The organism is Ralstonia mannitolilytica (genome assembly GCF_000954135.1).
Classification (GTDB): Bacteria; Pseudomonadota; Gammaproteobacteria; order Burkholderiales; family Burkholderiaceae; genus Ralstonia; species Ralstonia mannitolilytica.
The window spans coordinates 2,318,832-2,376,502 of the sequence record NZ_CP010799.1 but is presented as its reverse complement, the minus strand read 5'-3'; the positions used below and the strand labels follow the sequence as shown (position 1 = coordinate 2,376,502).

53 protein-coding genes (2 of these 53 cut by a window edge) are annotated in these 57,671 nt (G+C 65.7%); 14 read left to right on the top strand and 39 right to left on the bottom strand.

Features of this window, described 5'->3' with window-relative positions; all coding sequences use genetic code 11:
• The 3 genes from guaA to guaB all read right to left on the bottom strand — a co-directional run.
• Positions 1–1,034 carry the 5' portion of a glutamine-hydrolyzing GMP synthase gene (gene guaA, locus TK49_RS11300; protein ID WP_045786779.1) on the bottom strand. 586 nt of this gene lie to the left of the window's left edge, so 1,034 of the gene's 1,620 nt are visible here — the first part of the coding sequence; it begins with the start codon at positions 1,032–1,034; its stop codon lies off the left edge, out of view.
• The gene (locus TK49_RS11295; protein WP_045786778.1) at positions 1,009–1,587 is read right to left on the bottom strand and encodes a hypothetical protein; all 579 of its coding nucleotides are present in this window, start codon (positions 1,585–1,587) and stop codon (positions 1,009–1,011) included. The genes guaA and TK49_RS11295 overlap by 26 nt, the downstream gene beginning before the upstream one ends.
• 122 nt (positions 1,588–1,709) lie before the next feature.
• Positions 1,710–3,173: an IMP dehydrogenase gene (gene guaB, locus TK49_RS11290; RefSeq protein WP_045786777.1), complete on the bottom strand. Its 1,464-nt coding sequence runs from the start codon at positions 3,171–3,173 to the stop codon at positions 1,710–1,712.
• Between the two features lie 181 nt (positions 3,174–3,354).
• Here guaB and TK49_RS11285 point away from each other — a divergent pair, with 181 nt between their 5' ends.
• Entirely contained in the window at positions 3,355–4,296 is a 942-nt protein-coding gene (locus TK49_RS11285; protein ID WP_045786776.1) for a DMT family transporter, read from the top strand.
• A gap of 154 nt (positions 4,297–4,450) precedes the next feature.
• Positions 4,451–4,987: a DUF4124 domain-containing protein gene (locus TK49_RS11280; RefSeq protein WP_045786775.1), complete on the top strand. Its 537-nt coding sequence runs from the start codon at positions 4,451–4,453 to the stop codon at positions 4,985–4,987.
• Between the two features lie 7 nt (positions 4,988–4,994).
• Here the strand turns inward: TK49_RS11280 and TK49_RS11275 are convergent, their stop codons facing one another.
• Positions 4,995–5,348, bottom strand: a complete 354-nt coding sequence (locus TK49_RS11275) for an RnfH family protein (protein WP_045786774.1) — start codon at positions 5,346–5,348, stop codon at positions 4,995–4,997.
• Positions 5,335–5,772, bottom strand: a complete 438-nt coding sequence (locus TK49_RS11270) for a type II toxin-antitoxin system RatA family toxin (protein ID WP_045786773.1) — start codon at positions 5,770–5,772, stop codon at positions 5,335–5,337. The genes TK49_RS11275 and TK49_RS11270 overlap by 14 nt, the downstream gene beginning before the upstream one ends.
• A 133-nt stretch (positions 5,773–5,905) precedes the next feature.
• Here TK49_RS11270 and smpB point away from each other — a divergent pair, with 133 nt between their 5' ends.
• Entirely contained in the window at positions 5,906–6,352 is a 447-nt protein-coding gene (smpB, locus tag TK49_RS11265; RefSeq protein ID WP_045786772.1) for an SsrA-binding protein SmpB, read from the top strand.
• Positions 6,353–6,381: 29 nt separating this feature from the next.
• Here smpB and TK49_RS11260 read toward each other — a convergent pair whose 3' ends face one another.
• The 3 genes from TK49_RS11260 to ppsA all read right to left on the bottom strand — a co-directional run bounded on the left by TK49_RS11260 (position 6,382) and on the right by ppsA (position 10,310).
• Positions 6,382–7,308 (bottom strand): SPFH domain-containing protein, encoded by a 927-nt coding sequence (locus tag TK49_RS11260; protein WP_045786771.1) that lies wholly within the window; start codon positions 7,306–7,308, stop codon positions 6,382–6,384.
• Positions 7,309–7,337: 29 nt separating this feature from the next.
• The gene (locus TK49_RS11255; protein WP_045786770.1) at positions 7,338–7,763 is read right to left on the bottom strand and encodes an NfeD family protein; all 426 of its coding nucleotides are present in this window, start codon (positions 7,761–7,763) and stop codon (positions 7,338–7,340) included.
• Positions 7,764–7,922: 159 nt separating this feature from the next.
• Entirely contained in the window at positions 7,923–10,310 is a 2,388-nt protein-coding gene (gene ppsA / locus TK49_RS11250) for a phosphoenolpyruvate synthase (protein WP_045786769.1), read from the bottom strand.
• A gap of 228 nt (positions 10,311–10,538) precedes the next feature.
• Between ppsA and ppsR the strand changes: the two genes are divergently transcribed.
• The gene (gene ppsR, locus TK49_RS11245; protein ID WP_045786768.1) at positions 10,539–11,402 is read left to right on the top strand and encodes a posphoenolpyruvate synthetase regulatory kinase/phosphorylase PpsR; all 864 of its coding nucleotides are present in this window, start codon (positions 10,539–10,541) and stop codon (positions 11,400–11,402) included.
• 63 nt (positions 11,403–11,465) lie between these two features.
• Here ppsR and TK49_RS11240 read toward each other — a convergent pair whose 3' ends face one another.
• The 19 genes from TK49_RS11240 to rpsB form a co-directional block, all read right to left on the bottom strand.
• Positions 11,466–12,362, bottom strand: coding sequence for a metal-dependent hydrolase (locus TK49_RS11240; protein WP_045786767.1), 897 nt, complete (start codon positions 12,360–12,362; stop codon positions 11,466–11,468).
• Positions 12,363–12,394: 32 nt separating this feature from the next.
• On the bottom strand, positions 12,395–14,194 hold the full coding sequence (locus TK49_RS11235; RefSeq protein ID WP_045786766.1) for an SDR family oxidoreductase: 1,800 nt from the start codon (positions 14,192–14,194) through the stop codon (positions 12,395–12,397).
• 18 nt (positions 14,195–14,212) lie between these two features.
• The gene (locus tag TK49_RS11230; RefSeq protein WP_045786765.1) at positions 14,213–15,088 is read right to left on the bottom strand and encodes a M24 family metallopeptidase; all 876 of its coding nucleotides are present in this window, start codon (positions 15,086–15,088) and stop codon (positions 14,213–14,215) included.
• A 137-nt stretch (positions 15,089–15,225) separates the two neighbouring features.
• The gene (locus tag TK49_RS11225) at positions 15,226–16,008 is read right to left on the bottom strand and encodes a TrmH family RNA methyltransferase (RefSeq protein ID WP_045786764.1); all 783 of its coding nucleotides are present in this window, start codon (positions 16,006–16,008) and stop codon (positions 15,226–15,228) included.
• Between the two features lie 19 nt (positions 16,009–16,027).
• Entirely contained in the window at positions 16,028–16,726 is a 699-nt protein-coding gene (gene rnhB / locus TK49_RS11220; protein ID WP_045786763.1) for a ribonuclease HII, read from the bottom strand.
• Between the two features lie 4 nt (positions 16,727–16,730).
• Positions 16,731–17,864, bottom strand: a complete 1,134-nt coding sequence (gene lpxB, locus TK49_RS11215; protein ID WP_373271739.1) for a lipid-A-disaccharide synthase — start codon at positions 17,862–17,864, stop codon at positions 16,731–16,733.
• A 32-nt stretch (positions 17,865–17,896) separates the two neighbouring features.
• A complete protein-coding gene (gene lpxA, locus TK49_RS11210; protein WP_045786761.1) occupies positions 17,897–18,709 on the bottom strand; it encodes an acyl-ACP--UDP-N-acetylglucosamine O-acyltransferase in 813 nt (270 codons plus the stop codon).
• Positions 18,706–19,200: a 3-hydroxyacyl-ACP dehydratase FabZ gene (fabZ, locus tag TK49_RS11205; RefSeq protein ID WP_045786760.1), complete on the bottom strand. Its 495-nt coding sequence runs from the start codon at positions 19,198–19,200 to the stop codon at positions 18,706–18,708. The genes lpxA and fabZ overlap by 4 nt, the downstream gene beginning before the upstream one ends.
• Positions 19,197–20,270 carry a UDP-3-O-(3-hydroxymyristoyl)glucosamine N-acyltransferase gene (lpxD, locus tag TK49_RS11200; protein ID WP_045786759.1) on the bottom strand — a complete coding sequence of 358 codons (1,074 nt, stop codon included), beginning with the start codon at positions 20,268–20,270 and terminating at the stop codon, positions 19,197–19,199. Before lpxD ends, fabZ begins: the two co-directional genes overlap by 4 nt.
• Before the next feature lie 10 nt (positions 20,271–20,280).
• A complete protein-coding gene (locus tag TK49_RS11195) occupies positions 20,281–20,835 on the bottom strand; it encodes an OmpH/Skp family outer membrane protein (RefSeq protein ID WP_045786758.1) in 555 nt (184 codons plus the stop codon).
• Positions 20,835–23,132, bottom strand: coding sequence for an outer membrane protein assembly factor BamA (gene bamA, locus TK49_RS11190; RefSeq protein WP_045786757.1), 2,298 nt, complete (start codon positions 23,130–23,132; stop codon positions 20,835–20,837). Before bamA ends, TK49_RS11195 begins: the two co-directional genes overlap by 1 nt.
• Before the next feature lie 103 nt (positions 23,133–23,235).
• The gene (gene rseP, locus TK49_RS11185) at positions 23,236–24,624 is read right to left on the bottom strand and encodes an RIP metalloprotease RseP (protein ID WP_045786756.1); all 1,389 of its coding nucleotides are present in this window, start codon (positions 24,622–24,624) and stop codon (positions 23,236–23,238) included.
• Positions 24,625–24,711: 87 nt separating this feature from the next.
• Positions 24,712–25,902: a 1-deoxy-D-xylulose-5-phosphate reductoisomerase gene (ispC, locus tag TK49_RS11180; protein WP_045786755.1), complete on the bottom strand. Its 1,191-nt coding sequence runs from the start codon at positions 25,900–25,902 to the stop codon at positions 24,712–24,714.
• Between the two features lie 11 nt (positions 25,903–25,913).
• A complete protein-coding gene (locus tag TK49_RS11175; RefSeq protein WP_045786754.1) occupies positions 25,914–26,732 on the bottom strand; it encodes a phosphatidate cytidylyltransferase in 819 nt (272 codons plus the stop codon).
• A 3-nt stretch (positions 26,733–26,735) separates the two neighbouring features.
• The gene (gene uppS, locus TK49_RS11170) at positions 26,736–27,512 is read right to left on the bottom strand and encodes a polyprenyl diphosphate synthase (RefSeq protein WP_045786753.1); all 777 of its coding nucleotides are present in this window, start codon (positions 27,510–27,512) and stop codon (positions 26,736–26,738) included.
• Between the two features lie 52 nt (positions 27,513–27,564).
• A complete protein-coding gene (frr, locus tag TK49_RS11165) occupies positions 27,565–28,125 on the bottom strand; it encodes a ribosome recycling factor (protein WP_045786752.1) in 561 nt (186 codons plus the stop codon).
• Between the two features lie 171 nt (positions 28,126–28,296).
• Positions 28,297–29,007 carry a UMP kinase gene (gene pyrH / locus TK49_RS11160; RefSeq protein WP_045786751.1) on the bottom strand — a complete coding sequence of 237 codons (711 nt, stop codon included), beginning with the start codon at positions 29,005–29,007 and terminating at the stop codon, positions 28,297–28,299.
• A 281-nt stretch (positions 29,008–29,288) separates the two neighbouring features.
• A complete protein-coding gene (tsf, locus tag TK49_RS11155; protein WP_045786750.1) occupies positions 29,289–30,179 on the bottom strand; it encodes a translation elongation factor Ts in 891 nt (296 codons plus the stop codon).
• A 256-nt stretch (positions 30,180–30,435) separates the two neighbouring features.
• On the bottom strand, positions 30,436–31,179 hold the full coding sequence (rpsB, locus tag TK49_RS11150; RefSeq protein ID WP_045786749.1) for a 30S ribosomal protein S2: 744 nt from the start codon (positions 31,177–31,179) through the stop codon (positions 30,436–30,438).
• Between the two features lie 303 nt (positions 31,180–31,482).
• Here rpsB and map point away from each other — a divergent pair, with 303 nt between their 5' ends.
• The 3 genes from map to TK49_RS11135 all read left to right on the top strand — a co-directional run bounded on the left by map (position 31,483) and on the right by TK49_RS11135 (position 36,663).
• Entirely contained in the window at positions 31,483–32,307 is an 825-nt protein-coding gene (map, locus tag TK49_RS11145; protein WP_045786748.1) for a type I methionyl aminopeptidase, read from the top strand.
• Positions 32,308–32,403: 96 nt separating this feature from the next.
• Positions 32,404–34,986 (top strand): [protein-PII] uridylyltransferase, encoded by a 2,583-nt coding sequence (locus TK49_RS11140; RefSeq protein ID WP_045786747.1) that lies wholly within the window; start codon positions 32,404–32,406, stop codon positions 34,984–34,986.
• Between the two features lie 18 nt (positions 34,987–35,004).
• On the top strand, positions 35,005–36,663 hold the full coding sequence (locus TK49_RS11135; RefSeq protein ID WP_045786746.1) for a pseudouridine synthase: 1,659 nt from the start codon (positions 35,005–35,007) through the stop codon (positions 36,661–36,663).
• Positions 36,664–36,724: 61 nt separating this feature from the next.
• Here TK49_RS11135 and TK49_RS11130 read toward each other — a convergent pair whose 3' ends face one another.
• The 7 genes from TK49_RS11130 to TK49_RS11100 form a co-directional block, all read right to left on the bottom strand.
• A complete protein-coding gene (locus TK49_RS11130) occupies positions 36,725–37,846 on the bottom strand; it encodes an alpha/beta fold hydrolase (protein ID WP_045786745.1) in 1,122 nt (373 codons plus the stop codon).
• Positions 37,847–37,914: 68 nt separating this feature from the next.
• Positions 37,915–38,448, bottom strand: coding sequence for a peptide deformylase (def, locus tag TK49_RS11125; protein WP_045786744.1), 534 nt, complete (start codon positions 38,446–38,448; stop codon positions 37,915–37,917).
• Positions 38,445–40,883 (bottom strand): NAD-dependent DNA ligase LigA, encoded by a 2,439-nt coding sequence (gene ligA / locus TK49_RS11120; protein WP_045786743.1) that lies wholly within the window; start codon positions 40,881–40,883, stop codon positions 38,445–38,447. Before ligA ends, def begins: the two co-directional genes overlap by 4 nt.
• 12 nt (positions 40,884–40,895) lie before the next feature.
• Positions 40,896–42,119: a cell division protein ZipA C-terminal FtsZ-binding domain-containing protein gene (locus tag TK49_RS11115; RefSeq protein WP_045786742.1), complete on the bottom strand. Its 1,224-nt coding sequence runs from the start codon at positions 42,117–42,119 to the stop codon at positions 40,896–40,898.
• Positions 42,120–45,635 (bottom strand): chromosome segregation protein SMC, encoded by a 3,516-nt coding sequence (gene smc / locus TK49_RS11110; RefSeq protein ID WP_045786741.1) that lies wholly within the window; start codon positions 45,633–45,635, stop codon positions 42,120–42,122.
• 249 nt (positions 45,636–45,884) lie between these two features.
• A complete protein-coding gene (locus TK49_RS11105; protein WP_045786740.1) occupies positions 45,885–46,931 on the bottom strand; it encodes an alpha/beta fold hydrolase in 1,047 nt (348 codons plus the stop codon).
• Between the two features lie 37 nt (positions 46,932–46,968).
• Complete coding sequence (locus TK49_RS11100) at positions 46,969–47,889, bottom strand: DMT family transporter (RefSeq protein ID WP_045786739.1); 921 nt, start codon at positions 47,887–47,889, stop codon at positions 46,969–46,971.
• Positions 47,890–48,018: 129 nt separating this feature from the next.
• Here TK49_RS11100 and dapC point away from each other — a divergent pair, with 129 nt between their 5' ends.
• The 7 genes from dapC to prmB are packed head-to-tail and all read left to right on the top strand — an operon-like array spanning position 48,019 to position 53,562.
• A complete protein-coding gene (dapC, locus tag TK49_RS11095; protein ID WP_045786738.1) occupies positions 48,019–49,218 on the top strand; it encodes a succinyldiaminopimelate transaminase in 1,200 nt (399 codons plus the stop codon).
• Between the two features lie 45 nt (positions 49,219–49,263).
• Positions 49,264–50,091, top strand: coding sequence for a 2,3,4,5-tetrahydropyridine-2,6-dicarboxylate N-succinyltransferase (gene dapD, locus TK49_RS11090; protein ID WP_004626643.1), 828 nt, complete (start codon positions 49,264–49,266; stop codon positions 50,089–50,091).
• A gap of 60 nt (positions 50,092–50,151) precedes the next feature.
• Positions 50,152–50,565: a membrane protein gene (locus TK49_RS11085; protein WP_045786737.1), complete on the top strand. Its 414-nt coding sequence runs from the start codon at positions 50,152–50,154 to the stop codon at positions 50,563–50,565.
• Between the two features lie 14 nt (positions 50,566–50,579).
• Entirely contained in the window at positions 50,580–50,924 is a 345-nt protein-coding gene (locus TK49_RS11080; protein WP_045786736.1) for an arsenate reductase, read from the top strand.
• A 37-nt stretch (positions 50,925–50,961) separates the two neighbouring features.
• Positions 50,962–52,113 carry a succinyl-diaminopimelate desuccinylase gene (gene dapE / locus TK49_RS11075; protein WP_045787855.1) on the top strand — a complete coding sequence of 384 codons (1,152 nt, stop codon included), beginning with the start codon at positions 50,962–50,964 and terminating at the stop codon, positions 52,111–52,113.
• 10 nt (positions 52,114–52,123) lie between these two features.
• The gene (locus TK49_RS11070; RefSeq protein ID WP_045786735.1) at positions 52,124–52,642 is read left to right on the top strand and encodes a class IV adenylate cyclase; all 519 of its coding nucleotides are present in this window, start codon (positions 52,124–52,126) and stop codon (positions 52,640–52,642) included.
• A 17-nt stretch (positions 52,643–52,659) separates the two neighbouring features.
• Positions 52,660–53,562, top strand: coding sequence for a 50S ribosomal protein L3 N(5)-glutamine methyltransferase (gene prmB, locus TK49_RS11065; protein WP_045786734.1), 903 nt, complete (start codon positions 52,660–52,662; stop codon positions 53,560–53,562).
• 96 nt (positions 53,563–53,658) lie between these two features.
• Here prmB and TK49_RS11060 read toward each other — a convergent pair whose 3' ends face one another.
• The 5 genes from TK49_RS11060 to gsiC form a co-directional block, all read right to left on the bottom strand.
• On the bottom strand, positions 53,659–54,024 hold the full coding sequence (locus tag TK49_RS11060) for a chitin-binding domain-containing protein (RefSeq protein ID WP_045786733.1): 366 nt from the start codon (positions 54,022–54,024) through the stop codon (positions 53,659–53,661).
• Positions 54,025–54,345: 321 nt separating this feature from the next.
• Positions 54,346–55,161, bottom strand: coding sequence for a M55 family metallopeptidase (locus TK49_RS11055; protein ID WP_045786732.1), 816 nt, complete (start codon positions 55,159–55,161; stop codon positions 54,346–54,348).
• A gap of 9 nt (positions 55,162–55,170) precedes the next feature.
• Entirely contained in the window at positions 55,171–56,196 is a 1,026-nt protein-coding gene (locus TK49_RS11050; protein WP_045786731.1) for a DmpA family aminopeptidase, read from the bottom strand.
• A 1-nt stretch (position 56,197) separates the two neighbouring features.
• Positions 56,198–57,097, bottom strand: coding sequence for a glutathione ABC transporter permease GsiD (gsiD, locus tag TK49_RS11045; RefSeq protein WP_045786730.1), 900 nt, complete (start codon positions 57,095–57,097; stop codon positions 56,198–56,200).
• Between the two features lie 10 nt (positions 57,098–57,107).
• On the bottom strand, positions 57,108–57,671 hold the 3' portion of the coding sequence (gene gsiC / locus TK49_RS11040) for a glutathione ABC transporter permease GsiC (protein WP_045786729.1). It continues 360 nt past the right edge of the window; the window shows 564 of its 924 coding nt (coding positions 361–924); its start codon lies off the right edge, out of view; its stop codon occupies positions 57,108–57,110.

The following is a 57,671-nucleotide window of genomic DNA, read 5'->3' as shown; positions in this document are numbered from 1 at the left end:
TTGGTCTTGGCGCCGCCCGATTCGATCACGTCGGGGTAGATCGTGCCTTGGGCGAGCCACTTGGCATTCGTCAGCTTCTTGGCCTCGGCCTGGAACACCTCGACGAACTCGCGGCCGATGATCTTGCGCTTGGCTTCCGGATCGGTCACGCCGGCCAGATGGCCGAGGAACTGCTCCGACGCGTCGACGTGCACGACCTTCGCGTGCAGGCGGCCGGCGAACATGTCCATGACCATCTTGCCTTCGTCCAGGCGCAGCAGGCCGTGGTCGACGAACACGCAGGTCAGCTGATCGCCGATGGCGCGGTGAATCAGGGCTGCCGCCACCGACGAATCCACACCGCCCGACAGGCCCAGGATGACCTCTTCATCGCCGACCTGTTCGCGGATCGCCTTGACGGCTTCCTCGATGTGGTCGCGCATGATCCAGTCGGGCTTGGCGCCGGCGATCTCCAGCACGAACCGCTCTAGCATCGCGCGGCCCTGCACGGTGTGCGTGACTTCCGGGTGGAACTGCACGGCGTAGTAGCCGCGCGCCTCGTCAGCCATGCCGGCGACCGGGCAACTCGGCGTGGACGCCATCAGCTTGAAGCCCGGCGGCAGTTCGGTGACCTTGTCGCCGTGGCTCATCCACACCTTGAGCATGCCGTGGCCTTCGGGCGTGGAGAAATCCTGGATGTCCTTGAGCAGGCGGGTGTGGCCGTGCGCGCGCACCTCGGCATAGCCGAATTCGCGGTGGTCGCTCCACTCCACCTTGCCGCCCAGTTGCACGGCCATGGTCTGCATGCCGTAGCAGATGCCGAGCACCGGCACGCCCAGGTCCCACACCGCTTGCGGCGCGCGCAGCTGGTGGTCTTCATAGGTGCTGGCATGGCTGCCGGACAGGATGATGGCCTTGGGCGCGAACTCGCGCACAAAGGCGTCGGACACGTCGTTCGGATGGATTTCGCAGTAGACGTGGGCTTCGCGCACACGCCGCGCGATCAGTTGCGTGACCTGCGAGCCGAAATCAAGGATGAGGACTTTGTCGTGCATGTTGTGGAGGGAGGGAATCGGCGATCGTGTCGACTTCAGTGCCGGGGCCGTAGCCGGGCGGCGGCATGTAAGCGGGTTCTTTGCGCTGGACTTTCTCTGCGCGCTCTCGTTCGCGGGCGGCAAAGGCCTCTTCCTTGGCCTTCTGCGCGCGCACGCGCTCGTTGGTGCGCACGCGGCGCGACGCAGGAATCTGCACGGCGGAGAATGCGGCCAGCACGGCAGCAAACGTGGGCAGCCAGATGCGTCCTGCACCTTCCACCGGCAGGTGGAAGAACAGCAGCCACGCGATCACGAGCACGGCCACGGCCAGGTTCACATGGCCGATCACCTGCGCCACGGCACTGGTGAGCTGCCCGTTGACGGTGGCGTACCACAGCAGCCAGGCCAGGCCGACCAGCACAACGCCGAGGAGCTGGCCATACATGGCCGGATCCGGCTGCGGCAGTTGCAGCGCGCCGAAGATCGATGTCATCGGCGAGGCCAGCAGGACGAGACCGACGCACAGTGCGACAGCCGCATCCAGAAACAGAACGATTCGCAGAAGCGCTTTCATCATCCTCTCCAGTTGCGGGCGGCCGCCCGTGCCTCGGCCACCGGTTGATTCCATGGATCAGCCGGAGCGCCCGCGCGCCCCGGCGGCAGTACTGCTTGCCTTCTATCTTGTGGACGACCGGATCAGTCGCGGTGATAGTTCGGCGCTTCCTTCGTGATCTGCACGTCGTGCACGTGCGATTCGCGCATGCCGGCGGCGGTGATCTCGACAAACTGGCTCTTCTCGTGCCATTCGGCAATCGACGCGCAGCCGCAGTAGCCCATCGACGAGCGGATGCCGCCCGTGAGCTGGTGCACGATCGGCAGCACCGAACCCTTGAACGGCACACGGCCCTCGATGCCTTCCGGCACGAGCTTGTCGACGTTGGCGGTGTTGTCTTCCTGGAAGTAGCGGTCGGCCGCGCCATCCTTCATGGCGCCCACCGAGCCCATGCCGCGGTAGCTCTTGTACGAGCGGCCCTGGTACAGGAACACCTCGCCCGGGGCTTCTTCCGTGCCGGCGAACATGCCGCCCATCATCACGGTGTGCGCACCGGCCGCGAGCGCCTTGGCGACGTCGCCCGAGTAGCGGATCCCGCCGTCGGCAACGAGCGGCACGCCGGTGTTCTTCAGCGCCTCGGCCACGTTGGAGACCGCCGTAATCTGCGGCACGCCGACGCCGGCAACGATCCGGGTCGTGCAGATCGAGCCCGGGCCAATACCCACCTTGACGCCATCCGCGCCGTGGTCGACCAGCGCCTTGGCGGCTTCAGCCGTGGCGATGTTGCCGCCGATCACCTGCACTTGCGGGTAGTTGTCCTTGATCCAGCGCACGCGGTTGAGCACGCCCTGGCTGTGGCCGTGCGCCGTGTCGACGACAATCACGTCCACGCCGGCCTTGACCAGCAGTTCGACGCGCAGATCATTGTCCGGCCCGACGCCCACCGCGGCGCCCACACGCAGCGAGCCCCGCTCGTCCTTCGAGGCAAGCGGGTATTCGGTGGCCTTCTGGATATCCTTGACGGTGATGAGGCCGCGCAGCTCGAAAGCGTCGCCCACCACCAGCACACGCTCCAGGCGGTGCTTGTTCATCAGGCGCTTGGCTTCTTCCAGCGAGGCGCCTTCCTTGACGGTGACGAGCTTCTCGCCCGGCGTCATCTTGGCGCGCACCGGGGCGTCCAGCTCCTCTTCGAAACGCAGGTCGCGGTTGGTGATGATGCCCACCACCTTCTTGCCTTCCAGCACCGGGAAGCCCGAGATGCCGTGCTGGGCCGACAGCGCCATCACGTCGCGGATCTTCATGTCCGGACCGATGGTGATCGGGTCGCGCAGCACGCCCGATTCAAAGCGCTTGACCTTGGCGACTTCGCGCGCCTGTTCTTCCGGCTTCAGGTTCTTGTGGACGATACCGATGCCACCTTGCTGCGCCATGGCGATGGCGAGCCGGGCTTCCGTGACCGTATCCATGGCGGCGGACACGAGCGGAATGGCGAGTTCGATTGAACGGGTGAGCTTGGTGCGAAGAGACGTATCGCGGGGCAGGACGGCCGAGTAGGCCGGGACGAGCAGCACATCATCGAACGTGAGTGCTTTCTGGACAAGACGCATAGCAATTTCCTCTAGGCGCAAAATCGGATTATACGGGAATTCGCCCCACGATTGTAGAGACCCGTGCTATGCTCGATAAATTTTTCTTCGCGCACGCACCGATTGGTGCCCTGCGCCGCCAGTGGCCGCTCTTGTGGGGAGGCCCCGTATGGCGAGGGTGCCGGCTCCGCGCGTCTTCGAAATGGGAATTGGCGTATTGTGCGCCCTTCTGGCAGGGGCCATGTGGGGCATGGTCTTCATTGCGCCCCGGGCGCTGCCGGCGTTCTCGCCGTGGGAACTGACCCTCGGCCGCTACCTCGCCTACGGCGCCATCGCAATCATTGCCACCGCGCCGCAGCTTGCGCGCATTGCCCGCAAACTCACCCGCGCCGATTGCCTCGCGCTGGTGCGCCAGTCCTGCGCAGGCAACCTCGTCTATTACGTCCTCCTAGCCTTTGCCGTCCAACTGGCCGGCGTCGCGCCTGCATCGCTCATCATCGGCGTCCTGCCCATTACCGTGACGGTGCTGGGCCGCGGCGACCACGGCGCCGCGCCCCTCTCCCGGCTGATCTGGCCGCTGGCCGTGGTGGCCGCCGGCATCGTCTGCATCAATGTCGACGTGTTCGGGCAGGCGGCCGCGGCAGCCGATCCTGCCCGCCCGGTATGGCAGCGCATTGCCGGTATCGCGTGCGCGGTCGGCGCGCTGTGCAGTTGGACGTGGTACGCCGTGGACAACGCCCGGTACCTGCAGCGCAATCCGCATTTCTCGGGCAACGAATGGTCGGCGCTGTACGGCATGTCGACCGGCGTGCTGTCGGCCGCATTGACGGTGATCGCGCTGCTGGTGGCCGGCACAGCCTGGGCCAGCGGCGGCGGGCGCGTCTGGACCACGTTCTGGGTAGTCAATGCGGCTGTCGCCCTGGGGGCGTCGCTGATCGGCAACAACCTGTGGAACGTCGCGTCACGGCGCCTGCCGCTCACGCTGTCGGGCCAGATGATCGTGTTCGAGACGCTGTTCGCCCTGGCATACGGCTTCGTGTACGACGGCCGCTGGCCGCGCCCGCTCGAGATTGCCGCCATCGCGCTGCTGATCGTGGGTGTCGGCTGGTCGGTGCGCTTGCACGCCGAAGACAAGTCTGCATAAACTGGGCGCCTTGCCGGGGGGCGAGTCAACAGGCGGGGCCATGCCGTCGGCCTGGATCATCGAGTGGCGATCACGCCACCGGCCTCCGTGCGCGCCGTGGGGCCGTCGTCGGGTCGGCCAGCGCGCCGCCGGCAGTCCATCGAACGAGAACTCCATGAAACGACTGCACGTCTTGCTGCCTGCCGCTGCCACCCTGATCGCCATCGCCTGCCCGGCCGCCTCTGCCCAGTGGGCGTGGCAATGGCGCGACGAGAAGGGACAGATGGTCTACAGCGACGCCGCGCCGCCGCCCTCCGTTCCACCCAGCCGCATCATCCGCAATCCGAACAGCCGCACGGCGACGGCGTATGAGGCACTTCCCGCCGCGGCGTCGAGCGCCAAGGCCGCCGACACCGCCACGGCGAAGGCGGGCCAGCCGGCTTCTGCCGTGGCCGCGCCCAACCCCGACGAAGAACTGCGCAAGCGGCTGGCCGATCGGGCCAAGAAGGAACAGGAGGAAGCCAGGCAGGCCGAAGCCGCACAACGCAAACAGGCAGAATGCCAGCGGCTGCGCAACGAGACGGCCTATATGCAGGAAGGCCGCCGCGTCGGCACCGCGCAGGCCGATGGCTCGATCGCGTACATGGACGACAACCAGCGCGCCGCCGCGGTTCAGCGCAACCAGGCCGCGATCAGCGCGAACTGCAGCTGAGCGCGCGTCATTCCACGACGTCGCCCTTGGGCGCCTCGTTGCGCAGCCATTTCAGTCCTTCGCGCGTGCCCGTGGCACGCACCTTCTGCACGCGGCGGCGACGCGCGGTCTTCGGGTCGGCAATCAGCGGCCCGAGGATTTCCACGCGGTCGCGCGCGTGCAACGGCGCATCGGGCGTCGTGCGCTTGCCGTAGACCGCCAGCCGGCACGCGTCCGATGCGAGTTCCGATTCGTTGAGCAGGCCGGACACGCGCACCGCGTCGGCCACCGTCGCGCGGGCAGGCACCCGCACATGGACGAGCCTCGGCGGCACGACCGTCGCCAGGCAGACCATCACGTCGATGCAATCAGGATTCGCCATAGACCGTCTCGGCGCGCTTGACGAACGAATCGACAAAGGTGTTGGCGATCATGCTGAACACCGGGCCGATCAGCTTTTCCAGGATCACGCTGGAAAATTCGTAATGCAGGTGGAAGTTGATCTTGCAGGCATCGGCGCGCAGCGGCGTAAAAATCCAGAAACCGGTGAAGGCCTTGAAAGGCCCGTCGGCGAACGTCATATCGATGCGTGTCGGCCGTGTTTGCGTGTTGCGCGTGCGGAAGAACTGGTGGATGCCCTTGAAAGCGATGTCGACGCGCGCGTCGAGCGACGTTTCGGTCTGCTCGTAGATTTCCACCCCGCCGCACCACGGCAGGAAGTTCGGATAGTCCTTGACGTTGGTCACCAGGTCGAACATCTGTTCGGCCGAGTAGCCGATCAACACGGTTTTTTCAACGTCTGCCATGCGTCATCCGGAAGCTTTACGCGCCGCTTGCCCCTTGCTGATCGGGACTTGCGGCGGATTTGTTAAACTCGCCATTTTATCGCAGCGCACATGGAAGCCGCTTTCCTGATGCGCCCACCGCACATTCCAACGTATGACCATCGCCGACAACAAGAAAGCCTTTTTCGATTACTTCATCGAAGAGCGCTACGAGGCGGGCATCGTACTCGAGGGCTGGGAGGTGAAGGCCATCCGCGCCAACCGCGCGCAGATCAAGGAAGGCTACGTCGTGATCCGCAATGCGGAGCTGTTCCTGATCGGCGCCCACATCAGCCCCTTGCAATCGGCCTCCACCCACGTCAAGCCTGATCCCGTGCGCACCCGCAAGCTGCTGCTGCATGCCGAGGAGATCAAGAAGCTCATCGGCAAGGTCGAGCAGCGCGGATACACGCTCGTGCCGCTCAACCTGCACTACACGCGCGGCCGCGTGAAGTGCGAAATCGGTCTGGCCAAGGGCAAAAAGCTCTTCGACAAGCGCGAAACCGAAAAGAACCGCGACTGGCAGCGCGAAAAGGCGCGCCTCATGCGCGAAAAGGCCTGAGCCGCCCCGCGCATTCCCTTCACTGCGCTTCAGGCGCTGGGCCGCTGCTGCTTCACGATCGTCAATGCTGACGCAATCATCGTGCTCAGGTCGCCCATGTTGCCCGGCACGATGAGCGTGTTGCCCTGCTTGGCCAGGTTGCCGAACGCGCTCACATACTCCTCCGCCACCTTCAGGTTGACCGCGTCGATACCGCCTTCGGTGCGGATCGCCTGACCGATCTTCTGGATGGCCTGCGCGTTGGCCTCGGCCACGGCAAGAATGGCTGCCGCCTCGCCCTGCGCCTTGTTGATGGCCGCCTGCTTCTCGCCTTCCGACTTCTGGATCGCGGCCTCGCGCGCGCCGGACGCCAGGTTGATCTGCTCCTGGCGCTTCCCTTCCGATGCCGCGATCAGCGCACGCTTTTCGCGCTCCGCCGTGATCTGCGCCTGCATGGCGTGCAGGATCTCCTTCGGCGGCGTCAGATCCTTGATCTCATAGCGCAGCACCTTCACGCCCCAGTTCGAGGCCGCCTCGTCCAGCGCGTTGACCACGCTGTGATTGATGAAATCGCGCTCCTCGAACGTCTTGTCGAGCTCGAGCTTGCCGACCACGGAGCGCAGGGTCGTCTGCGCGAGCTGCGTGATAGCGATCACGAAATTGCTCGAACCGTACGAGGCCCGCATCGGGTCGGTCACCTGGAAGTACAGGATGCCGTCCACCTGCAGTTGCGTGTTGTCCTTGGTGATGCAGATCTGGCTCGGCACGTCGAGCGGGATTTCCTTGAGCACGTGCTTGTAGGCGACCCGGTCGACAAACGGCAGCACGATATTGAGCCCCGGCGACAGCGTTGCGTGGTACTTGCCCAGGCGCTCCAGAATCCAGGCGTGCTGCTGCGGCACGATCTTGATGCCCTGCGCGATGAGCACAATGGCCGCAAACAGGACGATGATCGCGAGAGTCCCCAGCTCGAACATAGAACCTCCGTGGTTGGGCGTGTGGGTTGTTATTTGGGGGCAACGACAAGCACGTTGCCGCGGACTTCAACAATGCGGAATTCACCGGCCGACGCCGCTGCATCGGGTGCCAACTCAACGTCCCAGGCGGCACCGCGGTATTGCACGCGCGCGCGGCGCTCGGGCGACCACGCATCGACCCGCAGCAGCTCGCCGATATCCAGATTGACGTTGCGGTTGCGAGCGGCATCTTCGCGCGGGATGCGGCCGTAGCGGGACCGCCGCAACGCCACGATGCCGAACACCGCGACGATTGCCGCGACCACGGCCTGGGCGGGGAATGCCAGGCCGGACAGCGCCGCCAGGCCGCCAGCCACCAGGCCCATCGCGACCATCAGCAGATAGAACGTCCCCGTCATCAGCTCGCCGATGACGAGCAGCACGGCAAGCACGAACCAGACGGTCTGAGCCGACATACTCCCTCTCCCTGAATCCCAGAAAAAAGCCCCCGCGACGCTGCACGTCTGCGGGGGCATGTCGCTCGGCCCCCGCCAGCATCTCGCGCTGCCGGGCACTTCGCGTTCTTGTTGGCGCGCACCCCGAAGGATACGCACCTTGTCTTACAACACTCTAGCTCAGGCCGAGCCCAGCTTCTGCCAGGTTTCGATCACCGAATCCGGGTTCAGCGAGATCGACGAGATGCCTTCCTTGGCCAGCCACTCGGCAAAATCCGGATGATCGGACGGGCCCTGACCGCAGATGCCGACGTACTTGTTCATCGACAGCGCCGTGGAGATCGCGCGCTGCAGCATGAACTTGACCGCCGGATCGCGCTCATCGAAATCCTTGGCCAGCAGCTCCATGCCGGAGTCCCGGTCCAGGCCCAGCGTGAGCTGCGTCAGGTCGTTCGAACCGATCGAGAAGCCGTCGAAGTACTGCAGGAACTGCTCGGCCAGGATCGCGTTGGACGGCACTTCGCACATCATGATCAGGCGCAGGCCGTTCTCGCCGCGCTTCAGGCCGTACTTGGCCAGCAGCTCGACAACCTTCTCGGCCTGGCCGAGCGTGCGCACAAACGGGACCATCACCTCGACGTTGGTCAGGCCCATCTCGTCGCGCACGCGCTTCATGGCGCGGCATTCCATCTCGAACGCTTCGGCAAAGTCCTCGGCGATGTAGCGCGAGGCGCCACGGAAGCCCAGCATCGGGTTTTCTTCGTCCGGCTCGTAGCGCGAACCGCCGATCAGCTTCTTGTACTCATTGGACTTGAAGTCCGACAGGCGCACGATGACGGGCTTCGGATAGAACGCGGCGGCAATCGTCGCCACGCCCTCGGCCAGCTTGTCGACGTAGAACGCGCGCGGGCTGGCATGGCCGCGGGCCACGCTTTCCACGGCCTTCTTCAGGTCGCTGTCGACCTGCGGGTAGTCAAGGATCGCCTTCGGGTGGACGCCGATGTTGTTGTTGATGATGAATTCCAGACGGGCCAGGCCCACGCCGCCATTCGGGATCTGGCAGAAATCGAACGCCAGTTGCGGGTTGCCGACGTTCATCATGATCTTCGTGCTGATCGTGGGCATTTCGCCCCGCTGCACTTCGGTCACTTCGGTTTCCAGCAGGCCGTCGTAGATCTTGCCTTCGTCGCCTTCGGCGCAGGAAACGGTCACCAGCGTGCCGTCCTTCAGCACGTCGGTGGCATCGCCGCAGCCGACCACGGCCGGCACGCCGAGTTCACGCGCGATGATGGCTGCGTGGCACGTACGGCCGCCACGGTTCGTGACGATGGCGGAGGCGCGCTTCATCACCGGCTCCCAGTTCGGGTCGGTCATGTCGGCGACGAGCACGTCGCCCGGCTGCACGCGTTCCATCTCGGCCGGATCGTTGATCACGCGCACCGGGCCCGTGCCGATCTTCTGGCCAATGGCGCGGCCGGTGGTGAGCACCGGTGCCGAACCCTTCAGGCGGAAGCGCTGCTCGACCTTGCCGGCAGCCTGGCTCTTCACGGTCTCGGGGCGGGCCTGCAGAATGTAGATCTTGCCGTCCTTGCCGTCCTTGCCCCACTCGATGTCCATCGGGCGGCCGTAGTGCTTCTCGATGATGACGGCGTACTTGGCCAGCTCCGTTACGTCGTCGTCGGTGATCGAGTAGCGGTTGCGCAGCTCACCCGGCACGTCGACGGTCTTCACACGACCGGCTTCGCCTGGCGCGGTGAATTCCATCTTGATCAGCTTGGAGCCGATCGAGCGGCGGATGATCGGGTACTTGCCCGCCGCCAGCGTCGGCTTGAAGACGTAGAACTCGTCCGGGTTCACGGCGCCCTGCACCACCGTTTCGCCCAGGCCGTAGCTGGAGGTGATGAAAACGACATCCTGGAAACCCGATTCGGTATCGATCGTGAACATCACGCCCGAAGCGCCGCAATCGGAACGCACCATGCGCTGGATACCGGCCGACAGTGCCACCACGTCGTGGGCGAAGCCCTTGTGGACGCGGTACGAAATCGCGCGATCGTTGTACAGCGAGGCGAAGACGTGCTTGATCTTGTCGAGCACATCGTCGATACCGAGCACGTTGAGATAGCTCTCCTGCTGGCCAGCGAACGACGCGTCGGGCAAGTCCTCGGCGGTGGCGGACGAACGCACCGCGAAGGACGCTTCAGCACCTTCGCGCTTGGAAACGCGTTCGTAGTGCTCGCGGATCTCCTGCTCCAGGCGCGGCTGGAACGGCGCGGTGGCGACCCACTCGCGGATCTCCTTGCCGGCGGCGGCCAGCGCCTTGACGTCATCGACGTCGAGGCTGGCCAGGCGCTGGGAGATGCGCTCGGTCAGGTTGTTGTGTGCAAGGAAATCGCGGAACGCCAGCGCCGTGGTGGCAAAACCGCCCGGAACGCGCACACCGGCGCTGTCCAGCTGGGAGATCATCTCGCCCAGCGAAGCGTTCTTACCGCCAACGACCTCGACATCGGTCATCCGCAATTGCTCGAACGGCAGCACATAGGCGCCGTCTTGCGACAGGTTAGTCATACAAGCCCCTAAACTAAGTGAAAAACCGGTCGGATGCGCGCGGGCTTTGTTCTTGTCGTCTGGCCGCACGAATCGCTTGGCTAAGCCATCCGCAGCGACGCCGCGACGGCCGCTCTGGCATTGTCTGGCGCCCGATGGACCCGAATTGCTTAGCTAAACGATCGCCGCTATTCTACCGTGCCGCAGCACGAATTCCTGCCGGCGTGCTGGAAAAACCCCTCGTTTTCAATGACTGACCTCGCCGCCTCATCTGGCACCCCCGCTGCCGCCCGCGCGCCCGTCCGCACCGTGTTCATCGTGTCGGATGGCACCGGGATCACCGCTGAGACCTTCAGCCATTCGATCCTGGCCCAGTTTGAAATGAAGTTCCGCCAGGTGCGGATTCCGTTTGTCGACACGATCGACAAGGCGCATGTTGCAGTCGCCAAGATCAACGAGGCGTTCCACGCCGAAGGGGTGAAGCCGATCGTCTTCACCACGCTGGTGGATGCAGAGGCCAACGAGATCGTCCATCGGGCCAAGGCCACCATCCTGGACATGTTCCAGACCTTCATCGAGCCGCTCGAGAAGGAACTCGGCCTGAAGTCGACCCACGCCATCGGCCGCTTCCACCAGAACGCCGATACCGAGGCGTACAAGAACCGTATCGAAGCGATCAACTTTTCACTTGCCCACGATGACGGTCAATCACACAAGAACCTGGCGGAGGCCGATGTGATCCTGGTGGGGGTCTCGCGCAGCGGCAAGACGCCGACGAGCCTCTACCTGGCGATGCAATACGGCGTGAAGTCGGCCAACTACCCGCTCATCCCGGACGATTTCGAGCGCGGCAAGCTGCCCTCGGTGCTGTACGACTACAAGAGCAAGATCTTCGGGCTGTCGATCGATCCGCAGCGCCTGTCGGAAATCCGGAACGAACGTCGCCCAGGCAGCAAATATGCGGCCCTGGAAAACTGCCGCTATGAAGTGAACGAGGCGGAATCGCTGATGCGGCGCGAGGGGATCAAGTGGCTGTCGTCGACGCACAAGTCCATCGAGGAAATTGCCACGACGATCCTGCAGGACATCAAGATGGAGCACAACAACTACTGAACGCGACGTTCCCGAGGAAGACGGCCGGCATTGCACCGGCCGTTTTGCTTTTGCGGCGCCCGGTCAGGCTCCGTTGCGCACCCAGTTGCCACCGTGGGCAGCGGCTTGCGCCGCGGGCGAGCTCGCCAGATATGCCAGTGCCTGCTCGGTGGAGCCCTCGTGATGCGGCGTGTAGCTCGGCCGGAAATAGCGCAGCGCCGCCCCCAGCATCTTCCAGAACGACGGCAGGCAGCCTCGCCGCGAGCCGTGCCACCATCCGCGGATGAAGCCGGGAAAGCGCCCCGCGCCCGGATCGCGCTTGTACATGAAGCGGAAGCCCGTGACGAGGAAATACAGCAACAGCAGGATCGTGGTCAGCATGTGGAAGCAGCGCTCGGCGTACGTCCCACCCATGTGGCGGAAGATGTCGAACGCCACGGTGCGGTGCTCGACTTCCTCGGCGCCGTGCCAGCGCAGGAGGTCGAGCATGACCGGATCGGCGTGGGCGGCATCCAGCCCCTTTGCGTTGAGCACCCAGTTACCGAGATAGCCGAAGAAGTGCTCCAGCGCGGCGATGATGCCGAGCCGCTGTCGCAACCAGAAACGGGTGTGGCCGATCTTCAGGCCGAGCGGCCGTTCGCCGAGCACCTTCGAGAACAGCCAGTCCAGCCGTTGCGTGAAGGGTTGCGTGTCAATGCCGTGGTCCTTGTAGTAATGCGCAAGCACACCGCCATGCGAGCGCGAATGGACGGCCTCCTGCCGCAGGAAGCCCTCCGCGTCGGCGCGCAGCTTCGTGTCGGCAATCAACGGCAGGGCCTTGTTGTAGACGCGGCAGAACCACAACTCCCCAGCGGGAAACAGCAGGTTGAGGATGTTGATGATGTGCGTGCTGGACGGGTCGCCGGGAATCCACTGGATGGGCGTGTTCGCCCAGTCGAAGCGGACGTGGCGGGCCTTGATGTAATAGTCGGGCGCGGTCATGGCGGATCTCCTGTCGTTCTCGTTCGCCGCACTCAATCACCGGTGATGCTCACACGCGCGATCAGCCTGCCGAGCCATGGCGCATAGCGGGAGATCAAGCGCGACGCATGCGCCTCGATGCCGATCGTGACGACGGGCTGGTTGCGCAGCACCGCGCGCAGCATCGCTTTGGCGACCATTTCGGGTTTCAGGCCGCGCAGCTGGTAGAGCCGGGTTGCGCGGGCGCGCAATTGCGCCTGCCGCGCCACGGTGGCACCGGCATAGACGGTCGAGGCCATGATCCCGGTCTGCGCAAAACCCGGGCAGATGGCCGAAACGCCGATGCCGTGCCCGGCGAGCTCGCCCCGCATGCATTCGGACAGCATCAGCACTGCGGCTTTCGTCGTCGCATAGGCCGCGAGATCGCGCGACGGAGCAAACGACGCGGCCGAGGCGGTATTCAGGATGTGCCCGCCCTGCCCACGCTCGACCATCTGCCGCGCGAACAGCCGTGCGCCGTGGATCACGCCCCACACGTTCACATGCAGGACGCGTTGCCAATCGCCCTCGGTGGTGTCGACAATGCCGCCGGCCATGCCGATGCCCGCGTTGTTGACGACGATGTCCGCGCCGCCAAGCGCCTTGCCGACCCACTCGACCAGCGCCTCCATCTGCTCCGCGCTGCCGACGTCGGCGGCGCGCGCCCACGCCACGCCGCCGCTGAGCCGGACCAGCGTGGCGGTGCGCTCGGCGTCTTCGGCCCGGATGTCGACGGCGACAATGGCTGCGCCCTGCTCGGCAAACTCGAGCGCCGCACACCGGCCGATGCCGCTGCCCGCCCCCGTGATGACGGCCAGCTTGCCCGCGAGTGGCCTGCGGTCGCCATGTTGGCGGGCGCGCTGCAGCGCTTCGGGCTCCGGCGCGCCTTCGATGTGGTCGATCAGCTCGCGCGCCAGCTCGGCCATGCGCCCCGCGTGCGTAACGGGCAGCCAGTGCCCCGCAACGACCTCCCGCCGCCAATACTGCGGCGCCCAGCGCGACAGGTCTTCCGACAACGCTGGGCTGACGTACTTGTCCAGCGTCGGCACGATGACCTGCACCGGCGCGTGTGCGACACGCTTGCGCGGCGCAAACAGGCTGCGGATGAAGTTGGCGCGATACAGCGACACTCCGTTCACGCCGTCTGCCGTCTGTGTCGCGCGCGGCGTGATGGCGGTCTTCTCCACGCGGCGAAGCACGCGTGGCCAGGCGCGGCCCAGCCACAGGCGCCAGCTCAGCTCCGGCACGATCGGCAGGTGGAACAGCAGCACGTACCACGAGCGCACGAGCTGCCCCAGCATCTTGCCCAGCGACGCCGGCGTCGGCCGCAGCAGCCGCGCGCGCATCCAATGCCCGACGTGGTCGAGGCACGGTCCCGAGCACGACGTGTACGACGCGATGCGCCCGCGCAGGCGTTCCTCCGTCACGAATTCCCACGACTGGATCGAGCCCCAGTCATGCGCGATGAGGTGGACGGCCTTGCCCGGGCTCAGTGTATCGATGACAGCGATGAAGTCCCCGGTGAGCCGCGCGAAGGTGTAGTGGCGCATCCCCCTGGGTGCGCTCGATCGCCCTGCGCCGCGCACGTCGTAGGCGATGACGTAGTAGTCGCGCGCGAGCAGCGGTGCCATGTCGTGCCAGACCTCGCTGTTGTCGGGATAGCCGTGGACGAGCACGACGGTCGGGCGCGCCGGGTCGCCCCACGTTTTGACGGCCAGCGTGACGTCGCCGGAGTGCACGGTGCGCTCGGCGCGCGGGAACGCCGCGGCCGGCTCGAACAGCGCCAGCGGGGCCTCTTCGAGAAGCGTCTGCATCGGAAACCTCCGGCGCCGTCAGGCCGCGCGCTGTTGTGTCATCTGGCGCTGCTGCCAGCGGCGCACGTGCGGCAGGTCGTCGTCGAGCCAATACGCATCGTCCTCCGTAATGACGAGCAGCTCCTCGAACTTGGCGCCAACGCCGTGGAAGCCCAGGTGAGGCTCGACCGCCCACAGGCCGGGCACCGGTGCATGTTCCGAGCGCCGGTCGATCGACCACAGCGGCGACCACCCCTCCTGCTTGCCGCTGCGCACCTGCTCGAGCATCAGGTTGCGCGTGGCGTTCAGCCCGAACCGCGCCACGAAGCGCGGCGTGGACGGCCTCTGCAGCTTTGCCACGCGATGCGCGAGCACCTTGAACGGATACGCCTTGTGGCGCGGTTCCACGCCCTGCTTCATGCAGAGCTGGTCCACCGCACGTGCCACATCCGCCATCGAGCGCCGCTCGCGGACCAGCCGCACGATGCGTTCGCGGTGCGCCATCAGGTCGTCCTGCAGTTGCTCGAGGATGGCGTTCTCCCCGAGGCACATGGCGTAGCCGACATCGGCAATCACGCCATTGCGCACCGGCGCCACGTCGAGGATGACGGGCATGTTCTCTTCCAGCCGCCGCGACGATGGAAAGAACGCCAGATTGAAACCGCCCAAGTGAGCAAGGCCCGAAAAACCCTGGAACGCCGTGCGATCACCAAACCAGGCAAACGGCTTGTGCAGCCAGTCGTGTACGCCGCGATCGCCAAGCCATTCGGTGAGCAGCTTGGCAGCATCCTTTTCCGTCATGCCCGGGCGAAGCATGGCTCCGACGGCCTCGACGCACTGGTAGGCAAGCTGCTGGATTTCGCGGAATTGCGCCAGTTCGTCCATATTGACGTGCGCCAGCGTGGGGGTCGGCATGGCGGTCTCCTTGAGTCTGGTTATCTGGGGCGCTCAACGGTGCCGCCACCAATGTTCCATTACTCAATGGCAAAGTCAATGCAGGTTTTGGCGTTTGAAAACACCGTGTGATGGACAGTCGGCAGAAAAATGGCGCCCTAACGCGCCCGACGTTGGCGCACAGCCTCGAACAGGCAGATGGCTGCCGCGGCAGCCACGTTCAGGGATTCCATCCCGCCCGGCTGAGGAATCACGACGGGAGTGGTCACCGCGGAAAGCCAGACGTCCGACACGCCTGCGCCTTCATTGCCGAACACCCAGCCAACGGGCGTATCGAGCCGTACATCGAACACCGCCTGCCTGGCGTGCGAGGACGTCGCCAGCAACGGCACTTGCAGGCGCGACTTCACGCTCTCGAACGTGCAGTGCTCAACGATATTGAGATGGAAATGCGCGCCCATTGCCGCGCGCAGCGTCTTGGCGGACCACGCAAAGGCACAGCCTGCCGTCATGAAGACGTCGCGCACACCCGAGGCGGCGGCGCAGCGCAGGATCGAGCCCACGTTACCGGCGTCCTGGATGCCATCGAGGATCACGCAGTCGGCATCGATGACATGCGGCAGGCGCCCTTCCGGGGTGTCGATCAGGGCCATCACGTCGACCCCGTTCACGACCGTCGTGAGTTGGCTGAACAACGGGTCGGCCAGCAGAATGATCGTCTGCGGATCGACGCGATCCAGCAGTGGCGCGACCTCGGGATGGGCCAGGTGCCGTTCAGAGACGAGGCACTGCTGCGGTATGAACCCGGCATCGAGATAGGCCGCGACGAGATGCACGCCATCGAGCATGGACTGCCCGGCGCGCCGGCGCTGCTGCGTGGAACCCGACAGCGCCTTGAGGTGCTTGAACACCGCGTTGTCGCGGGAGGTGATGTGCTTCACGGAATGATCGGGCCCAATGTCAGTCGTCCCATGCGCTTTGGGCCGCGGCGGCTTCGGCGGTCATCACCGTGAGGCCTTCCAGCGCGCGGCGCACAGGTGCGAACGAGCGGCGATGATGCGGCGTCACGCCATGCAAGTCGATTGCCGCGAGGTGTTGTGGAGTGCCGTAGCCGGCATGGACGTCGAAACCATAGTGCGGGAATTCGACATGCAGCGCGGCCAGTTGCCGGTCGCGCGTGACCTTGGCCAGGATGGACGCCGCCGAGATGGCCGGCACCAGCGCATCGCCCTTGACGACGGCCTCCACGGCAAACGCCACCTGAGGGCAGCGGTTACCGTCCACCTGCACGAGGTCGGGCAGCGCGCCTTGAGCGGCCACGCCCTGCACGGCGCGCTGCATCGCGAGCATCGTGGCGTGCAGGATGTTGATGCGGTCGATTTCTTCAACGGTGGCTTCGGCGACGTGCCAGGCCACGGCTTTCTCGACGATCTCTTCGTACAGCGCCTCGCGCTTCTTGGCGGTGAGGATCTTGGAATCGGCCAGGCCCTTGATGGGCTTGCGGGGGTTGAGGATCACCGCAGCGGCCGTCACGGGCCCGGCGAGCGGCCCGCGCCCGGCCTCGTCCACGCCGCAGAGGATGCGGCGCACGCGCTTGCCCGCCGGCGCTTGCACGAGCGGCAGACCCAGTTGCGCAGGATCGGGATTGCGTCCAGCCATGGTGTCAGAGCCTGCCGCGGCTGCGCAGCAGATCGACCACGACCTTCGCGCCGATCTCCGCCATGTTCTGCTTGAGCGTCAGGTGCATCTGCGTGAAGTGCTCGCGCAGGAACGTGGCGTTGGCGTGGTCGCTCAGCTGCAGCAGCGTCTCGCGCGCGAGCGCCTGGGGCGTCGCGTCATCCTGCAGCAACTCCGGCACGACGAAGCGGCCCGAGAGAATGTTCGGCAGGCCCACGTAGGGCAGATAGCCCTTGCGCTTCATGATCTGCGCCGTGAGCCAGGGCACCTTGTAAGTGATGACCATGGGCTTCTTGTACAGCGCGGCTTCGAGCGTGGCCGTGCCGCTGGCCAGCAGGATGACATCGGCCGCCTCCATCGCTGCATGTGACTGGCCGTCCACCACCCACAGGTGCAGGCCCGGATGCTGGGCACGCAACGCATCGATGCGCTCCCGCAGCATGGCATTGGCCGCCGGCAGCACGAATGCGAGGTCCGGCTCCACCAGCTGCATGCGGGCCATGGCGGCAAACAGGGTCGGCCCGAGATGCTTCACCTCGGAATTGCGGCTGCCCGGAAGCACGGCAACGACCTTGCGGCCCAGCGGCAGCCCCAGGCGCGTGCGGGCGCCTTCCACGTCCGGCACAAGCGGGATCTCGTCGGCCAGCGGATGCCCGACATAGGTGGCCGGAATCCCGGCCTTGGCATAGATCTCTGGCTCGAACGGGAACAGGCACAGGATGTGGTCGACCGCCTTGGCGATCGTCTTGATGCGGCCCGCGCGCCACGCCCAGATCGACGGGCTCACGAAGTGCACCACCGGCACACCCGCCTGCCGCATCGCGATCTCGACGTTGAAATTGAAGTCCGGCGCGTCGACGCCGATGAAGGCCAGCGGCGGCTTGGCCAGCAGGTCCTGCTTGAGCTCCTTGCGGATCGCCAGGATCTCGCGCAACTGGCCGAGCACCTCCACATAGCCGTTGACCGACAGCTTGTGCATCGGCCAGTTCGACTGAAAGCCCTGCTCGGCCATGCGTGCCCCGCCGATGCCGCGGTAGGCGATGTCGGCGGGCAGCTGCGCATGCAGCCCCTTGAGCAGCAGCGAGGCCAGCAGATCGCCGGACGCTTCGCCGGCCACCATGCCGATGCGGCGCACCGGCGCGGTCGGCTCGGTCAACGCACGATGCCGCGCTTGGTCGCGGCAATGAAGTCGGCAAACGTGCTGAGCGCCTCGCGGGTCGGGGCATCGCTTGCCTGGGCCATCTGCGCGGCAATTTCGGCCTTGGCCTGGTCGAAGCTCAGATCGCTCTTGTAGAGCAGCTTGTACGCCTGGCGCAGGCCGGTGATCTGTTCCGCCGTGAAGCCGCGGCGACGCAGGCCTTCCACGTTGATGCCGTGCGGGGCGGCCTTGTTGCCGCCCTTGTCGCTCGCGGCGATCACGAATGGCGGGACGTCCTGCACGAGCGCAGAGGCGCCACCGAGCATGGCGTGGGCGCCAATCCGCACGAACTGGTGCACGCCGGACATGCCGCCCAGGATCGCCCAGTCGCCCACTTCCACGTGGCCGGCAATCTGCGCGTTGCTGGAGAACACGGTGTGGTTGCCGACGCGGCAATCGTGTGCGATGTGCACGTAGGCCATGATCCAGTTGTCATCGCCGATGGACGTGATGCCCGCATCCTGCGCAGTGCCAGTGTGGATCGTGGTGAACTCGCGGATGGTGTTGCGATCGCCCACGATGAGCTGCGTCGGCTCATCGCGATATTTCATGTCCTGCGGGCGGCCGCCCACGGACGCGAAGTGCCCGATGCTGTTGTCGCGGCCGAGCGTCGTGTACCCCTCCACCACCGTGTGGTGGCCGATGCGCGTGCCCGCGCCGATACGCACGTTCGGCCCCACGACCGTGAAGGCCCCGACTTCCACGCTCGAGTCGAGCTCAGCCTTGGGGTCGATCTGCGCGGTCGGATGGATCTTGGTGGCGCTCATGCCTCACCCTTCGGTTCGTCCTTGATGATGGCGCACATGATCTCTGCCTCCGCCGCAAGCTCACCGTCCACCATGGCGAACACCTTGAACTTCCAGAAGCCGCGCTTGCCGCGCAGCACTTCGGCGTTCAGGGAAAGCTGGTCGCCCGGCACAACCTGACGCTTGAAGCGGGCGGCGTCGATGGCCGTGAACAGGTACAGATCGTTCTCCTGGCGCTTATGATCCGGATCGCCAAACGTCAGCAGCGCAGCGGTCTGCGCGAGCGCTTCCAGGATCAGCACGCCTGGCATGACCGGATGCCCCGGAAAGTGGCCATTGAAGAACGGCTCGTTGAACGTCACGTTCTTGATGGCCTTGATGCGCTTGCCGGCCTCGAGCTCCACCACGCGATCCACCAGCAGCATCGGATAACGATGCGGCAGCAGGTCCAGAATTTTCTTGATGTTGAAATCGCTGACGAGGCTCGTCGTCGCGTTAGATGCTTCGGTCATGATTCTTGTCGCAGGTCCTTGACCTGCTGTTCCAGTTGTTGCAACCGTTCGCGCATGCGCGTCAGGCCTCGAACGATGGCCGCGTTGCGCTCCCAGTCGCCATGCGGCATGAACGGGAAGACGCTGGTGAAGTGGCCACCGGGTTTGGTGATGGACTTGGTGATGGACGTGCCGCCCGACACCGTCACGCGATCGGCAATCGTCAGGTGGCCGGCAAAATTGGCCGCGCCGCCGATGATGCAGTAGCGCCCGATCTTGGTGCTGCCCGAGATGGCGGCACAACCGGCGATGACGGTATAGGCGCCCACATGCACGTTGTGCGCGATCTGCACCTGGTTATCGATCTTGCAGCCCTGTTCGACCACCGTGTCGGCCATGGCGCCGCGGTCGATGGCGGTGTTCGCGCCGATCTCGACGTCGTCTCCAATGACGGCCCGGCCCATCTGCGGAATCTTCACCCACTCGCCGCCCTGCGGCCCAAAGTCCGGTGCAAAGCCAAAGCCGTCTGCGCCGATCACGGCGCCGCTATGCACGATGCATCGCGCGCCGATCACGCAGCCGTGGTAGATCGAAACGTTGGCGTAAATGAGCGAGTCATCGCCGATGCACGCACCCGCACCCACAAAGCTGTTGCCGACGATTCGCACGCGTTCGCCCAGCACCGCGCCGGCTTCGATGATGACGTTCGGCCCGATCGAGCACGACGCAGGCACCACAGCACCCTCGCCCACGCTCGCGCTCGGGTGAATGCCGGGCGCAACGGGCCGCGCCGACAGCGCAACAAAGCGCTGCGCCACGCGCGCAAATGCAGCATACGGGTTGGCGGCCACCAGCCAGTTCCGGCCGGCAACGTGCCCCTGGCTTTCGAGCGTCTCCAGATCACGGGCCGACACAATGATCGCGCCCGCGCCCGAACTCACGGCCTGGTTGAGGTACAGCGGATTGGAAAGAAAAGCGAGCTGATCGGCGCCCGCCTGATCGAGCGGCGCGATCGACTTGACGATCAGGCCAGCGTCACCCTGGACGGTCGCGCCGAGCGACGCGGCAAGCTCACCAAGCGAAAACGACATGGGAACAACCTCATTTCGCCGATTGCGAAGTGTTCAGGGCCTTCAGCACATCGTCGGTGATGTCGATGCGGGGATTGACGTACACGGCTTCCTGCACGATCAGGTCGTACTTGCGCTGTTCAGCGATCGACCGGATGACGCGGTTGGCGCGCTCGAGCACCTGGGCCAGCTCTTCGTTGCGACGCTGGTTCAGGTCTTCACGGAACTCGCGCTGCTTGCGCTGGAAGTCACGGTCGAGGTCCGACAGCTCACGCTGACGGCGCGTCCGGTCGGAATCGGCCAGCACGGCGGAATCCTTGTCGAGCTTGTCCGACATGGCCTTGAGTTTGGAGGCCATGTCCTGCAGTTCGCGGTCGCGCTTGGCGAACTCGGCTTCCAGCTTGGACTGGGCCGCCTTGGCCGGCTGCGAATCGCGCAGGATGCGCTCCGAATTGACGGCAGCGATGCGGGCTTCCTGCGCCGCGGCAGGCGACGCAACACCGGCAGCAGCCAGCGCGACAAATGCAGCGGACACGCCCATGCGGGACAACGTGATGCGCGTGGATTTCATGATGAATGCGGTCATTAGAATGCAGTCCCGATCTGGAACTGGAAGCGTTGCGTTTGATCTTCGGTCTTGCGCTTGAGCGGGAAGCCCATGCTGATCTTCAGCGGACCGATCGGCGAGAGCCACGACAACCCGAAGCCCGTCGAATACCGCATCTCGCTGAACTTGTACGGTTGGCCTTCTGCAAACACGTTACCGTAGTCGAAGAACGTGAACAGGCGAACGGTACGGTCAACGCCCGAACCCGGCAGCGGGAAGATGAACTCGATGTTGCCGACGAACTTGCTCGCGCCACCGATGGCCACGCCGTTGGCGTCGCGCGGGCCGAGCGTGCTGGTTTCATAGCCGCGCACCGAGCCGATACCGCCGGCGTAGTAGTTCTTGAAGACCGGGAAGTCGCTCTTGCCGTAGCCGTGGCCGTAACCGATTTCGTTGTTGAACGCCATCGTGAACGACTTCGACAGCGGATAGAAGTACTGGTGCTGGTAGTACGCACGGTAGTACTGCAGATCGCCGCCCGGAATGCCGAATTCCAGGTTGGCCTGCTGATAGCGGCCGCGCGTCGGCACCAGGGCACTGTCGCGCTGGTCCTTCGACCAGCCGATCGTGATCGGGAAGTTGTTCGTGATGCGGCCGTTCTTGGCAACGTAGTTCTGATAGGCCAGCGGCGTGTTGGCCGTCACGTCGATGGTCGTGCGCTCGTAGCCGATACCGAAGAAGACCGTATCGGTTTCCGAGAACGGCACACCAAACTTGACGTTGCCGCCCTGCTGGACGACGCGGTAGTCCTGGTCACCCGTGTAGTACAGCGGGCGGTACGTGCGGTAGTACAGCTCGGTCGAGCGGCTGATGCCATCCACTGTGAAGTACGGATCGTATTGCGTGACGGCAATCGTGCGGTTCGACTTGGACGTGTTCACATCCAGGCCGAGGCTGGTACCGGAGCCGAACACGTTGTCCTGGCGGATACCTGCCGACAGCACCAGCTTGTCGGTCGACGAGAAGCCCACACCCAGGTTGATCTGGCCGGTCGGCTTCTCGGTCACGTTGACGTTCACATCGACCTGGTCGGCCGTGCCCGGCACGTCCTCGGTGGTGATGTTCGCGTCGGTGAAGTACCCCGTGCGGTTGATGCGGTTCTGCGAGAGTTGCAGCTTTTCGCCGTCAAACCACGAGGCTTCCATCTGGCGCATTTCGCGGCGCACGACTTCGTCGCGCGTCTTGCTGTTGCCGACCACGTTGACGCGGCGCACGTACACGCGACGGCCCGGATCGACCACCAGCGTCAGCGCAACCGTGCGGTCCTTCTGGTTGATCTGCGGCTGCGGGTTGATGGTCGCAAACGCGTAGCCGTACGTGCCGAGCAGGTCGGTGATCGCCTTGGTCGTCGACGACAGCTTGGCCGACGAGAACACGTCGCCCTGCTTGAGCTTGATGAGCTTCTCCATTTCGGGCTGCTTGCCCAGCAGCTCGCCGGTCAGCTTGATGTCGGACACCTTGTACTGCTCACCCTCGTGGATGTTCAGCGTCAGGTAGATGTCCTTCTTGTCCGGCGTGATGGAAACCTGGGTCGACTCAATGGCGAATTCGAGATAGCCGCGATCGAGGTAGAACGAACGCAGCGCCTCCAGGTCAGCCGTGAGCTTCTGCTTCGAGTACAGATCGTTCTTGGTGTACCACGACAGCCAGTTCGGTGTGGAAAGCTGCATCTCGTCGCGCAGGTCCCCTTCGGAGAAGGCCTTGTTGCCGACGATGTTGATCTGGCGGATCTTGGCCGTCGGGCCTTCGTCCACGGTGAACGTGATCGACACACGGTTCGCATCGACCGGCGTGACGGTGGTCGACACTTCGGCGGCGTAGTAGCCGCGCGAAACGTACTGACGCTTGATTTCCTGCTCGGCGCGATCGATCAGGGACTTATCGTAGTAGCGGGCCTCGGCCACGCCCACGCCGCGCAGCGTGCGGCGCAGCGCTTCCTTGTCGAACTCCTTGAAGCCGATGAATTCGAGCTGCGAGATGGCCGGGCGCTCTTCCACGCGGACCACGAGCACGTTGCCCTCAGCGCGGATCTGCACATCCTTGAAGAAGCCGGTGTTGTAGAGCGCGCGGATCGATTCTGCGCCCTTGTCGTCGGTGAAGGTCTCACCCACCTTCACGGGCAGATAGCCGAACACGGTACCCGGCTCGACGCGCTGTACCCCCTCCACGCGAATGTCCTTGACGACGAACGGCTCCACTGCATGAGCCTGACCGGCAGTAACGGTCAGCACGGAAGCCGCCAGCACGCTGAGCGGGAAGCGATGTTGTCTGATCAATCTAATCCCCTAATTGGATCCGGTTGGGAATCCACTTCTGAGTGTTTTCGAAACGCTGGGTTGCCCGCTCACGCCTGTGGCAACGATGAGGCTTGCAACACGTCTAGCCTCGAGTCAGGAATAACCGACTCAGATCGTTGTACAAGGCGAGCGAAGTGAGAAGCAGGATGCAGGCGACGCCGATCTTCTGAAGGACTGCTTGCCAGGATTCCGGCACGGGTCGGCCTGTCAAAAATTCCACGCAATAATACAGCAAATGCCCCCCATCCAATACCGGAACGGGCAATAAGTTCAGGACGCCGAGGCTGACGCTGATCAACGCCAGAAAGCTCACAAACGTCTGCCAGCCAAGGCTTGCCGCCTTGCCTGCAAAGTCGGCCACCGTAATCGGGCCACTCAGGTTCTGCAGCGACGCCTGCCCCACGATCATCTTGCCCAGCACCTGCAGCGACAGCACGGAAGTCTGCCAAACCTCACGCACGGCATGCGCGAATGCGGCGCCCGGCTCGTCGCGGATCAGGGCCGTTTCGACCTTCTGATTCAGTTGCGCGCCAAGCTTGCCGAGCCTCGGACCATTCGGGTTCTTCGGGTCTGCGCTGGCATCCGGACGCACCGGCAGCGTCATCGGCTCACCATTGCGCAGGATATCGATCGACGCATTCTGCTCGGGCATGGCGCGAATCTGGCGGATCAGGTCGGTCGCCTGGTCTGCGGGCACGCCGGCAAAGCGAACGATCTGGTCGCCGGCCTGCAACCCGGCACGGGCCGCCGCACTGGCCGGCAGCACATCGACAACCGTCACGGGGCCGCCTTGCAGGCGCAGACCGGTCTGGTCGATTACGTCGGCCTGCGGCGTGCGCGCGGCGCTCGGCAGGCCTTGCAGCCGGACGGTGCGCTCGGCGCCGTCGGTTCCGCGCACCACGACCACCGCCTCATGCCCACCAATGCCGGCCGAGTACAACCGCATGCGGACGTCGCTCCAGCTGCGGACCGGCGTGGGCGCCTCGCTTTCCGTGCCGACCGCAATCACGCGGTCCTTGGCCCGCAGATCGGCTTGCGCGGCAATGCTGCCGGGCGGCGGCGCGCCCAGGATGGGCAGCGGCTCCACGGCGCCGACCCACGCCAGCGCCGCATACAGGACGATCGCCAACAGGAAATTGGCGAGCGGCCCCGCGGCAACGATGGCGAATCGCTTATAGACGGGCTGATGATCGAACGTCCGCGGCAAGTCTTCGGGCAGGATGGGCGGATCCTTCTCCGGATCGCGCGAGCCTTCGCCGAGCATCTTGACGTAGCCGCCCAGGGGAATGGCGCAGATCGTCCATTCCGTACGGTCGGGCCCCCGGCCGACACGGCGGAAGAGCACCTTGCCGAAGCCGACCGAAAAACGCAGCACCTTGACGCCGCACAGGCGCGCGACGCTGTAATGGCCCAGTTCATGAATGACGATCAGTACCGCGATCGCGAAGACAAAGGCTAAAACAGTCTGCAAGAACCTTCTCCGGATGCACTGAAGGACATGCGCAGGATCGCCCCGCGCAAAGCCGCTATGTTACCCGCTCGCTCTGACCGCCCGCTTTCAGGCGGCCGGCAGTTGCACGCGGGCAGTTCCGATGTAGTGCTGCGCGTGGGCCCGCGCCTGGGCGTCGGCGGCAAAAACGGTGTCCAGCGAGTCGGCTGGAACGATGGACGCACGGCCCAGGGTATCGGCCACCACGGCAGCGATGTCGGTGAACCGGATGCGGCGCTGCAAAAATGCCTCAACGGCCACCTCGTTGGCTGCGTTCAGCACAGCAGGCGCCGTGCCGCCGGCACGTAGCGCATCAAAGGCAAGCGCCAGACAGGGAAAGCGGCGCAGGTCCGGCGCCTCGAACGTCAGCGTGCCGGTGGCCGCAAGGTCGAGCAGCGGCACGCCCGCGTCAATGCGCTCGGGATAGGCCAGCCCGTACGCGATCGGCGTGCGCATGTCGGGGTTGCCCAGTTGCGCGAGTACCGAGCCGTCGTCGTACCCGACCATCGAGTGAATCACGCTCTGCGGGTGAATCAGGACCTCCAGGCGCTCTACCGGCACACCGAAGAGCCAGTACGCCTCGATCACTTCCAGCCCCTTGTTCATCATGGTGGCGGAGTCGACGGAGATCTTGCGACCCATGACCCAGTTCGGGTGCGCACAGGCTTGGTCTGGCGTCACATCGGCGAGCGTATCGACGTCGCGCGTGCGGAATGGACCACCCGAGGCGGTCAGCACGATGCGCGACACCCCGCGCCCAAACTGCGGCGCCTGCGGCGGAAGACACTGGAAGATCGCGTTGTGCTCGCTGTCGATCGGGAGCACGGTGGCGCCATGCTGGCGCACCGCCTCCATGAACAGCGCGCCCGACATCACAAGCGCCTCCTTGTTCGCTAGAAGCACGCGCTTGCCGGCGCGCACGGCCGCCAGCGTCGGACGCAGCCCCGCCGCACCGACGATGGCGGCCATCACCGCATCGCAATCGGGGTGGGCGGCGGCGGCCTCGAGGGCATCGGCGCCGGACCGAATATCGATACCGGCCGCATCGGCGCCCAGGTGGTCGCGCAAGGCGTCCGCCGCCGCCACCGAGCCGAGCACGGCCATTTGCGGATGAAACTCGCGGCACAGTGCGGCAAGCTTGTCGGCCTGCGCGTTGGCCGTGAGCGCCAGAATGCGGTACTTGTCCGGATGGCGGCGCACCACGTCGAGCGTGCTGTCGCCGATGGAGCCAGTGGCGCCAAGAACTGTCAGGCGAATCATGTCCGGACGCCTCAGGAAATCAGCAGCGCGGCGAGCGGGAACACCGGCAGCAGCGCGTCGATCCGGTCGAGCACGCCGCCATGGCCGGGCAGCAGGCGGCTGCTGTCCTTCATGCCGACCTGGCGCTTGAGCAGCGATTCGAACAGGTCGCCGCCGATGCTCGCGGCCACCAGAAGCAGCGTCAGCACCAGGGCGACCAGGGTGCCGCGCCGATCAAATTCATACGAAAACCAGGTCGGCGCAAACCAGTGGGTCAGGCCCGCCACGGCGGCAATCAGCGCGACCAGCACGGCGCCCCCAATCGCCCCTTCCCAGGACTTGCCCGGGCTGATGCTCGGCGCGAGCTTGCGGCGGCCCACCGCCTTGCCGACAAAATATGCCCCCACATCGGCTGCCCAGACCAGCACGGCCACCGACAGCAAGAACGCGATGCCCTCTGCACGCAACGTACTCACTGCATGGACAAACGCCGGCAGGATCACCATCCCAAGGAGCGCAAACACCAGCTGCCGCCCACCTTGCAACGCGCGAATACCGCCCGCCAGCAGCATCCACGCCACGAGCCATGCGACAACGTCTGCGTAAAACAGCAGGCGGACATCGCCGCGGGCGGGAATGTCGTACCACGCGATCGTCAGCAGAACGACGACCACGGCGTACAGCAGGGGGCCCCAACTGCCCGGCAGACGCACGAGGCGGCCCCATTCCCAGGCGGCCAGGGCGGCGAACACCGTCACCAATCCGACCAGCCCGGCGGGCGGCGCGAAAAACAGAATGGGAAGGATGACAATCAGCAGGCAGACAGCGGTAACCACGCGGGTCAGCAGCATGTGTCAGGCTCCGGCGGACAGCGCGGGGGGGACATCGGTTTCGAGTTGGGCGCTGGTGCGGCCGAAACGGCGCTCGCGGTTGCGATACCACGCAAAGGCGCGGTCAAGCTCGGCGGCATCGAAATCGGGCCAGTAGCGCTCGGTGAAGTACAGCTCGGAATACGCCAACTGCCACAACAGGAAGTTGCTGATGCGCTGCTCCCCGCCCGTGCGGATGAAGAGATCCGGTTCCGGTGCATAGGCGAGTGCCATGTACGGCGCGAGCGTTTCCTCGGTGATCGCTTCGGGCGCAATGCCGGGCTGCGCGGCCAGCAACGCGCGCATGGCCTGGAGAATGTCCCAGCGCCCGCCGTAATTGGCGAGGATCGTCACGGTGAGGCCGGGGTTGTTGGCCGTCTTGGCCTCGGCCTCGCGAATCAGCAACTGGATACGCGGGCTGAACGCCGCCAGATCGCCGACCACGCGCAGGCGGATGCCGTTTTCGTGTAGCTTGCTCACTTCGCGGCGCAGTGCCGTCATGAACAGCTTCATCAGGAACGTGACTTCCTCAGCCGGGCGACGCCAGTTTTCGGAGCTGAAGGCGAACAGCGTGAGATAACCGACACCACGGCGGGCCGCGGCTTCCACCGTGGCACGCACGGCTTCGAGGCCGCGGCTGTGCCCGGCGACGCGCGGCAGATGACGCTCGGTCGCCCAACGACCGTTGCCGTCCATGATGATGGCCACGTGCCGAGGCGTGTCGGCGGTATCGGGTACCGCCAGTGTGGAACTGATATGCATGAATCGGATTTCCCACCGCCCGCGCCGAGTGCGCATGCAGTGGGAGACGGCCTTACACCGTCATGATTTCCTTGTCTTTCTCGGCGACGAGCTTGTCGATCTCGGCGACGAACTTGTCGGTCAGCTTCTGAACCTCATCGCCGCCACGACGCTCGTCGTCCTCGGAGATGGCCTTGTCCTTGACGAGCTTCTTCAGTTGCTCGTTGGCATCGCGGCGCAGGTTGCGCACGGCGACCTTGGCATCCTCGCCCTCGCCCTTGACGACCTTGGCCAACTCCTTGCGGCGCTCTTCGGTCAGCGGCGGCGTCGGCACGCGGATGAGGTCGCCCATGGTGGCCGGGTTCAGGCCCAGGTCCGCTTCACGGATCGCCTTTTCCACGACTTGCACCATCTTCTTTTCCCACGGCTGCACACCGATCGTACGGGCGTCCACCAGCGTCACGTTGGCGACCTGGCTGATCGGCACCATCGAGCCGTAGTAGTCGACCTGCACGTGATCGAGCAGGCCAGTGTGCGCGCGGCCCGTGCGGATCTTGGCCAGATCCGCCTTCAGAGCCTCGATCGACTTCTGCATTTTCTGCTCGGTATTCTTCTTGATATCGGCGACGCTCATACTTCCTCCGAACGATAACGGCCGGCCAGATGCGCACCCCGGGACACGACACAGGGCATCGGCACGGCCGAAAAGACAATAGGCGATTTTACATGGAAGCCGCTCGCCAACGCCATTGATGCGGCGTCAGCGAACGGTAAAAAGACGCTTGCGGCAGCGGGCGAGGCGGCCTTAGACGTGAACGAGCGTGCCCTCGTCCTCGCCCATGATGACGCGCTTGAGCGCGCCCGGCTTCTGGATCGAGAACACCTTGATGGGCAGCTTCTGATCGCGGCACAACGCGAATGCCGTCGCATCCATCACCTGCAGGTTGCGCGAGATGGCCTCGTCGAAGCTGATGGTGGTGTAGCGGGTGGCGCTTGGATCCTTCTTCGGATCCGCGGTGTAGACGCCATCGACCTTGGTGGCCTTCAATACGATTTCCGCGCCGATCTCCGAGCCGCGCAGCGCAGCCGCCGTATCGGTGGTGAAGAACGGGTTGCCCGTACCCGCCGCGAAGATCACGATCTTGCCCTCTTCCAGCTGGCGAATGGCGCGCGGGCGGATGTACGGCTCAACCACCTGGTCCAGGCGCAGCGCCGACTGCACGCGCCCCTCGAGGTTGGCGTGGCGCATGGCATCCTGCAGCGCCAGCGCGTTCATCATGGTGGCCAGCATGCCCATGTAATCGGCCGTGGCGCGATCCATGCCGGCCGCGCCGCCCGCGACACCGCGAAAGATGTTGCCGCCGCCGATCACCACTGCCACCTGCACGCCCAGCTTCACGATTTCGGCGATGTCGTTGACCATCCCTTCGATGGTGCCGCGATTGATGCCGAAGGCATCGTCGCCCATCAGGGCTTCGCCGGAAAGTTTGAGTAGAACGCGCTTGTAGGCAGGCATGGAGATCCTCGTGACGATTCCTGAGACGGGAGACAGGAAAGGGGGAAACGACGCTGCGATTGGCGAAGCCGGGCTTCGCGCATCCCGCAACCTTCTTGCGGGGGAGCCGTCCGGGTGGAATCCCGGGCGACGCCCGCGCAAGGAGGCTGCACCTGCAAACAGGGCACCTTGCGGTGCCCTGTTTGCTCGGCATTATACGATCGCGCCGACGGAGAAAAGTTGCCCTGCCGGCCAGCGCCGGAGGGCGGATCGACTCGCCATCGGAAGCAATCGAACCAGCATTACGCCTGTTGCTTGGCAGCCGCCACCTGGGCAGCCACTTCGGCAGCGAAGTCGTCCTGCTTCTTCTCGATGCCCTCGCCCACCACATACAGCGTGAAGCTCTTCACGGTCGTGTTGGCAGCCTTGAGCATCTGCTCCACGGTCTGCTTGTCGTTCTTCACGAACGGCTGATTCAGCAGCGAGACTTCCTTCAGGTACTTCTGCACGCTGCCTTCCACCATCTTGGCAACGATTTCGGCCGGCTTGCCGGACTCGGCAGCCTTCTGCTCGGCAATGCTGCGCTCCTTGGCGATCAGCTCAGCCGGCACGTCGTTCGACGACAGTGCCACCGGCTTCATGGCCGCCGCGTGCATCGCCACGTCCTTGGCGGCCACGTCGTCGCCTTCGAAGGCCACCATCACGCCGATGCGGGTGCCGTGCAGGTACGAAGCGAGCTTCGAACCCTCGAAGCGCTGGAAGCGGCGGATCGTCATGTTCTCGCCGATCTTGCCGATCAGGCCCACGCGCACGTCTTCCACCGTCGGGCCGAAGCCGTCCTGCGACAGCGGCAGCGCGCCGACAGCCGCAACGTCAGCCGGGTTGTTCTTGGCAATCAGTGCGGCGACCGAGTTGGCGAAGGTCAGGAACGAATCGTTCTTCGAGACGAAGTCGGTTTCGCAGTTGATCTCGACCAGCGCGCCGGTCGTGCCTTCGACGGCTGCGGCGACCACGCCTTCAGCCGTGATGCGCGAGGCGGCCTTGCCAGCCTTGTTGCCGAGCTTCACGCGCAGGATCTCTTCGGCCTTTTCCATGTTGCCTTCGGCTTCGGTCAGGGCCTTCTTGCATTCCATCATCGGCGCGTCGGTCTTCGCGCGCAGTTCTGCCACCATGCTTGCGGTAATTGCCGCCATTCTCATGCTCCTTGTTTCAGATCGTCGTCCGGTCGCGCGCGGTTTCATCCTCGCGTTGCGCCGTCCTGCCGTCCGGTTTCCATCGGACGCACCACCCAATACGACGCGGGCGGGTCATCCGCATGACAAATTCAAAAAAAAGGGGCGTTCGTTACGCGCCCCTGTTTGGCCATCGATTTCGGTGGGGTACCGCCTCACCGGCATGGCCTGGCGTGCGTCCCGCGCGATCAAGCACGGGCGCGCGCCCTCTTGTGTTTTAGCCTTCCTGGACTTCGACGAAGTCGTCGCCGCCGCGAGCCGCTTCCACCACTTCCTGCACCGCGTTGGCACGGCCTTCCAGGATCGCGTCGGCCACGCCGCGCACGTACAGTGCAACAGCCTTGCTCGAGTCGTCGTTACCCGGGATGACGTAGTCGATGCCTTCCGGCGAGTGGTTCGTATCAACCACGCCAATCACCGGAATGCCCAGCTTGGCAGCTTCGGTCACGGCAATCTTGTGATAACCGACGTCCACCACGAAGATGGCGTCCGGAATGCCGCCCATGTCCTTGATGCCGCCGATGGACTTTTCCAGCTTGTCCATTTCGCGCTCGAACATCAGCGCTTCCTTCTTGCTCATGGTGTCCAGCGCGCCGGCTTCCTTGGCGGCTTCCATGTCCTTCAGGCGCTTGATGGAGGTCTTGACCGTCTTGAAGTTGGTCAGCATGCCGCCGAGCCAGCGGCTGTCGACGTACGGCATGCCTGCACGAGCGGCTTCCTCAGCCAGGATCTCACGCGACTGGCGCTTCGTGCCGACGAACAGGATGGTGCCCCGGTTGGCTGCCAGTTGGCGCACGTACTTCAGTGCGTCCAGGTACATCGGCAGCGTCTTTTCGAGGTTGATGATGTGAATCTTGTTGCGATGGCCGAAGATGAAGGGGGCCATCTTGGGGTTCCAGAAGCGGGTCTGGTGGCCAAAGTGGACACCGGCTTCCAGCATTTCGCGCATGGTCACGGACATGAAATTCTCCAGTCGGGTTAGGTCTGAAGCCGCCTCAGACATCTCTCGCATGCGGTACGAGAAACACCCGCGGTGAAGCGGCTCGCGATTTCAAGCGCCGCCAGCCACATGGCCGGCAACTGCTTAGCCTGCGATTATAGCGACAAAAACCCAATCGACTCAACACCTTCCGCGCACTTGCAGCGAACAGGCGCAAGCTTGCCCCGCCCCCCGGAAAACCCCGTCCGGGCCGCTTTGGTGCGATAATCGGCGTTTTAGCAACGACGCAGCGCCCGCGCGTTTGCGTGCAGAAAGAGTCACAGCATGGCCGTTACCCTCCACACCGCCGAAGACATCGCGCACATGCGCGTGGCCTGCCGGCTTGCCTCCGAAGTCCTGGACTACATCACGCCGTTCGTCAAGCCGGGTGTGACCACGGGCAAACTGGACGAGCTGTGCCATGCCTACATGCGTGACGTGCAAGGCACCGTGCCCGCCCCGTTGAACTATGCGCCGCCGGGCTACCCGCCCTTCCCCGCCTCGATCTGCACGTCGGTCAATGACGTCATCTGCCATGGCATTCCTGGCGACAAGGTGCTCAGGAACGGCGACATCGTCAACCTCGACATCACGGTCATCACCAAGGAAGGCTATTACGGCGACACCAGTCGCACCTTCATCGTCGGCGAAGGCTCGATCCTGGCGAAGCGCCTGACACAGGTGACCTTCGAGTGCATGTGGAAGGGGATCGCCGCCGTGCGCCCCGGCGCGCGCCTCGGCGACATCGGACACGTGATCCAGCAGCATGCGGAAGCCGCCGGCTACAGCGTCGTGCGCGAATACTGCGGGCACGGCATCGGCAAGGTGTTCCATGAAGATCCGCAGATCCTGCATTACGGCCGTCCGGGCACCGGCATGGAGCTCAAGGCCGGCATGATCTTCACGATCGAGCCGATGATCAACGCCGGCAAGCGCGATATCCGCACGATGCCCGACCAGTGGACCGTCAAGACGCGCGACCGCAGCCTGTCGGCCCAATGGGAACACACGGTGCTCGTGACGGACACCGGTTATGAAGTGCTGACGGTGTCGGCGCTGACGCCGCCGCCGCCCGAGTTCGTCCGCGAAAGCGCTCCGGCCGCGGCCTGATCTCACACGGCAGGCGCGCCGCAGGGGCCGCGCCCATCTTTTTTTTCACAGCGACCGGCCAGTCACGCCGGTCGCTGTTTCATTCCCGCTCCATTCATGCACACTGCCGCCGTTCCTGCCGAAACGTCACCGCGCGACGCCCTGAAGGCCGAACGCGCGCACCTGTTCGCGCAGTTCGACCAGCACGCCAATGTGCAGCAGCTCGTCACCCGCCTTGCCAGGGCGGTAGACCGCACCCTCGTGCAGCTCTGGCAGCAGGCCGACATGCCGGCCAACTGCGCCCTGATCGCGGTGGGCGGCTATGGGCGGGGTGAGCTGTTTCCGCATTCCGACGTCGACATTCTGCTGCTGCTCCCGCATGCCGCCGACAAGGCGCTGGAAGCAAGCCTGGAGGCCTTCATCGGGCGCTGCTGGGACATGGGGCTCGACATCGGCTCTTCGGTGCGCACGGTCGACGAATGCATCAAGGAAGCCGAGCAAGACGTGACGGTGCGCACGTCGCTGCTGGAAGCGCGCTTGCTGACTGGCGACGAAGGCCTGTACCGCACGTTCGAGACGCACTACCAGGGTCACCTTGACGCGGCGGATTTCTTCCAGTCGAAGCTGCTGGAGATGCGCCAGCGGCACGCCAAGTATCAGGACACGCCGTATTCGCTCGAGCCGAACTGCAAGGAAAGCCCGGGCGGCCTGCGCGATCTGCAGGTGATCCTGTGGATGACGCGTGCCGCAGGTTTCGGCTCCAGCTGGAGCGAGCTGCTGAGCAACGGCCTGCTCACGCGCCGCGAAGCGCAGGAACTGGCCGCCAACGAGCGCCTGCTCAAGACCGTGCGGGCGCGGCTGCATCTGCTGGCCGGGCGCCGCCAGGACGTGCTCGTGTTCGACCTGCAGACGCAACTGGCGGAGTCCTTCGGCTACCGGCCGACCACCGCCAAGCGGGCCAGCGAACAGCTCATGCGCCGCTATTACTGGGTCGCCAAGGCCGTCACGCAACTCAACACCGTGGTGCTGCAGAACATCGAGGCACGGCTGTTTCCAAGCGAGCTCGATATCACGCGCACGATCAACGAGCGCTTTGTCGAGCGGCAAGGCATGCTCGAGATCGCCGACCCGGATCTGTACCAACGTGAGCCGACGGCCATTCTGGAAACGTTCCTGCTGTATGAGCAGGTGCGCGGCATCAAGGGCCTGGCCGCCAACACGCTGCGCGCGCTGTACAACGCCCGCACGCTGATGGACGCCAAGTGGCGCAAGGACCCGGCCAACCGCGCGCTGTTCCTGTCGATCCTGCAACAGCCGCAGGGCATCACGCATGCGCTGCGGCTGATGAACCAGACGAGCGTGCTTGGCCGCTACCTGGTGAACTTCCGCCGCATTGTCGGGCAGATGCAGCACGACCTGTTTCACGTCTACACGGTCGACCAGCACATCCTGATGGTGGTGCGCAACATCCGGCGCTTTGCCATTGTCGAGCATACGCACGAGTTCCCGTTCTGCAGCCAGTTGATGGCGAATTTCGACAAGCCGTGGGTGCTGACCATCGCTGCGTTGTTCCACGACATTGCAAAGGGCCGCGGCGGAGATCACTCCGTGCTGGGCATGTCCGACGCGCGGCGCTTCTGCAAGGAGCACGGCATCGCCAAGGAAGACGCCGACCTCATCGTCTGGCTGGTCGAACACCACCTGACGATGAGCCAGGTGGCGCAGAAGCAGGACCTCGGCGACCCGGAAGTCATCCGCCGCTTTGCCGACCTGGTTGGCACGGAGCGGCGCCTGACCGCGCTGTATCTGCTGACGGTGGCCGACATTCGCGGCACCAGCCCCAAGGTGTGGAACGCCTGGAAGGGCAAGCTGCTGGAAGACCTCTACCGCATGACGCTGCGCGTACTGGGCGGCGCCACCACCGACCCGCACGCCGTGCTCGAGGGCCGCAAGGAAGAAGCGCGCGCCCTGCTGCGGCTCGCGGCGCTGGACGACACCGCGCATGAGGCGCTGTGGAAGCAACTCGATGTGGGCGTATTCCTGCGCCATGACGCGCGCGACATCGCCTGGTTCACGCGGCACTTCTACAACCGTGTCGACACCACCATCCCGATCGTGCGGGCGCGCATTTCGCCGGCCGGCGTCGGGTTGCAGGTGGCGGTGTACTCGCCTGACCGGCCCGACCTCTTCGCACGCATCTGCGGGTACTTCGAGCGCAAAGGGCTGACGATTCTCGATGCGAAGATCCACACCACCCACCACGGCTACGCGCTAGACACGTTCCAGGTGGCCGACCCCGGCACGGGCCTGGTGGAGCCCGGCCACTACCGCGACATCATCACGCTCGTCGAGCACGAACTCGCGGAGCAGATCGCGCTCGAGGCTGCACTGCCGGAGCCGCCGCGCGGCCGCATCTCGCGCCAGTCGCGCAGCTTCCCGATCAAGCCGCGCGTGGACCTGCGCCCCGACGAGCGCGGCCAGTACTACCTGCTTTCCATCTCCGCCACCGACCGCACGGGCCTGCTGTATGCCATTGCGCGCGTGCTCGCACGGCATCGCGTGTCGGTGCAATCCGCTCGCATCAACACGCTTGGCGAACGTGTGGAAGACATCTTCCTCGTCGACGGCACCCGCCTGACGCAGGACAACAAACTGCAGCTTGAACTCGAAAGCGAGCTGCTCGATGCGCTCGCCATCTGAGCGCCAGGGTTTTGATTGATGACGACCGATTCCGACGATTTTCCGGGCGACGACAAGCGCCGCGCCGACCCCACCCAGCGCGCCACGCGCCCGGGCAAACGGGCGACCTTGGGTGTGCGCCGCGACGACGCAGGCAACCCCGTACGCAGCACGGGCAAGCCGCTGCGCGCGTCCGACCTGAACCGCGACCGCCTGCCGCTGCGCCCCTCGCAACGCCGCCCCAAGCCGGAAGACGGTACGGGCAAGCCGCCGCGCAAGCCGCGCCGCGACGACGTCCAGACGCGCGAAGCGCAGCCGCGCCGAATGCAGGCTGACCGCCCGCCGCGCCGCTTTGACGACGAACGCCCACCGCGCCGGTTCAGCGACGAGCAACACCCGCCACGCCGGTTCGAAGACCGCCCGCCTCGCCGATTCGACGATGCGCGCCCACCGCGCAAGTTCGGTGAAGACCAGCGCGCGCCGCGTCGATTCGACAACGAGCGCCCCCCGCGCCGGTTTGATGACGAACGTCCGCCTCGCCGCTTCGACGACGAGCGCCCACGCCGCTACGGCGACGATCAACGCGGCCAGCGCCGCGAGGGCGATCAGCGTCCGCCGCGCCGGTTCAGCGATGAGCAACGTCCGCCGCGCCGGTTCGACGAAAACCGGCCGCCGCGCCGCTATGGCGACGACCAACGCCCGGCCCCGAGGCGCTTTGACGATGAGCGCCCGCCTCGCCGCTACGACGACGAACAGCGCCCACCCCGGCGCTACGGCGACGAGCGCGCCCCGCGCCGGTTCGACAACAATCGCCCGCCGCGCCGCTTCGAAGATCGCCCGGCACGTCCGCCGCGCCCCGAGCGCGAAGCGCGCGCGCCGCACCCTGTCGAGGCGCAGCCGCAGCGGCCGGCGCGCCAGGCGGAGGACAGCGGCCTGGTTCGCCTGTCCAAGCGCATGTCCGAACTGGGCCTGTGCTCACGGCGCGAGGCGGACGAGTGGATCCCGCGCGGCTGGGTGCTGGTGGACGGCCAGCCCGTCACCGAGCTGGGCTCGCGCGTGCGCCCGGATGCGATCATCGAGATCCACCAGGCAGCGCGGTCCGAACAGGGCGAGCGCGTGACGGTGCTGCTGCACAAGCCGGTCGGCTATGTATCGGGCCAGGCGGAAGACGGCTATCAGCCGGCCGCCGCGCTGTTTGTGCCGGAGAACCAGTGGGAGCAGGACCCGACGCGCAAGCGCTTCGCACCGTGGCAGCGCAAGGCGCTGGCGCCGGCCGGGCGCCTGGACATCGACTCGACGGGCCTGCTGGTGTTGACGCAGGACGGCCGCATCGCACGTCATCTGATCGGGGAGGATTCGACGGTCGAGAAGGAATACCTCGTGCGCGTGGTGTGGAACTCACCGCAAGGCCGGGTCGAGCGCGATATCTCCAAGGTGTTCCCCGAAGAGCTGCTGGAGAAGCTGCGCTTCGGGCTCTCGCTCGATGGCGAGCCACTGAAGCCTGCCAAGGTAAGCTGGCAGAACGAAGAGCAATTGCGTTTCGTGCTGCGCGAAGGCAAGAAGCGCCAGATCCGCCGCATGTGTGAACAGGTGGGGCTGGAGGTCGTGGGCCTCAAGCGCATCCGCATGGGGCGCATCGTGCTGGGCGACCTGCCCGTCGGCCAGTGGCGCTTCCTGGGGCCGTTCGAGAAGTTCTGAACATCGCGCCCATGAAAAACCGGTCAGCGCGCCTGCGTCGACCGGTTTTTTTACATCCGCGTCACAACCGTGGCGCGCGACAGGCCGCTCCGGTTGCATTGGTCGATGACGGCATGCCGAAGACCGCCTGCGCCCCGCAGCGCGAGCCGAACATCCTGGCCTGGTCGTGCCCCACGCCCACCACTTCATGCGCCTGATGGTTGACGCGCTTGCGGCCTGCGAGATGGCGCTCGTAGCGCCAGTAGTTGCGCGCCCGGTCCAGCCGCGTCGGCCCCTCGGCTTCAGCGCCGCACGCCTTGTCGAGCACGCGGTGGTTCGGGTCGTTGTCGTTCGTGCCGACCAGGTAGGTCACGCGGCGCTGGGCATATCGGTTGAACAGCATCCGCCCGCTTTTGCCGGCTGCGTACGGCACCATGTCGACCATGCCGTATTTGTAGTGATCGTAATCGGGGCACACGCTGGTGTCGTAACGTCCAAAGCCCTTTCCCCGCGGGCGCTCGGGCGTGAAATACAGATACGACGACGGGTTGGCCACCACGTAGCGCAGGTCGATGCCGCGCTTGCGAATGCCTTCGTCCACGTTGTTGAGCACAGCATAACGCTGCACGATCTGGCCGCCGCCCGAGTGCCCCGCCACGGTCACGCGCTTCACGTTGGGCGCCCGCGTCGGGTCGGTGATGTAGGCGATCAGGTCATCCAGCACCTGGAGCGAGCTTAGGCCGGTGTACGGAGCATTGGTGGCGTTGAAGCCGCCGATCCAGCCGTCGACGGACCACACCGGCATGCCGTCAAAGCCCTTGCCGGTGTCCGGCGCTCCCGGAAAATTCGGGGCGATCAGCAGGACTTCATCGGGATTGCGGCCGCTGTTCTTGAGCAGCTCGGCGCCGGCGACGTAGTAATCGTTGCCGTTGCGCTGCAGGCCGTGCTGCACGAAAACGACTTCACGGATGCCCTTCAGATCGCCATCGAGCGGATGGTTCGCATAGACGGGAAAGTCGTAGCCATCGGCGCCGCTGCCCAGATGCACGCGCTGCCAGGCCGGCCCTTGCGGCGGCTCGGCGGCGGGCGCGGCGGGCGTCGTCTCGGATGCTTGCGGACCGGCGCAGCCCGCCAGGCCCAACGCGGCCATCGCCGCCACGCACAGCACAAGGCTGCGCCACTGCTTGAACACGATGCGCTCCATATCGTCTCGGTGGTGGATGGACATGCCCACGCCGCCAACGCGGGTGAAGGCACCCCGCCGCCGCAATCTCAGTCGTCGTGGTTGGCGGGCAATTCAGGGAACAGCACTTCCGTAAAGCCGAAGCGGGTGAAATCCTTCACGCGCATGGGGTACAGCACGCCCTGGAGGTGGTCGCACTCGTGCTGTACGACGCGGGCGTGGAAGCCTTCGGCAATGCGGTCGATGGTGTGGCCGTGCTGGTCGAAACCGGTATAGCGCAGGCGCGTGTAGCGCGGCACGACGCCGCGCAGGCCGGGTACCGAGAGGCAGCCCTCCCAGCCGTCTTCCATCTCGTCGGAAAGCGGCTCGAGCTTCGGGTTGATGAGCACCGTCTTGGGCACCGCCGGCGCATCCGGATAACGCTCGTTGCGATCGAACCCGAAGATGACGACCTGCAGGTCCACGCCGATCTGCGGCGCGGCCAGCCCGGCACCGCGCGCCGCGTCCATGGTGTCGAACATGTCCTCGATCAGCGCAGTCAGCTCCGGCGTGTGAAAACGCTCGACCGGCTTGGCGACGCGCAGCAGACGGCTGTCGCCCATCTTCAGAATGTTTCGGATCACGCCTCGTCTCCCGGATTGTTCAACAGCGCCAGCATACCCGCTTCGTTCAGAACCTTCACGCCGAGCTCTTCGGCCTTGGCGAGCTTGCTGCCGGCCTCTTCACCGGCGACCACGTAGTCGGTTTTCTTCGACACCGAACCCGAGACCTTGGCCCCTGCGGCCTCGAGCATGGCCTTGGCTTCTTCGCGCGTCAGGTTGGGCAGCGTACCCGTCAGCACGACAGTCTTGCCGGAGAGCACGCCCTCCTCGGCGGCCTCGGCCGGCATGGCGGCAAGCAGCTCTTCGCGCAGCGCATCGAGCCTGGCCAACTGCGCGCGATGGTCGTGTGCGTCCAGCCATTCGAGCAGCGATGCGGACACGTCCGCCGGCAGACCGGCGAGTTGCCCCGCATCAGCGCTTGCGAGTTGCCCCAGTGTCGGCACGGCCGCGGCCAGTTGCCTGGCGCGGGTGGCCGTCAGCTTGGGCACGCCGAGCGTGGCGTACAGCGCTGCCGCTTCGAGCTTGTCGCGCAGCTTGGGGTTGGGCGCATGTTCACCCTGCGGCGATACGCCCGCCTCCAGCAGTGCATCCAGGGCCTGCTGGTTCTTCGACTCGGCAAAGAAATCGGCGATGGCCTCGGCCACGGTGCCGCCCACGTCGGGCAGCGCAAGCAGCAGCGGCGCCGGCGCGCGGCGGATCACGTCCAGGCTGCCGAGCCAGTCGGCGAGGGTCTTGGCGGTCGATTCGCCCACGTGGCGAATGCCGAGCGCAAACAGGAAGCGCGCCAGCGGCGGCGTCTTGCTGGCCTGGATGCCTTCGAGCAGGTTCTCAGCCCATTTGGTGGCGATCTTGCCGGCGGCGACGGTCTCGGGCGTGACACCATCGCGCTCGTCGGCGCGGCGCTTCATTTCGAGGAAATCGTCGAGCGTGAGCTTGTACAGGTCGGCAATGCCGTGTACGTAGTCGAGCTCGACGAGGTTGTCGATGTAGCGCTCGCCCAGGCCTTCGATGTCCATCATGCGGCGGCCGGCAAAATGGCGGATGGCCTCCTTGCGCTGCGCCGAGCAGAACAGGCCGCCCGAGCAGCGCGCCACCGCTTCGCCCGCTTCGCGCACCACGTGCGAGCCGCACACCGGACACGTCTTCGGCAGCTCGAACGGCGGATACTTGGCGCGCTGTTCCGCGTTGAACAGGTCCGTGCCCGGCACATCTTCCATCGGGCGGCGCTCGAGCACCACGCTCACCACTTCGGGGATGACGTCGCCGGCGCGGCGCACGATCACGGTGTCGCCCACGCGCACATCCTTGCGGCGGACTTCGTCTTCGTTGTGCAGCGTCGCGTTGGTCACCGTCACGCCGCCGACGAACACCGGCACAAGGCGCGCCACCGGCGTGATGGCGCCCGTGCGGCCGACCTGCACGCCGATCGACTCCACCGTGGTCAGCGCCTCCTGCGCCGGATACTTGTGCGCCACCGCCCAGCGCGGCTCGCGTGTGCGGAAGCCCAGTTCACGCTGCAGCGCGAGCGCGTTGACCTTGTAGACCACACCGTCGATGTCGAACGGCAGGCTGTCCCGCTTGGCGCCAATGGCGGCGTGAAACTCCACCAGCCCTTCGCCGCCCTTCACGGCCGCGCGCTCCTTGCTGACGGGAAAGCCGAAATCCTGCAGCGCGTCGAGCACGCCGGAATGCGTGTCGGGCATGTCCTTCCAGCCGGCCACTTCGCCCAGGCCATAGGCGAAGAACGACAGCGGGCGCTCCGCAGCCATCTTCGGGTCGAGCTGCCGCACGGCCCCTGCTGCGGTATTGCGCGGGTTGACGAAGGTCTTCTCGCCGCGCTCGCGCTGGCGGGCGTTGAGCTTTTCGAAGTCGTCGCGGCGCATGTAGACCTCGCCGCGCACTTCCAGCACCTCCGGCACCACGCCGCCAACGGCGGAAAGGCCGAGCGGAATCTGGCGGATCGTGCGGATGTTCTGCGTGACGTCTTCCCCCGTGGTGCCGTCGCCGCGCGTGGCGGCCTGCACCAGGTAGCCGCGCTCGTAGCGCAGGCTGATGGCGAGGCCGTCAAACTTCAGCTCGGCGGCGTATTCGACGGGCGGGTCGGATGCATCGAGGCCCAGTTCACGGCGCACGCTGGCATCGAACGCGCGGGCACCATTGGCCGTGGTATCCGTTTCGGTGCGGATCGACAGCATCGGCACCACGTGTCGCACCGGTGCGAACTCGGGCAGGATCGCCCCGCCGACGCGCAGCGTGGGCGAGTCCGGCGTCCTCAGTTCGGGATGTTCGGCTTCCAGCGCCTCCAGTTCGCGGTAGAGCCGGTCGTATTCGGCGTCCGGCACGCTCGGCTGATCGAGCACGTAGTACTCGTGGGCGTACCGGTTCAGCGTGGCGCGCAGCCAGGCCGCCCGCGCCTCGGGTGTCGCTCCGGACGCGGGTTCTGCGGTCTTGCTCATCGTGGGGTTCCGTCAGTGGCTGAACAGGCGCACCGCCGTGCTGGAGCCGGCCGGAATGCCGCGCGATTCGAGCTTGTCGTACAGCACGCGCAAGTGCTTCTGAATGGCGACGAACGACTGCTCCGTCAGCGGGCGCAGGTTGTCATCCACGACCTGCGCACCCATGCGCTGCGACAGGGTGTAAGCGTATTCGCAGACGAGCTTGAAGGGCTTGGACGCCTCCTCGGCCAGCGGCACGTCCAGCAGCAACGTGATCTGGCGGCCTGCCTTGACGGTCAGGTCGTCGCGCAGGAAATTGGTGTCGCCGAATTGCAGCGTGAACAGCGCGCGCTGCACGCCGTTGGCGCCTGCGTGGAAGCGGGTGAAGCGCGTGCCGTCGCGCGACAGCACGAGACCGTCCTGCGTGGCCACCGTCTGCACGTAGGCGGCCGACCACGGTGCGCCGTCGGAGATCACGCTCACGCCAAGCTGGACGTCGCATTCGGCTGCGAACGCATCGAGCTCGCGCGCGTTGGCGATCGTCTCGTTCATGTCCGGCAGCTCCGGCACGGCATCGGCTGCCTCAGCCAGCGGGTCGATCGCGTTGATGAACTCGGAGAACTCCAGCGCATTCAGCGGGCCCGTGCGATTGGCCAGCTGCACGGCCACCTGCACGTCGAGGTAGCGCTGCCCGGCGCGGATGGCTTCCCATGCGTTGGCGGCGGGGTTCAGGCCTTCCACGTGGATCTGCTTCGTGCCGGCGCGGCGCAGCTTGGCCAGTGCAGGCAGCAGCCGGTCGCCCGACACCTCGCGCTCCGGGTGCAGCGGCACGATGCAATCGATGAGCGGGTCGATCACACCGCTGGCCGGCTCCAGCGAACCCGGTGCGAGTTCCGCCGGCTCGCTGCTGTCGCCGGCCGGCACGGTTTCGAGCGCAGCCTGCTCCTCCGACGGCGCGAGTTCGGCGCCGATCACGCCGGCTTCGGTCTCGGCGCTGCCGGTCGCATGCGCGTGCGGCTGCGGCGCAAAGCCCGGCTCGAGGCGGGGCTCGACACGGCCGATGTCGTCACGGTCGGCGGCGAGGCCGGGCTCCTGGCGTTCCGTCCAGCCGTCGGTACGCGGCGGTTCGTCAACGGGCGGCTGGTACGCCTCCGGACGACGCGCCTTGCGGATCTGCCACTGGTTGTAGGCCACGATCACCAGCACGAACACAATGCCAGCGCCCAGCAGTGCCATCACGAGGTTGTTGTCTTGCATTTAAGCGGCCTCCGCCATCGTCAGTGCGGCGTCCATATCCACCGCCACGATCCGGGACACGCCCTGCTCCTGCATGGTCACACCGATGAGCTGTTGCGCCATTTCCATCGCAATCTTGTTGTGGGAAATAAAAACGAATTGGGTCTTGTCCGACATGCGCTTGACCATGTTGGCGTAGCGCTCGGTGTTGGCGTCGTCCAGCGGCGCATCCACCTCATCAAGCAGACAGAACGGCGCCGGGTTCAGCTGGAACATGGCAAACACCAGCGCAATGGCGGTCAGCGCCTTCTCGCCGCCCGAGAGCAGGTGAATGGTCGAATTCTTCTTGCCCGGGGGCTGCGCCATCACCTGGACGCCCGCGTCGAGAATCTCCTCGCCTGTCATGATCAGCTTGGCCTGGCCCCCGCCGAACAGCGTCGGGAACAGCTCGCCAAAGTGATGGTTGACCTGGTCGAACGTGCCTTGCAGCAGCGCGCGGGTTTCCTGGTCGATCTTGCGGATGGCGTCTTCCAGCGTATTGATGGCGTCGGTCAGATCTGCCGACTGCGCATCGAGGAAGCCCTTGCGCTCGCGCGCCGCCGCGAGTTCTTCCAGCGCAGCCATGTTGACCGGCCCCAGCGCGTTGATCGCGTTGTTGATGCGCGTGACCTCGCCTTGCAGGTAGGACGGCTTGAGGTCACCCGTGAGGCGTTCGGCCAGCGCCGCTTCGTCCACATTGGCAGCGGCGAGCTGCTCCGAGAACTGCTCCTGGTTCAGGCGTGCGGCCTGTTCCTTCAATTGCAGCTCGGTGATGCGGTCGCGCAGCGGCTGCTGGGCACGCTCGGCGGTCAGGCGCTGCTCATCGAAGGCGCGCAGTTGCGCCGACAGCGCATCGAGCTCCGTACGCGCGATCGTGAGCTTTTCTTCCTTCTCGGCGCGGCGCTCCAGCGCTTCCTGCAGGCCGGTGTGGGCGGTCTGCTCGTTGATCGTTTCGAGTTCGGCGCGTGCATTTTCCAGCGTGAGAACGATCTGCTGCGCCTGGTCGTTCGCCACCTGGATGTTGCGCTTCAACTCTGCGATGCGGTTCTGCAGGTTGCGCTCGGCAAAGTGCGCCTCCTGGGCGCCGCGCTCCAGCTCACGCAGCGCATTGCGGGCGTCGCCCAGGCGCGCTTCCAGCGCTTCGAATGCCTGCTGGCTGTCTTCGAAACGGGCCTGCATGTCGGCGAGCGCCGCGTCGTGCTGCTCGAAGGTCGCCTCGGATTCGGCACGGATGGCGCGCTGCTCTTCGATCTGCGCACGGATCTCTTCGAGCTCGCTGTCGATCTGGCCGCTGCGGGCGTTGTAGCGCTCCATGGCTTGCGAGAGCTTGAGCACGTCCATCTGGAGCACGTGCACGCGGCGCGTGGCCTGCTCGGCGCGGGCGCGCACCTGGGTGAGCGTCTGGCTGGCCTGGGTGTAGGCGGCTTCGGCGCGCACCGCCGCGCTCTTGGCTTCGTCGGCCAGCAGCATCTGCGCACGCACCTGCTTCTGCAGGTTTTCGATTTCCTGCGCGCGGGCCAGCATGCCGGCCTGCTCGGAATCGGGCGCGTACAGCTGCACCGACGATCGACCGATCAGATGCCCGGCCTTGACGACAAACGTGCCACCCTCGGGCAGCGTTTGCCGCGCGTTCAACGCAGCCTGCATGTCGTCGGCGATGTAGACGTCGGCCAGCCAGTCTTGCAGCACGGCGCGGATGCCCGGTTCGGTCACCTGCACGAGCGACATCAGCGGACGCAGCCCGGCGGGCGCCTCGGCCGGCACGGCAGCAGCCGGCGGCGTATAGAAGGCGAGCTTGGCGGGCGGGGCGTCGGCGGCAAACGCCCTGATCCAGTCGAGGTTCGACACCTCCAGTGCGCCGAGCTTCTCACGCAGCACGGCCTCGAGCGCAGGCTCCCAGCCCTGTTCGATCTGCAGCTTCTTCCAGAAGCGCGGCAACTCGCTCAGCTCGTGCCTGGCCAGCCACGGCTGGACCTTGCCGTCGGTCTGCACGTTTTCCTGCAACTGCCGGAGCGCGGCAAGGCGGGCTTCGAGATTGGCAATGGCAGCGGCTTCCGATTGCACGCGGTCTTGCGCGGCGCGGCGAGCCTCGTCGAGTTGCGGCAGTTTCGTCTCGGCGTCTTCGAGCGCGGCCTGCGCTTCGGCGAGGATCGCTTCCTGCTCCGCAAGTTCGGCACGCAGCGCTTCGAGCTGCGTGTCGTCGGGCTTATCAAGGCCGCTGGCTTCCTGGGTGAGGCGTTCGCGGCGCTGTTCGAGCTGCTGCAGGGCCTGGTCGGCATTGCGCTGATGCGCGGCCTCCAGCTTGAGCGCCTGTTCGGACTGCAGGATCGCCGCACGCTGGTCGTTCAGGGCGGCCTGCGCGTCGCGCCACTGCGCTTCGAGGGCCGGCAGCTCGTCGGACTTGCGGGCGACCTCCTCGGCGGCCTGGGCGGCGCGCTCTTCGGCCATCGCCAGTTCTTCTTCGGCGGCCGCGAGATCGGCCTGCGCCTGCTCGCCCTGCGTGTGCCATTGCTCCTGCTGCGCGGTGAGCGTGGCGATCTGCTGCTGGATACGGTTGCGCGATTCCACCACGTAGCGGATCTCGGCCTCTAGGCGGCTGACCTCGGCGTTGGCCTCGTACAGCGCGCCCTGTGCCGCGTGCATGGCGTCGGACGACGCATAGTGTGCGGCGCGCATCGTTTCGAGTTCGGCCTCGATGTGGCGCAGCTGCGCGGTCTGCGCATCCAGATCGATCTGCGCCTGCTGGATCGCACGCTGGTGGCGTTCCTGCTCGCCTTGCGCTTCACGCTTGCGCAGCAGCCACAGCAGGTGCTGCTTCTCTTCGCCTTCCGCCTGGAGTGCCTGGAAGCGCTGCGCCACCTCGGCCTGGCCTTCGAGCTTTTCGAGGTTGGTGCCGAGCTCGCGCAGGATGTCTTCCACACGGGTGAGGTTCTCGCGCGTGTCCGACAGGCGGTTTTCGGTTTCGCGGCGGCGCTCCTTGTACTTGGACACGCCCGCGGCTTCTTCCAGGAAGATGCGCATGTCGTCGGGCTTGGCCTCGATGATGCGCGAGATCATCCCCTGCCCGATGATGGCGTAGGCGCGCGGGCCCAGGCCCGTGCCAAGGAAGATGTCCTGGATGTCGCGGCGGCGCACCGGCTGGTTGTTGATGAAGTACGAAGAGGTGCCGTCGCGGCTCAGCACACGCTTGACGGCGATCTCGGCGTACTGGCTCCACTGGCCGGCGGCGCGGCCTTCCGCGTTGTCGAACACGAGTTCGACGCTGGCCCGGCCGGCCGGCTTGCGCTGCGTGGAGCCATTGAAGATGACGTCCTGCATCGACTCGCCGCGCAGTTCCGCGGCGCGTGATTCACCGAGCACCCAGCGCACGGCGTCGATGATGTTGGATTTACCGCAACCGTTCGGGCCGACGATGCCGACAAGCTGGCCCGGAACATGGAAATTGGTCGGATCGACGAAAGACTTGAAGCCTGCGAGCTTGATCGAAGAGAGGCGCACGTTGAGTCGTCTCGAAGGGATCAGTAAGGGTGATAAAGCGGGCGCCCGAGACACGCGCCGCCGTCATCACATAAGCGCCGTACGAGGCGGGATGACACGGCACGCGCCAGGGGCGCGGATGGCGCCATCATACCATTCGCTCCCCTCCGTCCAGCCAACCGAATCGCTACAAAAATGGACGAAATTTGCTGCATCCGGCGGCGAATTGCTGCTCATTTGTCAGCAGTTTCATCCTTTCGACAAATCGTGTCAGTCGGGCCGGCGCGTGCGCGGCGCTTCCGGGCCGGCAAGCCAGTCCAGCAGCGCTTTGTGCAGCGCATCAGGATCCTGGATCTGCGGCGCATGGCCTGCATCGGGCAACTCCACCAGCGTGGCGCGCGGAATCGCCTTTGCCGTCGCCCGGCCGAGTTCGGGATAACGGCCGAGCTGCGCGCGTGACTCGGCCGGGGCGAGATCCTTGCCGATCGCCGTGGTGTCTTTCTGGCCGATCAGCAGCAGGGTCGGCGCGCGCACCTGGCCGAATTCGTAGACCACGGGCTGCGTGTAGATCATGTCGTACAGCAGCGCGGAGTTCCAGGCCACCAGTTCCCGCCCCGGGCCGCGGTACATGCCGGCCAGCATCTGCACCCAGCGCTCGTAGTCGGGCCGCCACTGCCCGGCGTAGTACGTCGACTGCTCATAGGCGCGGATGCGCTCGGCGGTGGTCTGCTTCTCGCGCGAGAACCACTGGTCGACCGTCAGCGACGGCACGCCCTTGACCTTCCAGTCCTCCAGGCCGATCGGGTTGATCATCACGAGCCGCGACACCTCGGTCGGATACATCAGCGCATAGCGGGTTGCCAGCATGCCGCCCGTCGAATGGCCGACCACGACGGCCTGCCCGACGCCGAGCGAAGCCAGCAGCGCGTGCGTGTTGTCTGCCAACTGCTGGAACGAGTACTGATACGCACGCGGCTTGCTCGATTTGCAGAAGCCGATCTGGTCGGGCGCGATGACGCGGTAGCCGGCGCCCGCCAGCGCGGCGATCGTGCCTTCCCACGTGGCCGCGCAGAAGTTCTTGCCGTGCAGCAGCACCGCGACCTGGCCGTTGGGCTGCTTCGGGGCGACATCGAGGTAGGCCATTTCCAGTGCGTTGCCCTGCGACTCGAACTTGAACAGCCTGACCGGTGCGGGATAGTCAAAACCCTCCAGGCGCGGGCCGTACGCGGGGCCGCCTTCAGCGGGCGCGGCCTGCGCGGCGGCGGCCGCCATCGACAGGGCGACTGCCAGTGTCATGACCATCGAACGAAGCAACATCGGCAGCTCCTCCGGTTGATACGGGAAATACCGCAGCCTACTTGCGCCGCGACAGGCCGGACAGCGCGCCCGCCAGGATGATGCAGGCACCGCCGGCGATCTCCTGCGCGGACAACGTCTCCGACGTCAGCAGCGCCGACGACACCGCCGCCACCACGATCTCGAACAGCATCAGCAGCGCCGCGCGGTTGGCCGGCAGGCGCTGCAGGCCGCGCTGCACCAGCGCGTTGCCGCCCACCAGCACGCAGGCCATGGCGGCCACCAGCATCCATGTCGTGCCCTGCGCCAGCGCGGCAGGCACCGCACGCACGCCATCCAACAGCAGCGCTGCCGGAAAGCCCACGCATGCGCAGCCTGTAAACACCACCACCGTGCGCATCTCCGGCCGCATGGTCGGATGCCGCTGCCCGACGAGGCGCGACAGCACGTTGTTGCAAGCAAAGGCAAAGCCTGCGATCAGGCCCGCCCACTCTGCGGCCGAACCCGGCCACGGCGCGCCGGCGTCGCCCGACCACAGCATCATCACCGCGCCGGACAGCGCCAGGGCAAGCAGCACGCCGCCACGCCAGCCCAGGCGTTCATGCAGCCACAGCCGTGCGAGCAGCGCCGTCCATACGGGCGTGAGATAGAACAGCAGCAACACCCGCATCACCGTGCCATGCACCGTGCCCCACACGAAGCCCGCGTTGGTCACACCGGCGGCCAGCCCCAGCGCCGCGATCAGCCACGACCACTGGAACGTATGGAAGTGACGACGCAGCAACACGGCGGCCAGTATGGCGGCCGCGGCACCGGTCATCGACGAGGCGATCATGCTGCCCAGGCCCCAGCCCGCCAGCAGACGGTACGGATACCAGGAAATGCCCCAGACTGAGGCGCCCAGCAGAATGAAGAGCGCGGCCGTCCATTGCGGCTCGGGATGGGTCGTGGCGTCTGCCGGTGAAACGATTGCTGTCATGGAACCAATGAAAAAACGGCGGAAAACCGCCGCAGCCTGCAATGTCTTGGGATCGTCAACACCCGTTGGCCGTATAATTTCCGGCTTCCCGCCAAGCGCCCGGCTTGGCCTACAACCCAGCCCAGCACCGTGAATCCGCGCCTGTCCGCCCTGCAGCCGTATCCGTTCGAAAAACTGAAAGCGCTCGTCAAGGACGTGACGCCCAGCCCCGCGCATACGCCGATCAGCTTCGGCATCGGCGAGCCCAAGCACCCGACACCGGCGCTCATCAAGGATGCGCTCGTCGCCGCGCTCGGCGGGCTGGCGAATTATCCCACGACCATCGGTTCCGATGCACTGCGACAGTGCATCGCCGGCTGGCTGGAGCGCCGCTACGGCCTGCCGAGGGTCGATCCGGCCACGGAGGTCATTCCCGTCAACGGCTCGCGCGAGGCGCTGTTCTCGTTCGCGCAGACCGTGATCGACGGCAGCAAGCCCGGCGCCCGCGTGCTGTGCCCGAACCCGTTCTATCAGATCTACGAAGGCTCGGCGCTGCTGGCCGGCGCCACGCCGCTGTTCGCCAACAGCGACCCGGCGCGCAACTATGCGCCCGATTTCGCCGCGATCACGCCCGAAGAATGGCGCAACGTGCAGCTCGTCTTCGTATGCAGCCCCGGCAACCCGACCGGCGCCGTGCTCACGCTCGAAGACTGGAAGCAGCTCTTCGCGCTGTCGGACGAATACGGCTTCATCATCGCGTCCGACGAGTGCTATTCCGAAATCTATTTCGACGAGGCCAATCCGCCGCTGGGCGCGTTGCAGGCCGCGCACCAGCTGGGCCGCGGCTTTGATCGCCTGGTGATGTTCTCGAGCCTGTCCAAGCGCTCCAACGTGCCGGGCATGCGCTCCGGTTTCGTGGCCGGCGACGCCAAGCTGCTCAAGGCATATCTGCTGTATCGCACGTATCACGGCAGCGCGATGAGCCCGTCGGTGCAATCCGCTAGCATCGCGGCGTGGAACGACGAGACCCATGTGCGCGACAACCGCGCGCAGTACGTCAAGAAGTTCCAGCAGGTCACGCCGATGCTGGCCGAGGTGCTGGACGTGGCCCTGCCCGATGCAGCCTTCTATCTGTGGGCCAACGTCAAGCGCACGGGCCTGTCGGACACCGAATTCGCACGCCAGCTGCTGGCCGCCAAGAACGTCGCCGTGCTGCCGGGCAGCTATCTCGGGCGCGAGGCGCATGGCACGAATCCGGGCCAGGACTACGTGCGCATCGCGCTGGTGGCCGGCGTGGACGAATGCCTGGAAGGCGCACGCCGCATCGTCGAGTTCTGCCAGCAACGCTGATCCTGATTTTTCTCTTCTGCTTCCTCTCCGAGAGCCAACAAGACCATGACGCAACAACTGCAATCCCTGATCGACCAAGCGTGGGAAGACCGCGCCAACCTGTCGCCCAAGTCCGCTCCGGCCGATGTCCGCGAAGCCGTCGCCAACGTGATCGGCCAGCTCGATCGCGGCGCGCTGCGTGTGGCCGAGAAGAAGGACGGCGAGTGGATCGTCAATCAGTGGATCAAGAAGGCCGTGCTGCTGTCGTTCCGCCTGGAAGACAACGCGCCGATGGCTGCCGGCGGCTTCACGCAGTTCTACGACAAGGTGCCGAGCAAGTTCGCCAACTACACGGCAGAAGACTTCGCGGCGGGTGGCTTCCGCGTGGTGCCGCCGGCCGTGGCGCGCCGTGGCTCGTTCATCGCCAAGAACGCCGTGCTGATGCCGTCGTACGTGAACATCGGCGCTTACGTTGACGAAGGCACGATGGTCGACACGTGGGCCACCGTCGGTTCGTGCGCACAGATCGGCAAGAACGTGCACCTGTCGGGCGGCGTGGGCATCGGCGGCGTGCTGGAGCCGCTGCAGGCCAACCCGGTCATCATCGAAGACAACTGCTTCATCGGCGCACGCTCGGAAGTCGTGGAAGGCGTGATCGTTGAAGAGAACTCGGTGATTTCGATGGGCGTGTACCTGGGCCAGTCGACCAAGATCTACGACCGCGAAACCGGTGAAGTCAGCTACGGCCGCATTCCGGCGGGCTCGGTGGTGGTGGCGGGCAACCTGCCGTCGAAGGACGGCTCGCACAGCCTGTACTGCGCCGTGATCGTCAAGAAGGTCGACGCCAAGACGCGCGCCAAGGTTGGCCTGAACGAACTGCTGCGCGGCGATTAAGCACCGGCGCAAGGCATGCCTGCTAGTCTTGCGGGCATGCCAACCACTTCAAGCGCAGCCATGTCCGAACGCAATGCCACCGGCTCCCGCTTCGGCAAGCTGCGCCAACGCATCATGGGTCTTGATCCAAACACCATCGGGACTGTCCTGTCGCTGCTGCCCACCATCCTGGAGCAGGCGAACAAGACCATCGACAAGTTCAAGAACCGCAAGAAAACCGGCACCGAAGCTGCCCGCGCAGAAGGCGCCGCGCCCGATCCGAATACACGCATCGCCGAGCTGGAAGCGGCGATCCTGCAGCAGGCTGAATCCGTCAAGCTGCTGGCTGAGCAGCACGCCATCACCATCGACGCGCTGCGCGACGAAGCCGCGCGGCTGGAGCGCCGCCTGAAGCGCATGACATGGCTGGCGTCCATCGGTCTTGCCTTGGCCGTTGCGGCCCTCGCGTTTGCCCTGCAAGCCTCTCGACACTGATTGCGAATCCCACCATGACGACCCTGCACGGCATCCCCAATTGCGACACCGTGAAGAAAGCCCGCACGTGGCTCGAATCGAACGGCGTTGCCTACACGTTTCACGATTTCAAGAAGCAAGGCGTGAGCGCCGACATGCTGGCCGGCTGGCTCAGGCATGTGCCGCTCACCACGCTGCTCAACCGCAAGGGCACCACGTGGCGCGCCCTGTCTGACGCCGACAAGGCCCGCGCCGAAGACGAAGCCGGCGCCATCGCGCTGATGCAGGCCAACCCGTCGCTCATCAAGCGTCCGGTGCTCGTGCACGGCAAAAGCGTCAACGTCGGCTTCTCGGCGGATCAGTACGCCGCCCTGTTCTAACCACAAAAACATCACCGTGACTGTCGTCATGTCGAACATGCAGCCCACGCTTGCCCTCACTGAAGACCTGATCCGCCGCCGCTCCGTCACGCCCGAAGACAAGGGCTGCCAGGACGTGCTGATCGAACGCCTGACCGCCGCCGGCTTCGAATGCGAAACCGTGGTCAGCGGCCCGGACCACTTTCGGGTGACCAACCTGTGGGCCGTCAAGCGCGGCCGCGCCGGCACCGGCGGCAAGCTGCTGGTCTTCGCAGGCCACACCGACGTGGTGCCCACCGGCCCCGTCGAGCAATGGCACTCCGACCCGTTCGAACCCACGCACCGCGACGGCAAGCTGTACGGCCGCGGCGCGGCCGACATGAAGACCTCCATCGCCGCCTTCGTGGTGGCATCGGAAGAGTTCGTTGCGAAGCATCCGGACCACGCCGGCTCGATCGGCTTCCTGATCACCAGCGACGAAGAAGGCCCCGCGCATGACGGCACCGTCAAGGTGTGCGACCTCCTGCGCGCACGCGGCGAACGACTCGATTACTGCGTCGTCGGGGAACCGACCTCGGTGTCCACGCTCGGCGACATGGTCAAGAACGGCCGTCGCGGCTCGCTGTCGGGCAAGCTCACGGTCAACGGCGTGCAGGGTCACATTGCGTATCCGCATCTGGCGAAGAACCCGATCCACCTGGCCGCGCCCGCACTTGCCGAACTGGCCGCCGCCAAGTGGGACGACGGCAATGAGTACTTCCCGCCAACCACGTGGCAGATGTCGAACATCCACGGCGGCACGGGTGCGACCAACATCATCCCGGGCCACGTCACCGTCGACTTCAACTTCCGCTTCTCGACGGCGAGCACGCCCGAGGGCCTGAAAGCCCGCGTGCACGGCATCCTCGATGCGCACGGCCTGGACTACACGCTGGACTGGACGCTCGGCGGCGAACCCTTCCTCACCCCGCGCGGCGAACTGTCCGAAGCGCTCAGCGCCGCCATCCAGGCCGAGTGCGGCGTCACCACCGAGCTATCGACGACCGGCGGCACGTCGGACGGCCGCTTCATCGCCAAGATCTGCCCGCAGGTGATCGAGTTCGGCCCGCCGAACGCGAGCATCCACAAGATCGACGAACACGTCGAAGTGGCGTTTATCGAGCCGCTGAAAAACGTATATCGCCGCGTCTTGGAAACGTTGATCGCCTGAGGTTGCCCCGATGGCGCGCAACGTCGAGATCAAGGCGCGTGTGCGCGATGTGGCTGCGCTGATTGAACGCGCGGCCGCCATCGCGGATTCCGGCCCCGAGCGCATCGAGCAGGACGACACGTTCTTCGCCTGCGCGAACGGGCGCCTGAAGCTGCGGCAGTTCTCGCCCGAGCGCGGGGAGCTGATCCACTACTTCCGTGCCGACAGCACCGGCCCGCGGGTGTCCAGCTACCACATCGTTCCGACCAGCGCGCCCGATGCCCTGCGCGACACGCTGGCCGCCGCCATCGGCACCGCCGGCCGGGTCATCAAGGTGCGCCAGCTGTATCTCTCCGGCCAGACGCGCATTCATGTCGATGCGGTGAAAGACCTCGGCGATTTCGTCGAACTCGAAGTCGTGCTGCACGATACGCAGTCCGAGAACGACGGCGTGAAGACCGCCCATCAACTGATGCGCACCCTCGGCATTGCCGAATCCGACCTGCTCGACGTGGCCTACGTCGACCTGCTCGCTGCCACCCAACGCTGAGCCAACTCACGTCACCCATGACCACGCCTACCCTCCCCGCTTCCCACCCGTTCACCACCGTGCGCGACCTGCTGCGCTACGCCGTGTCGCGCTTCACCGCGGCGGGCCTCGTCTTCGGCCACGGCAGCGAGAACGCCTACGACGAAGCCGCCTACCTGATCCTGCACACGCTGCACCTGCCGATCGACACGCTGGAGCCGTTCATGGACGCGCGCCTGCTGCCCGAAGAAGTGGCGGCCGTGCTGAACGTGATCGAGCGCCGCGCCGTCGACCGCGTGCCCGCTGCGTACATCACGCACGAGGCGTTCATGCACGGCATGCGTTTCTACGTGGACGAGCGCGTGATCGTGCCGCGCAGCTTCATCGGCGAATTGCTCGAAGACGGGCTGGAGCCGTGGATCGACCAGGAAGACGGCCCGACCGACGTGCTGGAGCTGTGCACCGGCTCGGGCTGCCTGTCGATCCTGGCGGCGCTGCAATGGCCCAATGCGACGATCGATGCGGTGGACCTGTCACCGGATGCACTGGTGGTGGCCAATCGCAATGTCGACGAATACCGCCTGCAAGACCGCATCCGCCTGCACGAGGGCGACCTGTATGCGCCGCTGCCGCCGGGCGTGCATTACGACGTGATCCTGACGAACCCGCCGTACGTAAACGAAGCGTCGATGCAGGCGCTGCCGCCCGAGTATCGTGCCGAGCCGCACATGGCGCTGGCCGGCGGCAACGACGGCATGGACATCGTGCGCCGCATCCTGGCCGACGCGCCGCGCTACCTGAAGCCGCACGGCGTGCTGGTGGTGGAAATCGGCAACGAGCGCGAAAACGTCGAAGCGGCGTTCCCCGATCTCGACCTCATCTGGCTGCCGACCAGCGCGGGCGAAGACCAGGTGTTCCTGATTACGCGCGAGGCGCTTTAAGCGCCGAGTGTTCTGCCCACGCGCGGGCTTCGGAACCGGACGCACCAAGCGCAACTCGCAGGCGAGGCTGCAACGGCCGCCGCTGCCGAAACAGCGTCAGGACCTCACCTCATCGCACGCGTCTTTCACGACGCAGATGGAAAAACGCTTGTCGAACACCTGGCCGCTCGGGCAGCGGTCGAGCACGGCCCGGGACTGCGCATCGCACGTGGCGTAGGCGGTGGTGCAATTGGTGCGCTCGGGCTGCTTCGGGCCGCGGTTGGTGCCGTCGTCGACCATGAATCGGGCGGAAGGCCCCGGGCACTTGAATTCCGCGGCGGCTTTGGCCAGCGCGGCGGCCTCTTTCTCGGCCTTGGATGCTTGGGGCGCGGGCGGATTGGGAGATGGGCGGCGGTCGCAGGCGGTTACCGTGACGACTGCTAGCGCACACAGCAACGTGGTGAGTGTGAGTGCGCGGGTCATGGGGGGGCTCCTTCGGGGGTTGGATGTGCTGAAGTTTACGCTGTGATGTGCGTTTTTGGTCCATCCCTGTTTCGTCCCCTGTCGGGGCCGACCGACTTTCTTTGTCTTGCCAAAGAAAGGTAGGCAAAGACAGGCGCGTCCGAGATGGCGACCCACTCCTTGAATTTCTGTAACCGGGCGGAGCCGGGGAAAACTCGCTGCGCTCAGACAGTTCCCCGTCTTTTTTCCGCCCGCTTACAGAAATTCAAGGCGCCATCCAGGGCATGAACGGCCAAACCGTCGGGGCGCGTGCGCTGCCGCCGTGACGCGTCGAGCTGGTGCTTAACGCAGCATCGCGGACATGGCGGAGAGGCTGTTGAGCATGCGCACGGCATGTTCTACGGAGTCGGCGGCGAAGCGCAGCATCGTGCCGTCGACGCGCTCCAGGGCGGGCCATTGGCAGAACAGATCGGCCAATGCGGGCGTTTGCGTTTGCAGGCGGCAGACGATCGGTGCCTGGAGGCGCAGCGGCATGCTGAAATGGCCGCGCCGTACCGTGGCTTTGACCGCTGCGTAGATGGCTTCGCACGACTGCTCGGGCGAGAGCGATGTGCCGGCGTTCTGGCCTTCGGCCTGCTTGGTCTCGACAAACGTGGTGTGCGGCAGCAGCGGCTTGGTTTCCTTGATGAACACGTCGTCGCCGCTGGCCACGGCCACCGGCACACCGCGCTCGCCGGCCAGGGCGCCGTAGAGGCCGGCTTCGCCCAGTTCCTGTTCGTTGAACCAGACGCGCGCAAACGCGAAGCTGTTGATGGTGTGTGCCAGCACGCCACGGCTGCCGGCGCGCGCGTGGTAGCCGATCATGCAGACGGCATCGCAGCCGTCCACGCCGGCCATCATGCTCAGGTAGCGCGGCTTGCCGAGGACGAAGCGTGCGCGGCGGTCGATAGAATCGGGGATGAGGTTGCGGAAACCTCCGTGCGAATCGTTGACGAGCACGTCCGTGGCGCCGCCATCGAAGGCACCGCGCACGGCGGCGTCGGCTTCGGCGGTCATCCAGCGGCGGGCGCGTTCGTATTCGCCGTTGCCGGGGCGCGTCTGCTCGGGGTGGAACACGTTGGCCACGCCTTCGATGTCGGCGGAAATCAGGATTCGCATGGAGTCAGGTCAGATCAATTCGGTCAGTGCGCGGCGCGTGTTGCCGTCGCGGCCGGTGACGGCCGTTGCGTGGAACAGCGCGTGCACGATGGCTTGTTCGACGCTGTCGGCGGCGGCCTGGAACAGCGGGTCGAGGTGCGATTCGTGGGTCATGGCGACGGCCGGCATGGCGCGTGTGCCTTCGTGCGGCACGGTGTAGGCAGTGGAGAACGCGAGCGCGATGTCGCCGCTGCCATGGCCGAAGACGGAGCCGGTGCGCGCCAGCCCGGCGCCAGCGCGCAAGGCAAGGCGGCGCAGCTGGCGTGCATCGAGCGGCGCATCCGTGGCGAGCAGCATGATGATCGAGCCCTTTTCCGGCGCCGGCGTGCCGGCGGCCAGCGCTTTTGCCAGCTCCGCACCGACGTTGCGCCCTGCAAGCGTCAGGTTTTCCGTCACGCCAAAGTTGGACAGCACCAGCGCGCCCACCGTGCGTTGCGTGCCGTCAGCAAGCGCCACCACGCGCGACGCAGAGCCGATGCCGCCCTTCACGCCAAACGACGACATCCCGCGCCCTGCCCCGACCGCGCCCTGCTCAAACGCTTGGGCTGCCGCAGCGTAGGCCGCGTCGTAGTGGACGTCCTGCACGGCAAACGCCTGCAGGTCGTTCAGGTAGCCGTCATTGCATTCGAAGACGAGCGGATTGACGGTCGACCATGCGCGGCCGATCTGCGGGTTGGCGGCAACTGCCTGGCGGATCTGCGCTTGCGCCACGGCGCCCACGGCAAAGGTGTTGGTCAGCGCAATCGGCGTTTCCAGCACGCCGAGTTCGTCCACCTGCACCAGGCCGATGCTCTTGCCGAAGCCGTTGAGCACGACGCTGGCGGCTGGCACCTTGTCGAGAAACACGTCGCCGGCGTGCGGGCGTACCACGGTCACGCCGGTCTGGATGTCGCCGCCGGCAATCGTTGCGTGGCCGACCGTGACGCCGGCCACGTCGGTGATGCTGTTGCGTGTGCCGGCCGGCAGCGTGCCGATGGCAGGAAGGCGGATCGGCATATCAACGGCGGTCGATCTTCGGATCCAGCGCGTCGCGCAGGCCGTCGCCCAGCAGGTTGAACGCCAGCACGGTCAGGAAGATGGCCAGGCTCGGGAAGATCGCCACGTGCGGCGCCGTCACCATGTCGGCGCGCGCCTCGTTGAGCATCGCGCCCCACTCCGGCGTAGGCGGCTGTGCGCCCAGGCCCAGGAACGAAAGGCTGGCAGCGGTGATGATCGAGGTGCCGATCCGCATCGAGAAGTACACGACGATGGACGAAATCGTGCCCGGCAGGATGTGCCGCATGATGATCGTCCAGTCCGATGCGCCGATGCTGCGTGCGGCTTCCACATACGTCAGGTGCTTGAGCATGAGCGTGTTGCCGCGCACCAGCCGCGCAAACGCCGGAATGCTGAACACCGCCACGGCAAAGATCACGTTGATCATGCCGTTGCCCAGGATGGCGACGATGCCGATGGCCAGCAGGATGCCCGGGAAGGCGAACAGCACGTCGGAGATGCGCATGACGATGCGGTCCCACCAGCCTTCGTAGTAGCCGGCCAGCAGGCCCAGCATGGTGCCCACGATGGCGCCGATGATGACCGACACGAAGCCCGCTTCCAGCGAGATGCGCGTGCCCATCAGGATGCGGCTGAAGATATCGCGGCCCAGCGAGTCGACGCCAAACCAATGCTGCGCCGACGGCCCCGCGTTGAGCGCGTCGTAGTCGAAATAGTTTTCCGGGTCGAACGGCACGATGTGCGGCGCGAGGATGGCGATCAACACCAGCGCGATCACGAACACACCGGCGCCCATCGCCAGATGCTGCTTGCGGAACTTGCGCCAGAACTCCGTCCACGGGGTGCGGACGGGTTCGGTGGCGGCTTGCGGTGCGACCGCCTGGCTTGTGGCTTGGGTCATGGCGGCCTCCTTACTTCTTGTAGCGGATGGTGGGGTTGATGACGGTGTACAGCATGTCCACCACGAGGTTGATCAGGATGAACTCCAGGGAGAACAGCAGCACCTCGGCCTGGATGACCGGGTAGTCGCGCATCTCCACCGCATCTACCAGCAGGCGCCCGAGACCCGGCCAGTTGAACACCTTCTCCACGACGATCGAGCCGCCCAGCAGAAAGCCGAACTGCAGACCCATCATCGTCACCACCGGGATCATCGCGTTGCGCAGGCAATGCTTGATGACCACCACCGTCTCGCGCACGCCCTTGGCACGGGCGGTGCGTACGAAATCTTCCTGCAGCACCTCCACGAACGATGCACGCGTGAAGCGCGCCATCACGGCGGCCACGGCCGCGCCCAGCGTGAGCGAAGGCAGGACGTAGTGCTTCCAGGTATCCGCGCCGATGGACGGCAGCCAGCCGAGCTGCACCGAGAACACCTCCATCAGCAGCATGCCGAGTGCGAACGCGGGGAACGAAATGCCCGACACGGCGAGCGTCATGCCCAGACGGTCGGGCCACTTGTTGCGCCACACGGC

Coding starts and splice junctions, on each gene's coding strand:
- TK49_RS11295 (WP_045786778.1), bottom strand. CDS start 1,587: ATGAAAGCGCTTCTGCGAATCGTTCTGTTTCTGGATGCGGCTGTCGCA.
- TK49_RS11050 (WP_045786731.1), bottom strand. CDS start 56,196: ATGCCGATCCGCCTTCCTGCCATCGGCACGCTGCCGGCCGGCACACGC.
- TK49_RS11055 (WP_045786732.1), bottom strand. CDS start 55,161: ATGCGAATCCTGATTTCCGCCGACATCGAAGGCGTGGCCAACGTGTTC.
- frr (WP_045786752.1), bottom strand. CDS start 28,125: ATGAGCGTCGCCGATATCAAGAAGAATACCGAGCAGAAAATGCAGAAG.
- TK49_RS11060 (WP_045786733.1), bottom strand. CDS start 54,024: ATGACCCGCGCACTCACACTCACCACGTTGCTGTGTGCGCTAGCAGTC.
- dapE (WP_045787855.1), top strand. CDS start 50,962: ATGCAGCCCACGCTTGCCCTCACTGAAGACCTGATCCGCCGCCGCTCC.
- TK49_RS11130 (WP_045786745.1), bottom strand. CDS start 37,846: ATGGAGCGCATCGTGTTCAAGCAGTGGCGCAGCCTTGTGCTGTGCGTG.
- TK49_RS11085 (WP_045786737.1), top strand. CDS start 50,152: ATGTCCGAACGCAATGCCACCGGCTCCCGCTTCGGCAAGCTGCGCCAA.
- TK49_RS11140 (WP_045786747.1), top strand. CDS start 32,404: ATGCACACTGCCGCCGTTCCTGCCGAAACGTCACCGCGCGACGCCCTG.
- rnhB (WP_045786763.1), bottom strand. CDS start 16,726: ATGGCTGGACGCAATCCCGATCCTGCGCAACTGGGTCTGCCGCTCGTG.
- TK49_RS11135 (WP_045786746.1), top strand. CDS start 35,005: ATGACGACCGATTCCGACGATTTTCCGGGCGACGACAAGCGCCGCGCC.
- pyrH (WP_045786751.1), bottom strand. CDS start 29,007: ATGCCTGCCTACAAGCGCGTTCTACTCAAACTTTCCGGCGAAGCCCTG.
- prmB (WP_045786734.1), top strand. CDS start 52,660: ATGACCACGCCTACCCTCCCCGCTTCCCACCCGTTCACCACCGTGCGC.
- TK49_RS11275 (WP_045786774.1), bottom strand. CDS start 5,348: ATGGCGAATCCTGATTGCATCGACGTGATGGTCTGCCTGGCGACGGTC.
- TK49_RS11175 (WP_045786754.1), bottom strand. CDS start 26,732: ATGCTGCTGACCCGCGTGGTTACCGCTGTCTGCCTGCTGATTGTCATC.
- gsiD (WP_045786730.1), bottom strand. CDS start 57,097: ATGACCCAAGCCACAAGCCAGGCGGTCGCACCGCAAGCCGCCACCGAA.
- TK49_RS11280 (WP_045786775.1), top strand. CDS start 4,451: ATGAAACGACTGCACGTCTTGCTGCCTGCCGCTGCCACCCTGATCGCC.
- ispC (WP_045786755.1), bottom strand. CDS start 25,902: ATGATTCGCCTGACAGTTCTTGGCGCCACTGGCTCCATCGGCGACAGC.
- TK49_RS11255 (WP_045786770.1), bottom strand. CDS start 7,763: ATGTCGGCTCAGACCGTCTGGTTCGTGCTTGCCGTGCTGCTCGTCATC.
- TK49_RS11070 (WP_045786735.1), top strand. CDS start 52,124: ATGGCGCGCAACGTCGAGATCAAGGCGCGTGTGCGCGATGTGGCTGCG.
- ppsA (WP_045786769.1), bottom strand. CDS start 10,310: ATGACTAACCTGTCGCAAGACGGCGCCTATGTGCTGCCGTTCGAGCAA.
- TK49_RS11285 (WP_045786776.1), top strand. CDS start 3,355: ATGGGAATTGGCGTATTGTGCGCCCTTCTGGCAGGGGCCATGTGGGGC.
- dapD (WP_004626643.1), top strand. CDS start 49,264: ATGACGCAACAACTGCAATCCCTGATCGACCAAGCGTGGGAAGACCGC.
- TK49_RS11240 (WP_045786767.1), bottom strand. CDS start 12,362: ATGACCGCGCCCGACTATTACATCAAGGCCCGCCACGTCCGCTTCGAC.
- TK49_RS11235 (WP_045786766.1), bottom strand. CDS start 14,194: ATGCAGACGCTTCTCGAAGAGGCCCCGCTGGCGCTGTTCGAGCCGGCC.
- TK49_RS11195 (WP_045786758.1), bottom strand. CDS start 20,835: ATGACCGCATTCATCATGAAATCCACGCGCATCACGTTGTCCCGCATG.
- TK49_RS11100 (WP_045786739.1), bottom strand. CDS start 47,889: ATGACAGCAATCGTTTCACCGGCAGACGCCACGACCCATCCCGAGCCG.
- TK49_RS11105 (WP_045786740.1), bottom strand. CDS start 46,931: ATGTTGCTTCGTTCGATGGTCATGACACTGGCAGTCGCCCTGTCGATG.
- lpxB (WP_373271739.1), bottom strand. CDS start 17,864: ATGGTGGCCGGCGAAGCGTCCGGCGATCTGCTGGCCTCGCTGCTGCTC.
- TK49_RS11230 (WP_045786765.1), bottom strand. CDS start 15,088: ATGCCGACCCCCACGCTGGCGCACGTCAATATGGACGAACTGGCGCAA.
- TK49_RS11270 (WP_045786773.1), bottom strand. CDS start 5,772: ATGGCAGACGTTGAAAAAACCGTGTTGATCGGCTACTCGGCCGAACAG.
- ppsR (WP_045786768.1), top strand. CDS start 10,539: ATGACTGACCTCGCCGCCTCATCTGGCACCCCCGCTGCCGCCCGCGCG.
- TK49_RS11260 (WP_045786771.1), bottom strand. CDS start 7,308: ATGTTCGAGCTGGGGACTCTCGCGATCATCGTCCTGTTTGCGGCCATT.
- lpxA (WP_045786761.1), bottom strand. CDS start 18,709: ATGAGCGCCACCAAGATCCATCCGACCGCGCAGATCGACCCCAAGGCT.
- guaB (WP_045786777.1), bottom strand. CDS start 3,173: ATGCGTCTTGTCCAGAAAGCACTCACGTTCGATGATGTGCTGCTCGTC.
- lpxD (WP_045786759.1), bottom strand. CDS start 20,270: ATGTCGTTTTCGCTTGGTGAGCTTGCCGCGTCGCTCGGCGCGACCGTC.
- TK49_RS11080 (WP_045786736.1), top strand. CDS start 50,580: ATGACGACCCTGCACGGCATCCCCAATTGCGACACCGTGAAGAAAGCC.
- tsf (WP_045786750.1), bottom strand. CDS start 30,179: ATGGCGGCAATTACCGCAAGCATGGTGGCAGAACTGCGCGCGAAGACC.
- ligA (WP_045786743.1), bottom strand. CDS start 40,883: ATGAGCAAGACCGCAGAACCCGCGTCCGGAGCGACACCCGAGGCGCGG.
- fabZ (WP_045786760.1), bottom strand. CDS start 19,200: ATGACCGAAGCATCTAACGCGACGACGAGCCTCGTCAGCGATTTCAAC.
- map (WP_045786748.1), top strand. CDS start 31,483: ATGGCCGTTACCCTCCACACCGCCGAAGACATCGCGCACATGCGCGTG.
- rpsB (WP_045786749.1), bottom strand. CDS start 31,179: ATGTCCGTGACCATGCGCGAAATGCTGGAAGCCGGTGTCCACTTTGGC.
- uppS (WP_045786753.1), bottom strand. CDS start 27,512: ATGCATATCAGTTCCACACTGGCGGTACCCGATACCGCCGACACGCCT.
- TK49_RS11115 (WP_045786742.1), bottom strand. CDS start 42,119: ATGCAAGACAACAACCTCGTGATGGCACTGCTGGGCGCTGGCATTGTG.
- smpB (WP_045786772.1), top strand. CDS start 5,906: ATGACCATCGCCGACAACAAGAAAGCCTTTTTCGATTACTTCATCGAA.